The sequence below is a fragment of the Pseudoalteromonas sp. MSK9-3 genome (genome assembly GCF_003590335.1).
Taxonomy (GTDB): domain Bacteria; phylum Pseudomonadota; class Gammaproteobacteria; order Enterobacterales; family Alteromonadaceae; genus Pseudoalteromonas.
This window is the reverse complement of record NZ_MIET01000004.1, coordinates 115344-160771: the sequence shown is the minus strand read 5'-3', so window position 1 is coordinate 160771 and position 45428 is coordinate 115344. Positions and strand designations below refer to the sequence as shown.

43 protein-coding genes and 2 tRNA genes are annotated in these 45428 nt (G+C 40.7%); 22 read left to right on the top strand and 23 right to left on the bottom strand.

Going from position 1 to position 45428, the window contains the following annotated elements; translation table 11 throughout:
* Positions 1-700: 700 nt before the first annotated feature.
* The 5 genes from BGP78_RS01145 to BGP78_RS01125 all read left to right on the top strand — a co-directional run bounded on the left by BGP78_RS01145 (position 701) and on the right by BGP78_RS01125 (position 7023).
* Complete coding sequence (locus BGP78_RS01145) at positions 701-2215, top strand: S8 family serine peptidase (protein WP_119859681.1); 1515 nt, start codon at positions 701-703, stop codon at positions 2213-2215.
* Positions 2216-2245: 30 nt separating this feature from the next.
* Entirely contained in the window at positions 2246-3025 is a 780-nt protein-coding gene (locus BGP78_RS01140) for a Hint domain-containing protein (protein WP_119859680.1), read from the top strand.
* Between the two features lie 65 nt (positions 3026-3090).
* Positions 3091-3876 (top strand): hypothetical protein, encoded by a 786-nt coding sequence (locus BGP78_RS01135; protein ID WP_119859679.1) that lies wholly within the window; start codon positions 3091-3093, stop codon positions 3874-3876.
* A complete protein-coding gene (locus BGP78_RS01130; RefSeq protein ID WP_119859678.1) occupies positions 3869-5329 on the top strand; it encodes a hypothetical protein in 1461 nt (486 codons plus the stop codon). Before BGP78_RS01135 ends, BGP78_RS01130 begins: the two co-directional genes overlap by 8 nt.
* A gap of 122 nt (positions 5330-5451) precedes the next feature.
* A complete protein-coding gene (locus BGP78_RS01125; RefSeq protein WP_119859677.1) occupies positions 5452-7023 on the top strand; it encodes a hypothetical protein in 1572 nt (523 codons plus the stop codon).
* A gap of 1074 nt (positions 7024-8097) precedes the next feature.
* Here the strand turns inward: BGP78_RS01125 and BGP78_RS22565 are convergent.
* From BGP78_RS22565 to miaB, 6 genes are all read right to left on the bottom strand, one after another.
* On the bottom strand, positions 8098-8256 hold the full coding sequence (locus BGP78_RS22565; RefSeq protein ID WP_182912191.1) for a hypothetical protein: 159 nt from the start codon (positions 8254-8256) through the stop codon (positions 8098-8100).
* 159 nt (positions 8257-8415) lie between these two features.
* Positions 8416-9993: an apolipoprotein N-acyltransferase gene (lnt, locus tag BGP78_RS01120; RefSeq protein ID WP_119859676.1), complete on the bottom strand. Its 1578-nt coding sequence runs from the start codon at positions 9991-9993 to the stop codon at positions 8416-8418.
* On the bottom strand, positions 9971-10849 hold the full coding sequence (gene corC / locus BGP78_RS01115) for a CNNM family magnesium/cobalt transport protein CorC (RefSeq protein ID WP_119859675.1): 879 nt from the start codon (positions 10847-10849) through the stop codon (positions 9971-9973). The genes lnt and corC overlap by 23 nt, the downstream gene beginning before the upstream one ends.
* 21 nt (positions 10850-10870) lie before the next feature.
* Positions 10871-11329: an rRNA maturation RNase YbeY gene (gene ybeY / locus BGP78_RS01110; RefSeq protein ID WP_119859674.1), complete on the bottom strand. Its 459-nt coding sequence runs from the start codon at positions 11327-11329 to the stop codon at positions 10871-10873.
* 8 nt (positions 11330-11337) lie between these two features.
* Complete coding sequence (locus BGP78_RS01105) at positions 11338-12375, bottom strand: PhoH family protein (protein ID WP_119859673.1); 1038 nt, start codon at positions 12373-12375, stop codon at positions 11338-11340.
* A gap of 54 nt (positions 12376-12429) precedes the next feature.
* The gene (miaB, locus tag BGP78_RS01100; RefSeq protein WP_119859672.1) at positions 12430-13863 is read right to left on the bottom strand and encodes a tRNA (N6-isopentenyl adenosine(37)-C2)-methylthiotransferase MiaB; all 1434 of its coding nucleotides are present in this window, start codon (positions 13861-13863) and stop codon (positions 12430-12432) included.
* Between the two features lie 253 nt (positions 13864-14116).
* Between miaB and BGP78_RS01095 the strand changes: the two genes are divergently transcribed.
* A complete protein-coding gene (locus BGP78_RS01095; protein WP_119859671.1) occupies positions 14117-15280 on the top strand; it encodes an FAD-dependent oxidoreductase in 1164 nt (387 codons plus the stop codon).
* Positions 15281-15468: 188 nt separating this feature from the next.
* Here the strand turns inward: BGP78_RS01095 and BGP78_RS01090 are convergent.
* From BGP78_RS01090 to lolB, 8 genes are all read right to left on the bottom strand, one after another.
* Positions 15469-15553 (bottom strand) — tRNA-Leu (locus tag BGP78_RS01090).
* A gap of 61 nt (positions 15554-15614) precedes the next feature.
* Positions 15615-15689 (bottom strand) — tRNA-Gln (locus BGP78_RS01085).
* A gap of 750 nt (positions 15690-16439) precedes the next feature.
* On the bottom strand, positions 16440-17531 hold the full coding sequence (gene ychF / locus BGP78_RS01080; protein WP_119859670.1) for a redox-regulated ATPase YchF: 1092 nt from the start codon (positions 17529-17531) through the stop codon (positions 16440-16442).
* A 49-nt stretch (positions 17532-17580) separates the two neighbouring features.
* Complete coding sequence (gene pth / locus BGP78_RS01075; RefSeq protein WP_119859669.1) at positions 17581-18165, bottom strand: aminoacyl-tRNA hydrolase; 585 nt, start codon at positions 18163-18165, stop codon at positions 17581-17583.
* 18 nt (positions 18166-18183) lie between these two features.
* The gene (locus BGP78_RS01070) at positions 18184-18795 is read right to left on the bottom strand and encodes a 50S ribosomal protein L25/general stress protein Ctc (protein ID WP_119859668.1); all 612 of its coding nucleotides are present in this window, start codon (positions 18793-18795) and stop codon (positions 18184-18186) included.
* A gap of 175 nt (positions 18796-18970) precedes the next feature.
* Complete coding sequence (locus tag BGP78_RS01065) at positions 18971-19918, bottom strand: ribose-phosphate pyrophosphokinase (protein ID WP_119859667.1); 948 nt, start codon at positions 19916-19918, stop codon at positions 18971-18973.
* A gap of 81 nt (positions 19919-19999) precedes the next feature.
* On the bottom strand, positions 20000-20845 hold the full coding sequence (gene ispE / locus BGP78_RS01060) for a 4-(cytidine 5'-diphospho)-2-C-methyl-D-erythritol kinase (protein WP_119859666.1): 846 nt from the start codon (positions 20843-20845) through the stop codon (positions 20000-20002).
* Position 20846: 1 nt separating this feature from the next.
* Positions 20847-21431, bottom strand: a complete 585-nt coding sequence (lolB, locus tag BGP78_RS01055; RefSeq protein ID WP_182912190.1) for a lipoprotein insertase outer membrane protein LolB — start codon at positions 21429-21431, stop codon at positions 20847-20849.
* An 83-nt stretch (positions 21432-21514) separates the two neighbouring features.
* Here lolB and hemA point away from each other — a divergent pair, with 83 nt between their 5' ends.
* The 12 genes from hemA (at position 21515) to rlmM (ending at position 32848) form a co-directional block, all read left to right on the top strand.
* Complete coding sequence (hemA, locus tag BGP78_RS01050) at positions 21515-22771, top strand: glutamyl-tRNA reductase (RefSeq protein ID WP_119859664.1); 1257 nt, start codon at positions 21515-21517, stop codon at positions 22769-22771.
* Positions 22772-22778: 7 nt separating this feature from the next.
* Entirely contained in the window at positions 22779-23864 is a 1086-nt protein-coding gene (prfA, locus tag BGP78_RS01045) for a peptide chain release factor 1 (protein WP_010361704.1), read from the top strand.
* A 2-nt stretch (positions 23865-23866) separates the two neighbouring features.
* Entirely contained in the window at positions 23867-24712 is an 846-nt protein-coding gene (prmC, locus tag BGP78_RS01040) for a peptide chain release factor N(5)-glutamine methyltransferase (RefSeq protein ID WP_119859663.1), read from the top strand.
* A gap of 44 nt (positions 24713-24756) precedes the next feature.
* Positions 24757-26298, top strand: a complete 1542-nt coding sequence (locus tag BGP78_RS01035) for a response regulator (RefSeq protein ID WP_119859662.1) — start codon at positions 24757-24759, stop codon at positions 26296-26298.
* A gap of 25 nt (positions 26299-26323) precedes the next feature.
* Positions 26324-26698: a SirB2 family protein gene (locus BGP78_RS01030; protein WP_119859661.1), complete on the top strand. Its 375-nt coding sequence runs from the start codon at positions 26324-26326 to the stop codon at positions 26696-26698.
* A gap of 184 nt (positions 26699-26882) precedes the next feature.
* Complete coding sequence (locus tag BGP78_RS01025) at positions 26883-27686, top strand: tetratricopeptide repeat protein (RefSeq protein WP_119859660.1); 804 nt, start codon at positions 26883-26885, stop codon at positions 27684-27686.
* A 25-nt stretch (positions 27687-27711) separates the two neighbouring features.
* A complete protein-coding gene (locus BGP78_RS01020) occupies positions 27712-28962 on the top strand; it encodes a DUF819 domain-containing protein (RefSeq protein ID WP_119859659.1) in 1251 nt (416 codons plus the stop codon).
* 12 nt (positions 28963-28974) lie between these two features.
* Complete coding sequence (gene kdsA / locus BGP78_RS01015) at positions 28975-29829, top strand: 3-deoxy-8-phosphooctulonate synthase (RefSeq protein WP_119859658.1); 855 nt, start codon at positions 28975-28977, stop codon at positions 29827-29829.
* A 50-nt stretch (positions 29830-29879) separates the two neighbouring features.
* Positions 29880-30776, top strand: coding sequence for a transcriptional regulator GcvA (locus BGP78_RS01010; RefSeq protein ID WP_119859657.1), 897 nt, complete (start codon positions 29880-29882; stop codon positions 30774-30776).
* Positions 30773-31399: an alpha/beta family hydrolase gene (locus BGP78_RS01005; RefSeq protein ID WP_119859656.1), complete on the top strand. Its 627-nt coding sequence runs from the start codon at positions 30773-30775 to the stop codon at positions 31397-31399. Before BGP78_RS01010 ends, BGP78_RS01005 begins: the two co-directional genes overlap by 4 nt.
* Positions 31392-31760: a DUF423 domain-containing protein gene (locus BGP78_RS01000; protein ID WP_119859655.1), complete on the top strand. Its 369-nt coding sequence runs from the start codon at positions 31392-31394 to the stop codon at positions 31758-31760. The genes BGP78_RS01005 and BGP78_RS01000 overlap by 8 nt, the downstream gene beginning before the upstream one ends.
* An 11-nt stretch (positions 31761-31771) precedes the next feature.
* Positions 31772-32848: a 23S rRNA (cytidine(2498)-2'-O)-methyltransferase RlmM gene (gene rlmM / locus BGP78_RS00995; protein WP_119859654.1), complete on the top strand. Its 1077-nt coding sequence runs from the start codon at positions 31772-31774 to the stop codon at positions 32846-32848.
* A gap of 49 nt (positions 32849-32897) precedes the next feature.
* On the opposite strand, the gene BGP78_RS00990 is transcribed toward rlmM, so the two are convergent.
* Both BGP78_RS00990 and cysZ read right to left on the bottom strand, forming a co-directional pair.
* Positions 32898-34202, bottom strand: a complete 1305-nt coding sequence (locus BGP78_RS00990) for a glycerophosphodiester phosphodiesterase family protein (protein WP_119859653.1) — start codon at positions 34200-34202, stop codon at positions 32898-32900.
* A gap of 103 nt (positions 34203-34305) precedes the next feature.
* On the bottom strand, positions 34306-35034 hold the full coding sequence (cysZ, locus tag BGP78_RS00985; RefSeq protein ID WP_119859652.1) for a sulfate transporter CysZ: 729 nt from the start codon (positions 35032-35034) through the stop codon (positions 34306-34308).
* A 321-nt stretch (positions 35035-35355) separates the two neighbouring features.
* Between cysZ and BGP78_RS00980 the strand changes: the two genes are divergently transcribed.
* Both BGP78_RS00980 and BGP78_RS00975 read left to right on the top strand, forming a co-directional pair.
* A complete protein-coding gene (locus BGP78_RS00980) occupies positions 35356-35616 on the top strand; it encodes a hypothetical protein (protein WP_119859651.1) in 261 nt (86 codons plus the stop codon).
* A gap of 55 nt (positions 35617-35671) precedes the next feature.
* Complete coding sequence (locus BGP78_RS00975; RefSeq protein ID WP_119859650.1) at positions 35672-36262, top strand: CBS domain-containing protein; 591 nt, start codon at positions 35672-35674, stop codon at positions 36260-36262.
* Between the two features lie 99 nt (positions 36263-36361).
* Here BGP78_RS00975 and BGP78_RS00970 read toward each other — a convergent pair whose 3' ends face one another.
* Positions 36362-36670 (bottom strand): hypothetical protein, encoded by a 309-nt coding sequence (locus BGP78_RS00970; RefSeq protein WP_119859649.1) that lies wholly within the window; start codon positions 36668-36670, stop codon positions 36362-36364.
* Between the two features lie 406 nt (positions 36671-37076).
* Here BGP78_RS00970 and BGP78_RS00965 point away from each other — a divergent pair, with 406 nt between their 5' ends.
* Positions 37077-37784, top strand: coding sequence for a response regulator transcription factor (locus BGP78_RS00965; RefSeq protein ID WP_119859648.1), 708 nt, complete (start codon positions 37077-37079; stop codon positions 37782-37784).
* Between the two features lie 164 nt (positions 37785-37948).
* On the opposite strand, the gene BGP78_RS00960 is transcribed toward BGP78_RS00965, so the two are convergent.
* The 5 genes from BGP78_RS00960 to BGP78_RS00940 form a co-directional block, all read right to left on the bottom strand.
* Entirely contained in the window at positions 37949-38743 is a 795-nt protein-coding gene (locus BGP78_RS00960; protein ID WP_119859647.1) for a CsgG/HfaB family protein, read from the bottom strand.
* Positions 38740-39156 carry a curli assembly protein CsgF gene (locus tag BGP78_RS00955; protein ID WP_119859646.1) on the bottom strand — a complete coding sequence of 139 codons (417 nt, stop codon included), beginning with the start codon at positions 39154-39156 and terminating at the stop codon, positions 38740-38742. The genes BGP78_RS00960 and BGP78_RS00955 overlap by 4 nt, the downstream gene beginning before the upstream one ends.
* A 1-nt stretch (position 39157) precedes the next feature.
* Complete coding sequence (locus BGP78_RS00950; protein ID WP_119859645.1) at positions 39158-39541, bottom strand: CsgE family curli-type amyloid fiber assembly protein; 384 nt, start codon at positions 39539-39541, stop codon at positions 39158-39160.
* A 63-nt stretch (positions 39542-39604) separates the two neighbouring features.
* Positions 39605-41260 (bottom strand): curlin, encoded by a 1656-nt coding sequence (locus BGP78_RS00945; RefSeq protein WP_119859644.1) that lies wholly within the window; start codon positions 41258-41260, stop codon positions 39605-39607.
* 24 nt (positions 41261-41284) lie between these two features.
* Positions 41285-41761, bottom strand: a complete 477-nt coding sequence (locus tag BGP78_RS00940; protein ID WP_182912189.1) for a curlin subunit CsgB — start codon at positions 41759-41761, stop codon at positions 41285-41287.
* Positions 41762-42297: 536 nt separating this feature from the next.
* Between BGP78_RS00940 and BGP78_RS00935 the strand changes: the two genes are divergently transcribed.
* Positions 42298-44799 carry a S8 family serine peptidase gene (locus BGP78_RS00935; protein ID WP_119859642.1) on the top strand — a complete coding sequence of 834 codons (2502 nt, stop codon included), beginning with the start codon at positions 42298-42300 and terminating at the stop codon, positions 44797-44799.
* Between the two features lie 83 nt (positions 44800-44882).
* Here the strand turns inward: BGP78_RS00935 and BGP78_RS00930 are convergent, their stop codons facing one another.
* Entirely contained in the window at positions 44883-45314 is a 432-nt protein-coding gene (locus tag BGP78_RS00930; RefSeq protein ID WP_259386068.1) for a hypothetical protein, read from the bottom strand.
* Positions 45315-45428 lie beyond the last annotated feature (114 nt).

Below are 45428 nucleotides of genomic sequence, written 5' to 3'. Positions count from 1 at the left end.
TTTTCGGTATTCTGCCACTTTGAGATGGCACTATCACTTAGCCAAATATTGATGTTACCGCGTTGAACCAAAGCACGGTTGTACTGTGACCAATTCCTAATTTTCTTCTTCATTTCGCATCATGGGTTAAGGCATTTAATGATCTGATCGCACCAAACCAAAGAAGTTCAATTATTTAGGAAACAACGCCGATACGAGTTATATAGATAAAGGTCTAAACGGTTTAATTCTCAGTAAAAAACTATGTAAATGGGTTTACTCGAAGCCAGTTTGTTAACCTATGTAGCCTTTCAGAGCGGGTATTACTTTAATTTTTTATAAAATTAATAAACTTGATTCCTAAGTTAATAATCACATTAATGTGATTATATGGATATTGCTTTTTTTTATTTAAATTCTATTAGTTGTGTTTTTTTTAATTATTATAGAGGTTTCCTCCTTTTACTTTTAATTACCAACAAATAATATTATTTATTGGTAATTAAATTTTTTATATTCGCTTGATTCTGTTAATTAAATAAATAAATGTTAATTAATTACATCCTTTTTGTTTATTTTTACTTTCTTATCTGTCACGATTTTGTTGCGCCTCATTTAGGTAGAATGGTAAGTGTCTCTGAAGTATGCAGTATTGGCTACTCGTATTTGTATTGAACGAGGTGTTAAAATATTTAGTTAATAATTAAAATAAGGATAAATTATGAATAAATGGAGACTTACGCCAATTACACTGGGCTTACTCGCAGGCACAGTGTTCTCATCACAAGCAGCTGATTTTTATAGCAATGCTGCAGGCACTAAGGCAATTGATAACAACTATATTGTTGTTTATAAGGTCCCTCAGGTTGTAATAAACAGCGATAAGCAAGCTAAATTAGAATTTACGTCCAAGGTAACAGATAAGATCAGCGCTGAAGTAGGAATTGAAGTGCAGCGACAGTATTCGGCAAGTTTATCAGGTGTATCAGTAATAGCTAACCCAGACCAATTGGTTAAGTTGTTAGCGCACCCTGATGTGGATTTTGTAGAGCAGGATGCGGTTGTTTCAGTGAAGCCAATTAAATCAGACTTGTCTATATTGCAAAATAACCCAGTCTGGGGCTTAGACCGTATCGATCAAAGAGCATTGCCTTTGGATAACAAATATGAAGCGCCAAATCAAGGCAATGGTGTTACTGCTTATGTTATTGATACCGGTATATTGAATAGCCACGCTGAATTTGGTGGTAGAGCTCGTAGTGGTTATGACTTTGTTGATAATGACAATGATGCATCTGACTGTAATGGGCATGGTACACACGTTGCCGGCACTATTGGAGGCTCTGTTTATGGTGTTGCTAAAAATACTAACCTAGTTGGTGTTCGAGTCCTTAACTGTCAAGGTTCAGGTAGTTATGCGGGTGTTATCGCTGGTATCGATTGGGTTGCGAATAATGCAAACGGGCCATCTGTAGCTAATATGAGCTTAGGTGGTGGAAAATCACAAGCAGTAAATAATGCTGTTACAAGTGCAGTAAATAAGGGTGTTGCATTTGTTGTTGCTGCCGGTAATGAAAACTCTGATGCATGTGGTCGTTCACCAGCAAGCACACCTGCGGCTATTACAGTAGCATCTTCCACTTCTGGTGACAGTCGCTCAGGGTTCTCTAATTTTGGTAAATGTATAGATGTATTCGGGCCTGGCTCTTCAATAAAATCAGCTTGGATAGGATCGAATAATGCAACACGTACTATTAGTGGTACGTCTATGGCTGCCCCACACGTGGCAGGTGTCGCTGCATTAAAGTTAGCAAATAACCCTAGTTTAAGTCCAGGACAATTAGATAGCGCTTTATCTTCAGGTGCTACACCAAATGTTATTCGTGACGTAAAAGGGTCACCTAATAAACTAGTATATGCCAAGCTTGGTGGCGATGATGGTGGCCTAGTTAAGGTAATTAGTGGTGCTAAAAGCGAAGATAAGTTATTTACTTATGATGTACCAGCTGGAACATCACGCTTAAGTGTCACATTATCTGGCGGTACAGGTGATGCAGATTTATACCTCAAACACGGCATTGCACCATGGCCTCTTGATAGTGATTGTGCCTCAGAAAACCCAGATACATCCAACGAATCATGTGTAATCAGTAACCCTAAAGCGGGCACATGGTATATATCCGCATATGGTTACTCTGCGTTTAACAACGTAACTCTTAAAATAAATCATCAATAAAATTAGTTAATAGTTAAAAAGGAACTGAACATGAAAGTACTATCTTTATTTTTTGCTGCAATAGTGAGTTTGTTTGCATTCAATGCGAGTGCAACGATGGATTTAGCCACATACTCTAACCGTGCTCAAGTTGATGCAGGTGTAGCTGGGCGTTGTGTAAATCAACCAATCTCTCAAAGCGAGTGTCACATGAGAATTGAATGGGCTGTAGATAACGGCAAGATTTCTCGCCGCGCCGCTGAGTGGGGAAAAACAAATGGTTTCTATCCAATCATTGACTTTTTCAGCCAAAATATTGCAGCTGTATGTAAGTGTGGTTGTTTTGAGCAAGATACACTTATTCGTGTATTGAAGGATGGTTCAATTCAAGACATTCGTGCAAAAGAGTTAGATAACTCATTTGGTCTTGTTGCGTTATCAGGCGAAGCGACTTTAAACGATTTAAGCACTGACTCGTTTGAAATGAAAACTCGTACGAAGGGACCTGAAACTCCGGCTTTATATGTATTTACATTTGAAGATGGCAACGAGCTAAAAGTTACTCAGCACCACGGTATGTTGTTAGGTGATGGTACTATGATTTCTGCAAAAAATGTTAAAGCTGGTCAAACGATGCTAAATGCACAAGGAACTGAGCTTGAAGTAACATCAATCACTCGCGAGTTCACTAAGCATGATGTTTACAACTTTGAAACAAATGGTGACGCTAAAGCAAGCCATATCATTGTTGCAAATGGTATGTTTGTAGGTGATCTTACTTGGCAAAATCAGCTTCATGCTGACCTTGGTAAAGTAATTATTCGTAAGTAACCCTCTAAAGGTAAAGGGAGCGCAGGTTTCCTTTACCTTACGTTACATTTCTCTGGAGGTTTAGGATGGGTACAAAAAAGATTATTTTATCAGCAGCATCAATTACAGTGTTAGTTGGAGCTGCATTTTATTATATGGGTGATGTTGAGCACAGTGAATTAAGTGAGAAAAATCACAATGTGGAACAGTCTTTAATTACAACAAATACAGCTAAGCTTGAACAGATTAGCGCAAAAATTAGCGACAAAATCGACTCTGAAAAGCCTTTACCAAAAAGTGGTGAAGTTAATACAAAAGAACGTATGTTAGTGGCTTTCGAACGTATGCAAATGTCTGTTGGAAAATTTAATTCATCTGCTTTTATGAAAGCTGAATTACAAGAGCTATTAAAAGATTCTGATACTGTCGACATTGCAAAAAACACCTTACTGAATTTAGAAAATGCAAAGCAGAGCTTTGGTGAAGAGCAAGCGTTAGCACGAGTTTATTCAATCAAGCTGCTTGAGGAATTGGCAAATCAGGGCGAACCGCATCAACTATATGATACAACGGTTAAGTTGGCGGAAGTACTTGACCAGCAAGCCTTAGATAACCAAGGGTTTCAGAAACGCCAAGACTTAGATTTAGAAGAGTTAGTGCATGCTTCGATTAATACGTTTGAAGAAGCACAGGTACTTGAACACCCTGAAATAGTGATGACTGAGCTCGGCTACAGTGATGAGCAACATGATCGGGTGCGGAAGATATATGCAAATATTTTTGGCTCAGTTTTTCTAAGAAATTCTAGTATTGATGAGTCTATCGCACGCGTACAAGCATTATTTAACAAACAAGGATCTAGTAATGGTTAAGTTATCAATAGTGAGTGCATTAATGTTCGGCACTTCTTCATTGCCTGCTCTTTCATTTTCTCATCCAACTAAAGTATTCAGTGATGAATATGTAACGCAAACAATTGATTGGATATCACAGGAAGGCATTCAATGCGGGCAAAGTGTGCATGCCATGTGTGATACTACCCATGTTGAATTCAATGATGGCGCACATGATCCCGCGCGAGTAGATAGCCGGCAAACGGTATTAGTTTTGGACTCAGGGATGGACTTGGCGAGTGTTTTAAGATATCGCAGTCGGATCAAGGCACATTATAGTTATGATGTGTCATCACAAACGTTTGTTGAGAGTAACCCAAGTGTTGCTATCTCTAAATTAGGCAAGAAGTTACTGACAGAGTTAGATCAATTTCAGTACACAGACTTTAATACTCAACAGCAGAAGCCTGGCTTTTTAGCTTCTGCATGGTTAAGAGATTTGGCGCTTGCGTATGGTGCAGCAGCTCCTGCGGATACTGCTGACCATGTGACTGGAGTATCGCACTTTAGTCATGGCTCTAAAGTTCTTGGTTATTTGGCTCAGCATAACCCTAAGGCGGAGTTCGTATTAATTGATACAGCAAGCTTTTTACCACTGTTGCAGCATAAATCACTAGTATGTGATAAAGATCATGATGCGCTTTCATCTTATATGCAAACTGCTGCAAGCTCGATACGAACAGACGTGATTGATGAGCATGGTGTTGAGTATGTAAACTATTCTGGCGGTTTTACACGTTCACACGTACAACAGGCGTGGCAGCAAAATGAGTGTTCCGGTAGTTTGTCAGATTCTCGTGCGAAAAAGTTGTTGGAGTCTTTGAAGCCGGTTTATCAAGCTTTGTTTGAGTCACCAGATACGTTGGGTATTCAATCAGGAAAAAGGGACACGAGCAATAATGCAGATGCATTAGATGTTATCGAATATGTGAATAGAATTCGAGTTCAGCCTTACACAACCGAAACTTTCGATACCCATGTTTCTGAATATGGCGACTCAGGTTGGCAACAAGTATTCGATCAATTTAAAAATGAGTTCGGTGGTAATCAAAGTATAGATATGTACGTTAACTTTGGTTATGGTCGAATTAATTTTTTTCAACGTAATCAGACGCCTAAAATGACCTCTGATATGTTCGGAATGCAGTATGCTCCGGATTGGGCTTTATTGTCATCGTCTTGGGCAGCGCCTGTCGTTACTTCACATGCAATCAATACACAAAGTAAAGTTTATGAGGTCAACCCTCATGCAGTATTTTCGCCTAATTTATTGAAAAATAAGTTGATTTCATACAATTGCTATAACTATGATGGCTATTATTCTTGGAGTTTGCATCAATTTATCCGAAATGCTTCAGGTAAATGTAGAATTCAAGACCCTCTTAAGCATCGCTCAGATGAGCTGAATCGGTTAGGATACTTAGCGCAGTAACAATAAATAACAATTGTAATGTTTTGTTAGCTTTAATGTTGGTATATATTATTCGTAACTGGACATGTTCAGTTACGAATAATATATCTATCACTGAGTAAACTTAATGTGGAAGGAGTCCAATGATAAAGTTACAACTTAAAATAGCTGCAATAGCCCTCAGTGCAGCCTCAAGTATTTTCCTCTTTGGGTGTGGTTCATCATCAGATGCTGAGCGCCCACAACCTCCCGTGGCCGAGCTACCTGATCCGGTAGTGCCACCAACAGCTCCTCCTTTAGAGCCGATGCTCTCTTTGCAAGCACTAAAATCGCAAACTGATAGTTACGTTTTAACAAAGAAGCAATGGTTTAATGATGAGGGTGTTGATTGTCGAGCAGACGTCGTTGAGCAACATGAGCTCTGTACTGTTGAAAGTATCGCTTTTTCTAATGGTAACTTTGATGAAGGGCGAACTGATAACAAGCAAACTATTCTGGTATTGGATGCAGGGATGGAGTTTCAAGCCATTTTGCGTTATCGCAGCAGAGTTAAAGCTTTCCTTAGGTATGATGTGCAAAATAGGGCGTTTATTGAAAGCAACCCTAGTATTAAAGTGACAAAAGTGGGTCAACAGTTAATGTCACAACTAGATACCTTTACATTCGAGGATCCTAATCAAAATGATGCGATGGTTCCTGGTTTTATCCCCGCTAAATGGTTAGAAGAGCTCGCTCAAGTTTATACAGAAAAGGTACCTAGTGATATTTTTAACCCTGATACCAATATGATATACGCGACACATGGCACTATGGTACTAGGGTATTTGGCTGAGCATATTCCTACAGCAGAATTTGTATTGGTTGACACTGCGAGTTTTTTACCATTTTTGCAGCATAGTGATTTAATGTGCACTAAAGATAGCAATTCGCTGTTGTCATATATGCAAAGTGCGGCGGATTCCCTTAAAGCAAACGCTATTGATAAATATGGAGTTGATTTTATAAACTTCTCAGGTGGTTACACACTAGAGCATGTAACCAATGCGTTTAATAGTAAGTGTGAAGGTACATTGCAAAGTGGTGAAGCAACGTCATTATTATTGGCGGTTAAACCTGTATATGATGCGATGTTTAATTCAACGGATGTATTAGGTATTCAAGCAGGAATAAGAGGGGTTGATGAAGTCAGTAGCGTGTTAGATACGCTCGCTTATGATAACCGTGTCAGAGTTGTTTCCTATACAACAGTTGAGCAAGACTCCCCATTGGACAATGATGGAAAAGTCCAGTGGCGTGACGTTTTTAATAACTTTAAGAAACACTTTGGCGGGCATGAACATATAGACCTATTTATAAACTTTGGAATTAAGGGATTTAATTCTGATGTGACAAATAGTACACCTAAAATGATATCGGATGTTTTTGGTATGCGCTATGCGCCAGAGTGGGAACTTCACTCTTCTTGGGCTGCACCGGTAGCGACCTCTTATGCCGTGTATCAACAGAGTAAATTAGCCGCAGCAGATGAGCAGTGGCAATTTCAGCCAAGTGATATTATTCGGAATATGATCCCACTTGAGTGTATGAAAAAAGATGATGATGAGGCTGATGTTTTGAACTTTACTCGAGATAACGGGGCATGTCGCATCCAAGATCCACTCAAATTTAAAAACGATGAGATAAACCGCCTTGGGTTCTTCTCTCTCCTAGAATAACTTTAAGTCGAGAGCTTTGGTGTATACAAAGCCCTCGACTGCTTTGCTTGATTCCTACTACAAAAAGTGTCGTTCGAACTTAGTGGCAAAAAGCCGCTTTGCATTGATTAAAATCACGCTGATCAGCATACCAATCACACCCCACCACATTGGAGTTTGACCATATTGGCTGAATGGGCTAATACCACCAATGATACCGCTGTTTATTAAACGTATTTATAGTCGCCGTAGTTATAATATTCGCATTTTCGCTGAAGAGGTCCGTACGAGTTGCCAAGCTATGCGTCATTAGTGATTAGGGGCTGTTGATCTTTCAGGTTCATTTTTGCAGCAGTTTGATTAGCTTTTATACCAGGCAGAGGCTGCGTAGCATGGTTATTCCATGTGAGTCAGCCGATAACATAGTAGACAAGCCAATCAAGCGCTGCCTACCGGTTCTTTTGAGCACCCTTTTCTCTTTGTTGCTTAATACTCGCTTAGGTTACTAGGGCACACATTAAGCGGCGTGATAAAAGTACGCTCAAAAAGAACAAAAATAGAATAGCAAAGATCAACAGCCCCTAGTAAATAGCGAGTAAAATTAGTCCATAGGTTAGCAGGTTTGTTTTTACGTATTAGCTACGATTAAATAGTAATGTTGTTTAAACTAAAGAGTGATAAGTTTGTAATTAGGGGGACCATGCTAAATAAAGAGCAAGTGGGTACTATTACTTTGATACTTGAGTTAGATAAAATTAACAAAATAGGAGTTAGCTTTTGGTAAAGAGCCGCTTCATTATAGCGGATATAAAGACTGTGAACAGTCACTTCTCACAAACCAGTTGTTTAATTACCTTATTTTTAGACTCACAATTGAATCAGGCTTTTGTTTAGTTGGGTAAATGGAAGCTAGTAATAAAGCATTTAAATAGGGCTTAGAGAAGATAAATATAATATACTTCAGCGATAAATATTGTTAAGCAAACCCTTTATGTTGCTCAAAGGTTTGCTCTTTACTAGCGTTAGCTATTATTTTTAGTATCTTGTATTCTTTTTACTTATTTGGCTCTTGAGTATGGAATACCAGAGACCCTACTAACCCGCTCCTACCGCCAGATTCGTTGTTACCGTATCAGTATTGCCACCAGCGATCAAGTGGGTTTGTTTTTCTATCTCATGACGAGTCGTTGATAGATTTTTGATTTTTTTAGCTTTTAATTCCATTTTTGTATCTTTTTTAGCTTTTAACTTCATTTTTGTACCCTTTTTGGAGTTTTTTGAATTGTAACATCAAGATACAAGCTTTTCAAAGCTTGTATCGCGGTACTTATCATTTGGTGGGGATAATAAAATTATATGGTTAAGTGTTATTGTTGATGCTGGGAGGAAGTATAATGACTGAACAGTTATTCGTTATAAAAAATTCTTTTCTAGACTTTTTGACACTTTTTCTTTTGTTCGTGATATGAGCACACATAATATGAGTCCTGCTATCGTCCACCACATTGGTTTTTGTCCATATTGGCTAAATAGTGTCGTGCCTTGAAGTAACTTTACGTCAACTTTCAGGGTATCAGCAGTAAATTGTGAGAGAACGGTTTGCTGTTTTGATATGGGGTCAAAGACGCCCGTAATACCATTGTTTGTAACACGGATTAAGGGGCGTTGTAGCTCAAGTGCGCGCATTCGAGCAATTTGCATATGTTGGTGTGGGCCATGAGAGTCACCGAACCAAGCATCATTACTGACTGTGAATAGCAAGTCAGACTCACCGGTAAAGTTATCTCTTACTAATTCACTAAACGCAATTTCATAACAAATCGCAGGTAAAATATGCAATCCGTTAGCAACTAAGTTAGTTTGTACTCGTTCACCACGATTGAACGACGACATTGCTAAGTTAAAGAGTGGTGCGATGGGCCTGAGTAGATCTTCAAACGGCACAAACTCTCCAATAGGTAATAACTGGTGTTTTTGATAACGGTTTCGGTGTAAATATTGATAATGGCCTTCGGTGTCGTGAGCTTGCTGTTTACCGAGTACAATGAGTGAATTGTAAACGGTTTTAGAATTAAATTGATAGTCTGGGATCCCTGTGATCACCGCGGTATTATTAAAAGCCGCGGCTTTGTCTAGCCCTTCTAAAAAGGGATATGCGATGTCTTCAATTTCAGGGATAGCGGCTTCTGGCCACACGACTAAGTCAACATCTTGCCAATGGCGGCGGGTCATATCGCGATATTTAGACATGGTTGGCCAAAACTGTTCAGGTTCCCAGCGCAAACTTTGTTGAATATTACCTTGTACCAGTAGGGTAGAAATCACTTTATTATTGTAAGTGGGTGATTGAATAAAATGATTAATCAAAAATAACAACGCCATAGCTGTGGTAGCGCCAATCGATAACACGTATTGTCGAGCTGTAATAAGCAGGTATAAACATGCCCCTAGCATAACACACAACAGTGTTAAGCCCATTTCACCAATAATTGGCGCCAATACACTAAAGGGACTGTCTGTTAACGTATAGCCAAAACTGAGCCAAGGGAATCCCGTAAGCAATTTACCCCGTAAAAACTCAAAAATAGCAAAACCACTGATCAGGAGAAATACGCGTTGCCAAGGAGTTTGGCTGAATTTATGGGCACATATAAATGCGAGTGTGGGGTACAAGGCTAAATAGCCACATAAAAAGGCCATCAGCAATATTGAAGCGGGTAGCGGTAATCCACCAAATTGTGCAATGGATACGTGTACCCAACTTATACCTGCAGCAAACCAGCCAAAGCTAAAAATAAAACCATATTTAGCAACTTGCTTTGTGCTTTTTACATCGGTGCAGTAACACGCAAGAGCAATGGCAATGAACACCAATGGCCAAAGGTTAAATGGTGCATAAGCGAAAGTAAGCGACAGGCCTGCAAATAATGCAAGCCATGCGCGTAGATCTTTACAAAGGGTAATAAGTTTATTCAGTTTCTTGCTCAACATGCTCGGTCTTGGGTACGCTGACCTGAAGTTGAATGATGCGACGGTTATCGGAGTTAGTTACTTTGAACTGTAGCCCCTCAATGTCAATGGTTTCACCGCGGCTAGGCATATGACCAAAGGCGTGTAAAATTATGCCACCAATTGTGTCGGCTTCGTGAGTGTCGTAACCGGTTTTAAAGAATTCATTGAATTCATCAAGCGGCGTGAGTGCCTGTACAGTATACACATGCTTTGAAAGCTGGCGAATATCTTGCTGTTCTTCATCGTCGTCATGCTCGTCTTCAATTTCACCAACAATGATTTCAAGAATATCTTCGATGGTTACTAAACCTGAGACTCCACCATATTCATCAATGACAATGGCCATGTGGTAGCGCTTTTGACGAAACTCGTTGAGTAACGTGTCAACACGCTTACTTTCAGGTACCACGATTGCAGGACGCAAATACTCACGTATAACGGGTAATGCGTCGTCTTTATTTAAGATAAGTGGCAACAAGTCTTTGGCAAGCAAAATACCTTCAACGTGGTCTTTGTCTTCACATATCACAGGAAAGCGCGAGTGAGAAGATTCAACCATGCTTGGTAATTGCTGCTCTAATGACTCATCCACATCGAGTGTGATCATTTGTGAGCGCGGGATCATGATGTCACGAACTTTTAGTTCAGACACGCCTAATACACCTTCCATCATATCTTTTGTTTCAGGATCGATTAAATCACGCTCCTGAGCATCAGCTATAACTTCTACCAACTCTTCTTTGTTTTGGGGTTCCCCTTGCAGCATCTGAGTGATGCGTCCCAACCAGGTTTTGCTAGAAGAACCCTGGCTACTATGCGAGTTATCGTCGCTCATTACTATGTCTTACTCCGTAGTTTAAATATCATCGCGATAGGGGTCTGAAATCCCTATCTCGGCTAGAAATTCTTTTTCAAGGCTTTCCATTTCTATCGCGTCTTGTTCATTTATATGGTCAAACCCTAATAAATGCAAGCACCCGTGGATCACCATATGCGCAAAATGTTCGTGAAATGACTTTTCTTGTTCAATTGATTCACGTTTAACCACTTGAGGACAAATGATTAAATCACCAACAAGTGGTAAGTCTATACCAGGAGGTGCCTCAAAAGGAAACGATAATACGTTGGTCGATTTATCTTTCCCGCGATATTGGCTATTGAGCTCTTGGCTTTGTGTTTCGTCGGCGATTAAAATGGTTAACTCTGGGTTTTCATGATAAGGCAGTAGTGCCTTACTCGCCCAAAGTTCAAATTGCTCGTGAGAGGGTAAATTCTCGAACTCACAGGCAATTTGTAAATCTAATTCAATGCTCATAATAACTCTTAGTCCGACTTTGCTGCGTTATGACGCGCTAATTCTTTTGCGGCTTTTTCTTTACGCTCAGCTTCTTCTTTTTTCTCATAGGCTTCGACAATACGAGCGACCACAGGGTGCCTAACAACATCGTGGGATTTGAAAAAGTTAAACGATATTTCGTCAACATCACCCAGCACGTCGATAGCATGGCGTAAGCCAGAACGTGCACCACGCGGTAAATCAATTTGAGTAATATCACCGGTGATGACGGCTTTTGAATTAAAGCCAATACGTGTTAAGAACATTTTCATTTGTTCTGCGGTGGTATTTTGACTTTCATCTAAAATAATAAACGCATCATTTAGGGTTCGACCACGCATATAGGCTAAAGGTGCCACTTCAATGACATTTTTTTCTATGAGTCGTTCTACTTTTTCAAAACCCAGCATCTCAAACAGCGCATCGTAAAGCGGGCGTAGATATGGGTCTATTTTTTGGGTTAAATCACCGGGCAAAAAACCGAGCTTTTCACCCGCCTCAACTGCAGGGCGAGTTAACAAAATGCGACGAATTTCTTGGCGTTCTAGGGCATCAACGGCGGCGGCCACCGCTAAGTAGGTTTTACCAGTACCAGCTGGACCTACACCAAAACAGATGTCATGCATTAAAATATTAGCAACATACTGACTTTGATTTTGATTGCGTGGCTTAATGACTCCGCGGCGGGTTTTTATGTAAACTTCTTTGTCCCATACGCTTGGCGAGTCTTGTTCTAAGCACTTTGACTCAGTAATTGCCAAATGAACATTATCGGGTTCAATTTCTTTGATTTCGCCTCGTACCGGTGCGGTATCAACATAAAGGGTCTTTAAAATATCCATTGCTGCTTTAACTTGGACAGCTTGGCCTGTGACTTTGAACCAATTGTCACGGTGAGTCACTTCGACACCGATACGACGTTCGATTTGTTTTATGTTCTCGTCGAAAGGACCACACAAAGAAGAGAGGCGTGCGTTGTCTGATGGCTCTAAATAAAACTCAATATTTTTTGTTGGACTACTCAAAATTGATTCCTGTAATAATTACGCCAGCATATGCTGGCGTAATTTAAGTTAGCGTTATGGCGTAAAAGTCGCTACACCTAGCTCATCGGCTTCTGGCTCAGCCGGTGCACGATTTAAAATAGATGACGGTGCCACCTGTTTACGCAAGTTCATTTCTGCTTCGGTACGAATTAAATCGCCACGTAATGAGTTAGGCAGTGCTTCTGTAATACGTACATCAACAAACTGACCGATCACAGAATGAGGACCTTCGAAGTTAACTACACGGTTGTTTTCAGTACGACCACGTAATTCCATCGGGTTTTTCTTTGAAGGGCCTTCAACTAAAATACGCTGCTCAGTATCAAACATTTTACGGCTAATGTCTTGTGACATTTGGTTGATACGGTTTTGTAAAATGTAAAGACGCTCTTTTTTCTCTTGCTCAGTTACATCGTCAGGCAAGTCGGCCGCAGGCGTTCCCGGACGTGCTGAGTAAATAAAGCTGAAACTCATATCAAAGCCAATGCTGTTGATCAGGTTCATTGTTGCTTCAAAGTCTGCGGTAGATTCACCTGGGAAGCCGATGATGAAATCTGACGACATACTCAAGTTAGGGCGTACTTTACGTAATTTACGAATTGTTGATTTGTATTCAAGTGCAGTATGACCACGTTTCATTAAGTTCAATACGCGGTCTGAACCACTTTGTACGGGTAAGTGTAAGTGATCAACTAGCTCAGGCACGTCTTCGTATGCATCGATAATGTCAGGCGTAAACTCAACAGGGTGAGACGTGGTATAGCGAATGCGGTCAATACCATCAATCGCTGCCACATAACGCAAAAGATCTGAGAAGTAACAGATTTCACCATCGTGTGTTTCACCACGGTAAGCATTTACGTTTTGCCCAAGTAGGTTTACTTCACGCACGTTCTGCTCTGCTAGCTGAGCCACTTCAAGTAAGACGTCATCTAATGGACGACTCACTTCTTCACCACGTGTGTAAGGCACAACACAGAACGTACAATATTTAGAACAGCCTTCCATAATCGAAACAAATGCAGAAGGGCCTTCCGCTTTAGGTTCTGGTAAGCGGTCAAACTTCTCAATTTCAGGGAATGAAATGTCAACCACTGAGCCTTGCTTAGTTTGTACTTGTTTGATCATTTCAGGTAATCGGTGCAATGTTTGCGGACCAAATACGATATCAACAAAGGGTGCACGCTTGCGGATTGTTTCACCTTCTTGTGAGGCAACACAGCCACCGACACCAATAACCAAGTCAGGGTTATCATCTTTTAATAACTTCCAGCGACCAAGCTGATGAAATACTTTCTCTTGTGCCTTTTCACGAATTGAACAGGTATTGAGTAAGATGACATCCGCTTGCTCTGCTTCTTCGGTATATTGATAGCCATTAGTGGCATCTAGCAGATCTGCCATTTTCTGGGAGTCATATTCGTTCATCTGACAACCCCAGGTTTTAATATGCAATTTTTTACTCATTGAAATATTGCCTCGTATTCAATTCGGACTTCAGCACATAGCGCGCAATTTGACGTTTGCAAAGCGATCAGTGTTTCGTAACCACAAAGCTTAAAGGACGCGTATTTTATATGACCTAGCGTAACTAGCCAAGTATAGTTTTTAACTTTAGAAATTGGGATCAAACATAAGCGTATTTCCTGCATTACAAACGGACAAAACCGCATAAGTTACGATACAATTTAACGGCATTCATTTGATTAAGGCAAAAGGCATGAAAAACAAGGTTGTGATTGTTGGTGGTGGCATGGTCGGCGCTGCAGCTGCGGTGAAATTAGCAATGCAAGGGGCGAATGTGACGGTTTTAGAACATCAGCCCATAACGCCTGATAGTGTGCTTGACAGTGAGAACGTAGATATTCGTATCTCAGCCATTAATCGTTTCTCAGAAACTTTGCTAGATGAACTTGGCGCTATGCCACTGTTACGCGAGGGCAGAATAGCGCCTTACCAACAACTTGAAGCATATGAACAACCCTCAAATCGACTGCTATTTGATTGTGCAGATATGGGAGAGAGCCACTTAGGTCACTTAATTGAAAATAGCTTGGTGCAAGCCAGTTTATGGCGTCAATTTGAAAAATGGCATATTCGTGTAGAGCGGGTAACCAGCCAGCCAACAGAGATAGAACACGGCGTAGAGGATGTGGTTTTACATTATGGTGATAAAAGCTATACCGCAGATTTATTAATTGCGGCCGATGGTGGGCGTTCTCAGGTGCGTCAATTGGTCAATATTGGCACTACCGGCTGGCAGTATCAACAAAGTTGTATGGGGATATTAATAAAGCTAGATGCCGAACAACAAATAAAAACGTGGCAACAATTTAAGCCATCAGGCCCCATTGCGTTTTTACCTATGCAAGCACCTTATGCAAATTTAATTTGGTATCAAGACAGTGACACATTAGCCTCGTTGGCAAAAATGAGCAACGCTCAACTTAAAGCGCAAATTGAAGCGTATTTTTTTGAGTTACCAGGTGACTTCAGTGTCTGTGAAAAAGCGGTATTTCCGCTGACTCGCCAGCATGCTAATAATTACAGTAAAGGGCGAGTGGTGCTAATTGGTGATGCAGCGCACACAATTAACCCATTAGCAGGGCAGGGAGTTAACTTAGGGTTTAAAGATGTGGCTGCATTAGCACATTGCTCAGAGAATCAGCCTGATTTAGGTGCGTTTAGCTTATTAAAAGCGTATGAAAAAGCACGACGAAAAGATAATTTAGCAATGATGAGCATGATGGATGCGTGTTACTTTGGCTTTTCGAATGAGGTAGCACCTTTAAAACTATTACGAAACAGTGCTTTAAAGCTGGCAAATAATGCTGGGCCTCTGAAGGCGCAAGTATTAAAGCATGCGATGGGCGGTGTTTTTTAACGTCATTTTAGTAAAAGCATGTCGAATGAATTAATAACGGGCTTTGGTCCGTTTTTTATGGGTAAGAGAACAGTAGTGCTTGTCGAGTAATGATCACAAAGGAAAATAAATAATGGAAGGAAAGGTAGTTAAATAAATGGTGTATATTAATGTATGTCGAGAGGGAAGTTAACTTTAAGAAGTATAAATGGTGCGGAGGGAGAGACTTGAACTCTCACACCCTAAGATACTGGAACCTAAATCCAGCGCGTCTACCAATTCCGCCACCCCCGCAGGTGAGTAGTTAAGCTACCAGCTATAGGATTATAATGCACTTTCATCAATGATGAGAAAGTGGCTGGAATACCAGGATTTGAACCTGGGAATGGCAGGATCAAAACCTGCTGCCTTACCGCTTGGCGATATTCCAACAATAATTACTTTCAATTCAATCGTTGAACCAGTGAATTTAATCTGGGGAAGAATAGAGAGTATCAAAACCTCTGCTTCAGTCCTTACCGCTTAGCGATATTCCAACAATAATTACTTTCTTATTTTACATCTAAAAGATGGTGCGGAGGGAGAGACTTGGGCGTATTATGCTGATATGGCCTAAAGTCGTCAACACCTTTTTTGCAAAAAATCGCTGTCAGAGGTTTGTTTGCAGATTAAATAAACGAATTAGCCCAATAAACACAAGTCACAGGAGAGATTTTATACAAATAGTGTGTGTATATCTATATTTGGCGAAAAATACTGTGATGACTAGTTTTACTAGGGAAGTCATCAATATCGGTGAAATGGTAAAATAATGTGCATAAAGCAATCAAACTGCTTAAAGTCGCAGATTAGGCGAGTTCGAGCGTTGCTTGTTTTAGACGGCTTTCTATCGAATTTCTTTATGCTCGCTGCAGTTGCATTGTGTTATTGGTCACTCGCGTGGTCTAAATTAGGTGTTATTTATGTGAAAAAATAATGCTTATTGAATAAGTAACGCCATGAAGAAGTTTTGTCGGGTTACTGAGGTGCTGGTTGATAGTGCTATCTGATAATTAATGTAACCTAGTTGGTTAGGTGTGCTATCGAACAGAAGATTTTTTACAGTATAGTGTTGCTGTATTGCGATTAAAAAAGCAAAAAGGGCCCTAGTTGGCCCTTTATAGTCAGATTCAATGCTTAATTAAACATTGAATAAGAAGTTTAAGACATCGCCATCTTTAACGATGTAATCTTTACCTTCTTGACGCATTTTACCTGCATCTTTAGAGCCACTTTCACCGCGAAACTCAATGTAATCATTAAATGCGATGGTTTGAGCACGGATAAAGCCTCGCTCAAAGTCAGTATGAATTTTACCAGCGGCTTGTGGTGCTGTTGCCCCAACAGGAATGGTCCAAGCACGGACTTCTTTTACACCAGCAGTAAAGTAAGTTTGCAACTTAAGAAGTTCATAGCCACCGCGGATCACAAGGTTAAGTCCTGGTTCTTCTAGACCAAGATCTTCCATAAATTCACGTTTGTCATCTTCTTCTAGTTCAGAAAGCTCAGACTCAATTGCCGCACATACTGGAATAACGACTGCATCTTCTGCTGCTGCTATTTCACGTACTTTGTCTAAGAATGGGTTATTTTCAAAACCATCTTCAGTCACATTGGCAATATACATGGTTGGTTTAATCGTTAGGAAGTTAATGCTTTTTATTGCATCTTTTTCTTCTTTGGTTAGCTCTAATGAGCGCAACGTTAAACCTTCATCAAGGTGTGCTTTTACTTTGACCAAAACATCATTTTGATATTTTGCATCTTTATCGCCACCTTTGGCTTTTTTTGCATTGCGCTGTGCTGCGCGATCAGCCGCATCCATATCAGCAAGTACTAACTCGGTATTGATCACATCAATATCGTCAGCTGGGTCAATGGTACCTGATACGTGAACGATATTTTCATCTTCAAAACAACGGACAACATGGCCTATTGCATCTGTTTCACGAATATTAGCTAAGAATTGGTTACCTAAGCCTTCACCTTTTGATGCGCCTTTAACCAACCCAGCAATATCTACAAACTCCATTGAAGTTGGGATAATACGCTGTGGATTAACAATTTCAGCAAGTTGGTCTAAACGAGCGTCAGGCACTGGTACTACACCAGTGTTTGGCTCGATTGTACAAAATGGAAAGTTAGCGGCTTCAATGCCGGCTTTGGTTAATGCATTAAATAAGGTTGATTTACCCACATTAGGTAAACCGACAATGCCACATTTAAAACCCATAGTTTTGAACCTTTATGTTACTCAAAAAACCGCAATAACGTGTCGTTATTTACGGCTTAAATGAATGTAGTCTGTTTTGTGCTTTTAGCACACCATCTTTCGCTAATATTTCCATACAACGTACAGCTTCATCAACAGCTGCATCAATAACTTCTTGATCCGCTTGAGGTGCTTTTCCTAACACCCAGCCTGTCACTTTATCTCTGTGTCCAGGATGACCGATACCAACACGAAGTCGCATAAAGTCTTTATTGTTAGCCATTTTGGCGATAATGTCTTTAAGTCCATTATGCCCGCCATGTCCGCCGCCTTTCTTTAATTTGGCAACGCCTGGGTCTAAATCCATTTCATCATGTGCAACGAGTATATTCTCAACGGGAATTTTATAAAAATTCGCTAAGCTGCTGACAGATTTACCACTTAAATTCATAAAAGTAGTGGGGATTAGTAGCTTAAATTCTTGATTGTTTATGAGTACTTTGCCTGTTAAGCCGTGGTGTTTGGCATCAGGTTTGAGTTGGCAATTATAGCGTCTGGCCAGTTCTTCGATGAACCATGCACCAGCATTGTGACGTGTATTTTGATATTCGGGGCCTGGATTAGCCAGGCCCACTAGCATTTGAATATTATTCAAGGTGCTGACACCTTTGAATTATTCAGCAGCTTCTTCAGCTTCTTCAGAAGCAGCGCCTTTAGGAGCATTTAGAGTTACAACCGCTTGGTCGTGACCTGCACCTTTAGCTAGCTCAACTGAAGTTACACCAGCTGGAAGAGTTACGTCTGAAAGGTGAAGAGTAACACCAACTTCTAGTGCAGCTACATCGATTTCGATGAACTCAGGTAGTGCGGCTGGAAGACATGTGATTTCGATTTCAGTTACTTGGTGTGCAACTGTGTTTCCACCTTTAGTTGCAGCTTCTTCGTTTAGGAAGTGTACAGGAACTTTAGTGTGAAGTTTGTGAGAAGCATCAACACGCTGGAAATCCATGTGCATTACTTTAGGCTTAAATGGGTGACGTTGAATGTCTTTAAGAATTGCTTCAACAGACTCACCAGCGATGTTAAGCGTAAGGATGTGGCTGTAGAAACCTTCATCTTCTTGTGCTTTGATCACTTTGTTGTGCTCAAGAGTAAGCGCTAGCGCTTCTTTATCTGCACCGTAAAGGATAGCTGGAACTTTGTCTGCATGACGTAGACGGCGGCTCGCACCCGTACCTAGGTCAGCACGTACTTCGGCATTCAATGTGTATAATTCGTTAGACATGATGTCTCCAAAAATAATTTGATTAATGTTTTAAGATACTCGCGACCAAGTACCTCAACTACCTAAAAAAGGCGCGCTACTATACCATTGCCATAGCGCAAATAAAACTATAGATACAAAAAAAGCACCCCCTAGGGTGCTTTTTGTTCTCAAATACACTGTGTCACACGGTTAATTAGTGTTGGAACATTGCTGAGATAGACTCTTCATTACTGATACGGCGAATCGTTTCGGCTAACATATCTGCAAGGGTGAGTACTTTAATATTATCTAGGCTACGCAATTCATCTGAAAGAGGAATAGAGTCAGTTACAATCACTTCGTCAATGACGGAGCTACGTAAATTCTCTGCTGCAGAACCTGAAAGAACGGGGTGAGTTGCATAAGCAAAGACGCGCTTAGCACCGTGTTCTTTTAGTGCTTCAGCCGCTTTACATAATGTACCGCCAGTATCAATCATATCATCAACAATAATACAGTCACGACCAGCTACATCACCAATAATATGCATTACTTGTGATACGTTTGCTTGTGGGCGGCGTTTATCAATGATTGCAAGGTCTGTGTCGTCTAATAACTTAGCGATTGCACGAGCACGAACAACACCACCGATATCAGGAGATACTACAACAACATCATCGAACTCACGTTCTTTCATGTCATCAAGTAAAACTGGGCTACCGAATACATTGTCGACAGGTACGTCGAAGAATCCTTGGATTTGTTCTGCGTGAAGGTCAACCGTTAACACACGGTCTACACCAACGCTAGATAGGAAGTCAGCAACAACCTTAGCAGTAATTGGTACACGGGCAGAACGTACACGACGGTCTTGACGGGCATAACCAAAGTAAGGGATCACAGCTGTAATACGACCTGCAGAGGCACGACGCAAAGCATCGACCATAACGATAAGTTCCATAAGGTTATCGTTAGTAGGGGCACAAGTTGACTGGATAATGAAAACATCCGATCCGCGTACGTTTTCATTGATTTGAACACTGATCTCGCCGTCACTAAAACGACCAACTACAGCATCACCTAATTCAATGAATAAACGTTTTGCAACTTTTTGAGCTAACTCAGGTGTTGCGTTACCAGCGAAGAGCTTCATGTCAGGCACGGTAGGGTTCCTCAGGCACTGAATTTTTGGACTAACATGCAATGACAGAGTCAAAACAGGCTAACTTAAACAATTTTACTTCTACTTTAACCGCGCTTCCAACTGCGTATGTGCAGGAGAAATCACGGTGTTTGGGGCTACAAACCCTTGCCAGCATGACGGTAATGAATTGAGCACACGCTGTGCGGCTATTTGCGAATCAAGTTCAACAAAGCAGCACGCCCCTGTTCCCGTCATTCTGGACGGGCCGTATTTTAGCAACCACAGTAGGGTCTTTTCAACCTCGCTGTTGAGCTTTTTGACTAAAGCTTCACAATCGTTCTGCGTTTCTGCTAATTTCCAGCCTTCGGATAGTTTGGGTGTATTGCGTGGTAAATCAGGGTGAGTAAATATTTCAGCAGTACTAATATGGACATTTGGAAACACCACACAGTACCACTTTTTAGGGAGTTCTATAGGTGTTAATTTTTCACCAATCCCTTGTGCTACCGCGGTTTTGCCATGGATAAATACAGGAACGTCAGCCCCGAGTTTTACCCCTATATTTGCCAATTCAGCAATAGTAAGTTGACAGTTCCACAGTGTGTTGAGTGTTAATAATGTGGTCGCTGCATCTGATGAACCGCCTCCAACTCCGCCGCCCATTGGTAGCTTTTTAATTAATTTAATATTAACGCCCAAAGGTACTTTTTTATAAGATTGTAATGCTAAAGCGGCTTTATATATTAAATTGTCGTGTTGGGGGATCCCATGCGTATCACCACAAAGGCTGATGGTTTTGTCATTCGTTAGTGTAAAAGTTAGTTCGTCACCAAAATCTAAAAAGGTAAACAGGGTTTCTAATTCGTGATACCCATCGTCGCGTTTATTATTAATATGCAGAAAAAGGTTAAGTTTAGCTGGTGCTGTAATAGAAACGGAAGTCATTTTAAAATTGCCATTCATTGAGCTGAAGTTTTACGGTTAAGTCTTTGTGTGTCAGATCCATTCGCGTGGGGAGCCACATTTGGTCATATAATTTGTATTTTTGATATTTTGCGTGCCAAACTTGGCCTTGAGGATCAACCCATGTTGTTGCCGTTAAACGATGTTGGGCGTCATATTCATTTGAATCATTTTTTACGGTTGCTGTTAGCCAGTAAGGCGCTTGACCCATTGGTAAGGTAAACCCACTTAGACGTTTGATTAAAGCACTACTATTATCATCTTTATAGGTTGTTCCATCATAAATAAGCTCGCTGTGATTTTGGTGTTCAGTTAATTCAAGTAACCGAGTGCCGATGAAACTGGTTAAAATGAGATGCTGTTTATTATTGCTTAATTGCCAATTAAAATTGGCTGATTGACGCTCTTGAGGGCTAATAAATGCCAGTTTACCTCGTGCATGCCACGCAGTTTGTCCCTGCAATAGGGTTTTCCATTGCGGGTTTTCAGAGCTAACGGGTGATATTTTTTGCGCACATCCACTAATAAATAAAAAAAACATGAGCAAAATCAAATGAAATTGTGTCAAATGAAGTTCCTTACTTTCCATATTCGATTGATTTTTGGTAAAATCGCCCACTTTAAAGCTGGGCTCGGGCAATACTGGCATCTATGACCATCATCGCACTTGGTATAAATCACAAAACCGCATCGGTAGAATTACGCGAAAAAGTCGCGTTTTCACCAGAACAACTGTCAGATGCGTTAACGCAACTTGCGCAAAGTGAGCAATTTAAAGAGTCAGTTATTGTCTCGACCTGCAACCGTACCGAGGTCTATTGTAGCCTTGAGAGTGAGAATTCCCAAGCGCTTCTCAGTTGGTTAGCATCGTTTCATAAAATAGATGAAGCTCAGCTGAGTGATAATATTTATATTCACTATAATAATGATGCCATAAATCATTTAATGAGAGTGGCATGTGGACTCGATTCATTGGTATTGGGTGAGCCACAAATATTGGGGCAAATAAAGCAAGCATACAATAGCGCTAAGCATCACAACGGCATTAGGCCCACATTTGAGCGATTGTTCCAAAAAACCTTTTCTGTTGCAAAGCAGGTGAGAACGGAAACTGAAATTGGCGCGAGCGCTGTTTCGGTTGCGTATGCCGCAGTGAATTTGGCGAAGCATATTTATGGTCAATTAGACAAAACACGGGTGCTGCTTATTGGTGCAGGTGAAACCATAGAACTGGTTGCTAAACATTTATATCAGCATCACCCCAAATCTATCACGGTTGCTAACAGGACGATTGAGCGTGCGCAAGGGCTTGCAGAAGACATTGAAGGGGAAGTTATCTCACTTGCACAACTCCCCAATGAGTTGCATAAGTCGGATATTGTGATTAGTTCTACCGCCAGTACACTACCTATAATTGGTAAAGGGGTGGTGGAGCAAGCGCTCAAGCAGCGTCGGCATAAACCCATGTTATTGATTGATATTGCAGTCCCTAGAGACATTGAAAGCCAAGTTGGTGAGTTAGATGCGGCATATTTGTATTCGGTAGATGACTTACAGACGATTGTCAGTGAAAACATGGCCAGTCGAGAGCAAGCTGCGCGCCAAGCACAAAAGATTATAGAAGAAAAGACTCGCGAATTTATTCAGTGGCAGCGGTCATTGCAGTCAGTGGATGTGATCCGTGAATATAGAAAAAATGCACAAGATGTTAAAAACGAGCTGGTTGAAAAAGCACTCAATCAGTTACAATCGGGCAAGTCTTCAGAAAAAGTCTTGCTTGAGTTGGCCAATAAGCTTACTAACCGTTTAACGCATGCGCCAACGCGTGCCATTCAAGAGGCGGCTAAGCAGGGCGATATAGAGCAATTGGCACAGCTGAAACACACACTAGGAATTGAGCAGGAATAGTAAATTAATGAAAGAGTCTGTATATCGTAAGTTAGAGACCTTGGCAGAACGTTATGAAGAAGTTCAAGCGATGCTGAGTGATCCAAGTATTATTAGTGATCAAAATCGTTTTAGAACATTATCGAAAGAATATTCTGAGCTAGAAGATGTTGTGAAGACGTTTGCATCATACCAACAGGCGCAAGATGATGTTGCGACGGCGGAAGAGATGTTGAAGGACTCTGATCCTGATATGCGTGAAATGGCGCAAGAAGAATACAAAGAAGCAAAAGCGTCGATAGTGCAATTAGAAGATGATCTGCAAGTACTCATGCTACCTAAAGATCCTAAAGACAATAATAATGTGTTTTTAGAAGTCCGTGCAGGTACGGGTGGTGATGAAGCGGCAATTTTTGCCGGTGATTTGTTCCGTATGTATAGCCGATACGCAGAAACACAGAAATGGAAGATAGAAATTGTCAGCGTAAATGAAGGGGAGCATGGCGGATATCGTGAAGTCATTGCCAATATAAGTGGTGACGGTGTTTACGGTAAATTGAAATTTGAGTCTGGTGCACACCGCGTACAACGAGTACCAGAAACAGAATCTCAAGGTCGCGTGCATACCTCTGCATGTACCGTTGCTGTGATGGCTGAAGTACCAGAAGCTGAAGCTATTCAAATAAACAGTGCTGATCTCAAAGTTGATACTTTCCGTGCCTCAGGAGCCGGTGGTCAGCACGTTAACAAAACAGACTCAGCAATTCGAATCACTCACCTTCCGACAGGGGTGGTGGTTGAATGTCAAGATGAACGTTCTCAGCATAAAAACCGGGCAAAGGCGATGTCAGTACTTGGCGCGCGCTTGCAACAAGCGGAAGATGAGAAGCGTCAAGCGGCAGAAGCATCTGAGCGCCGTAACTTAGTGGGAAGTGGAGATCGCTCTGAACGCATTCGCACGTATAATTACCCACAGGGTCGTATTACTGATCACCGTATTAACCTGACATTATATCGCTTGAATGAAATTGTAGCGGGTGAGTTAGGCGCGATTGTCGATCCTCTTTTATTAGAACACCAAGCAGATTTACTTGCTGCGATGGGTGATGATTAACAGTGAGCTCTTTTACTGTTGCCCAAGCCATTGCTTGGGCCTCTTCTGAATTTTCTGCTACCTCTGATTCGGCGAAGCTTGATGCTGAGGTTTTACTCCTTCATATCTTAAGTAAACCACGCAGTTATTTATTTGCTTGGCCCGATGCACACTTGCGAGATGAACAATATACGCAGTTTACAACGTGTGTTTCTCGACGCGTCAATGGTGAGCCAATTGCGCATATCATCAAAGAAAGAGAGTTTTGGAGTTTACCGCTTGAGGTAAACAACAGCACTTTGATCCCAAGACCTGACACAGAGACTTTGGTTGAGTATGCATTAAGCCTTGAACTAGGTGATACTGCCAGTGTGCTTGATTTGGGCACAGGTACGGGGGCAATTGCGTTGGCGTTGGCATCTGAAATGCCTAACTGGCAAGTAACAGCATTAGACTTTTCAGTTGACGCGGTGGCACTTGCACAAAGAAACCAAGAAAAGTTGGCTATTAACAATGTAACTGTTAAGCAAAGTGATTGGTATCAATCCGTTGCTGGACAGTGTTTTGATCTGATAGTTAGCAACCCCCCGTATATTGAAGAAGATGATGAACATTTATCACAAGGTGATGTGCGCTTTGAGCCGTTAAGTGCTTTGGTAGCATCAGATGAGGGCATGTCTGATATTAAACATATTATTGATAAAGGGCGCGCGCATTTAAAACCTGGCGGTTATTTATTGATAGAGCATGGATATCAGCAAGCCATTAAATTGCAGCAGTATTTTGCACAAATGGCGTATACCAATATACTTACTATAAAAGATATGTCAGGCTGTGATCGTGTTACTTTAGCAATGTGGCCTGAGTAATCCCCTTCAACGAATAACAATAGTACGTTTAAAGGATCCGAACAATGGATGATTTTTTGTTTTCAGATGAGCCAACCGAAGTGGTCGAACAAGAAGCCAGTGGCACTTGGAAAGTCATTATTGTTGATGATGAACCTGAGGTGCATGCTGTAACAAAGCTGGCTCTCAGCGATTTTGAGTTTCAAAAAAAGCGATTGGAATTTTTAAGTGCTTATTCTGGGGAAGAGGCACGCAAAGTTATTATTGATCATCCTGATGCGGCCATTGTGCTACTTGATGTTGTAATGGAAACCGATGACGCTGGCCTGCAAGTTGCAAAGTACATTCGTGAAACAGCCAAAAATAATCATATTCGAATTATTTTACGAACCGGCCAACCAGGGCAAGCACCAGAAAGGCAAGTAATTGTTAATTATGATATTAACGATTATAAATCAAAAACAGAACTGACAGCACAGAAGTTATTTACTGTGGTAATGTCGAGTCTTCGCTCATATCGCGATATTTTGGCGATAGAGCAATCACGTCAAGGCCTTGAAAAAATCATTTGTGCTTCACGTGATATATTTGCAACCCATTCAATAGAGCATTTTATTAAAGGGGTGATGCAACAATTAACTTCTTTGTTAGGCACTGTAGATGAAGCGATTTATGCCACGTCTTTAGTTGCCAGCAATGAGCCATATCAGAAGCAAGATCAACTCATTGTGTTTACTGGCCGTGGTGAGTTTGAAGAATCTGAGGGTAAACCTATTTCTGAGGTGCTCAAACCAGAGCAACTTGATGCATGTAACCAAGCGCTAAAAGAAAAAGGCATTGTTTATAAAGATAACTACCTATTCGCATATTGCTCTAGTGAATATAACCATAGTTCGATGTTATTTATCTCGGGGATCCCTGAGTTTTTAACCGATACACAAAAGCACCTCATAAAAATATTTACTCAAAATGTGCAGTTGGCCTATGAAAATGTGCAACTTCAAGCAGAAATTGAAGATACCCAGCAAGAGTTAGTGTATCGGCTGAGTGAAGCATTAGAGCAACGCTCGACAGAAACTGGCAATCATGTCAAACGGGTTGCTTATATATGTCATGCGCTTGCTGAGGGGTATGGATTAAGCAACAGAGACGCTGAACTGGTTAGAATGGCATCTCCATTGCACGATGTAGGCAAAGTTGGCATACCCGATGCCATTTTAAATAAGCCGGCTAAATTGGCTGATGATGAATGGAAGGTGATGCAATCACATACCGATAAAGGGTTTCAGATATTAAAAGACTCTAGACGTGAAATCGTTAATGCGGGGGCAATTATCGCAAGAGACCACCATGAAAAATGGGATGGAACTGGCTACCCATTAGGTAAAAAAGGTGAAGACATTCATGTTTTCGGCCGTATTGTTGCACTTGCTGATGTATATGATGCGTTACGACACAAGCGCTGTTACAAGGAGCCTTGGGATGTGGAGCGGGTTGTTACTGAAATTAGTAATCAAAAAGGGTTGCATTTTGACCCGAAATTAGTCGATGTGTTTAATAGCATCGTTGAAGATCTAGAAGCGATATTAGTGCGTTTTCCAGATTAAAATACCGTCAAAAATATGAGAAATTATGGAATATATTGCGTTAAAACATACTCACGTTATGTTTGCTGTTCTGAGCATTTTATTGTTTTTAGTTCGTTCGGGGTCTCGTTTAAGAACGGGTAAATTAGCCGGTAATAAAGGGGTGTTTATTGCCAGCCATAGTATTGATACATTATTAATTGTTTCAGCAGTTGCGTTAGCAGTTGTTGCCAGTTTAAACCCAATGCAGCAGCCTTGGTTGTTGGAGAAAATAATTTTGGTTGCTGTGTATATTGCCGCGGGTGTTGTGAGTGCTAAGGCGCAAACTAAATCAACACAAATAGGCGCTTTATCTCTTGCTATTGTGTCGTTACTGGCGATCGGCTATTTAGCTGGCTCAAAATCAAGTTTCCTGCTTTAAATCATGTGTGCACAACGGTTTTTTGCCGTTTGTGCACGACCCATGTTATTTCAATAATCACAATGCCACTTTTAAATAAATAAGCCTCACTGCATTTGAAGTTATTTCCGTGCTTGGGTCTTTTGTAAAAACTGGTAAACTAGCCTTTCGATTTGAAAAAACAGAATGAGAACACTCGGTAGTTATGACTGATACTTGGTTTGAACAACAAGAAAGTGCACAAGACTATGTACCGCAACACACATTGTTACGCTGTATTAGTGCAGAACAGCATTGGGATGCTCAAGCACAATTGGAGCAGAGTTATTGTCAATTGGCCGAGTTAGAGCTACTGGTTGATCAGATCAGTCATAAAACGGCTGATTTACATCTGCGCGTGAGTGAGATATTGGATGCGTTTTATACGCAATGGCTATTCAGTGGTAGCGAGCAGAATGAGCCTGAGCATTTACTCAATAGTGTATGTTATGTATTAAGTATGCGTAGTGGTTCACCAACGTCATTGGCGATTTTATTATGCCATTTACTCGAAAGAGCGGGTTTCGCTGCGAACCTTGCCATGGAGCAGGGTGATGTAATGGTACATATTGGCTTCAGTGAAGACGAAGGTTACATTGTTGAGCCCTGTGGCGGTCAGCAAACATGGTATGTGATACCTGAGAATGAGCCAGAAAAACAAGAAGAACCCATGGAAATAGTAACGGGTGATGAAGCGTTTAAGCTGTATTTAGCGCAGCAGAAGTGGGCATTTATTGCAGCCGACAAATTTGGTCATGCACTGAGTTGCGTTGAATTATTAATGGATATGTTAGGGGATGATCCATACGAGCGTCGTGATCGAGGCTATTTATTGAATCAAATTAATTGCCCTACAATGGCCAAAGTAGACTTACAATACTTTGTCGATGAGTGCCCTGATGATCCCACTATCGATATTATAGAACATCAAATATCTGAACTTGCAGATCATAATCATGTTTTGCATTAAATAATAAAAAATCAGTGAGGGTGAAATGCAAGAAGGAAGTGCTTTAGTAACAAATAACGCCGTGATTTTGGGGTTGATCGCAGCCATATTAGGATTTGTGTTTTATACCTCAAATTTAAAACAAGGCTTTTGGGCTAAGTTTTACAAGTATGTTCCTGCTTTACTGATGTGTTACTTCTTACCTTCATTATTAAATACCTTTGGCATTGTCGATGGCAATAATAATGACGTCTACAGTGTTGCTAAATATTTCCTATTGCCGGCTTGTTTGGTCTTACTGACACTGAGCATCGATCTTAAAGCGATTTCAGAGCTCGGAGGGAAAGCGGTCATTATGTTCTTGACGGGGACCATAGGTGTTGTAATTGGGGGACCGATCGCGCTTTTAGTCACGTCGGCAACCATGCCTGAGCTATTAGGTGGTGCAGGTCCAGAGGCTGTTTGGCGAGGCATGGCAGCCCTTGCTGGGAGCTGGATCGGTGGCGGGGCCAATATGGTTGCCATGAAAGAGATCTATGGTGCTGGTGGGGAAATATTTACCATCATGGTCACTGTTGACATTGTGGTGGCTAATCTCTGGATGGCAGCTCTGCTCTACATTGCTGGTCGTCATAAAGAAATTGATGCTCGCTCAGGTGCAGATACCACCTCAATTGACCGACTCATCGATAAAGTTCAAAAATTTGAACAAGAACATGCACGTAAGCCAGAGCTAAAAGATTTGATGCTCCTGATTGCCTTTGCATTTGGCGCCACAGGCCTTGCCCATTTTGCAGCTGATTTATTGGTGCCATTTTTTGTTGAACACTACCCTGGACTTAAAAAGTTTTCATTGCACAGCAAGTTATTTTGGATAATCGTACTCGTGACGACCATTGGCTTAGCGTTATCCTTTACGAAAGTGCGTCAATATGAAGCGGTTGGGGCCTCTAAAATTGGCTCAAGTTTTTTATATATTTTGGTTGCAACCATAGGCTTGCATATGGATATTACCAAAATTGTTGAAGCCCCAAAATATGTTGTGATTGGCGTTATGTGGATGGCGGTACATATTGGGCTGTTATTTTTGGTGGCCAAAATTATTAAAGCACCTATTTTTTATGTCGCGGTGGGCAGTAAAGCAAACATCGGAGGTGCTGCGTCAGCACCGGTTGTTGCTTCGGCTTTTCATCCTGCACTCGCGCCTGTTGGTGTTTTACTGGCGGTATTAGGCTATGCGCTTGGTACCTATATGGCTTGGTTATGTGGGCAATTGCTGCGCATAATTGGCAATTAAGTTGGAATAAATATGAATACGCAATTAATTAATGTCGCCAATGTCGAAGTGGCAAACGACAAACCATTTGTACTATTTGGTGGTATGAACGTGCTTGAGTCACGTGATTTAGCAATGAAAATTGCAGAGCATTATGCTGAAGTGACGACTAAATTGAACATTCCTTATGTATTTAAGGCGTCGTTTGATAAAGCAAACCGTTCTTCAATTAACTCATACCGTGGTCCTGGTATGGAGGAAGGGCTAAAAATATTTGAAGAGATTAAGCGTACGTTTAATGTCCCTTTGATCACAGATGTTCATGAACCTCATCAAGCTGCTCCGGTTGCGGAAGTCGTTGATGTGATCCAATTACCGGCATTTTTAGCGCGCCAAACGGATTTAGTTGTGGCGATGGCTAAAACGAATGCGGTCATTAATGTAAAAAAACCGCAGTTTTTAGCACCCCATGAAATGCGTCATATCATCAAAAAGCTAAATGAAGCAGGTAATGACAAAATTATTTTATGTGAGCGAGGAAGTAGTTTTGGCTATAACAACTTAGTGGTTGATATGCTGGGAATGGATGACATGAAGCTGATGGCCCCCGTTATTTTTGATGCAACCCATGCACTACAACGCCCAGGTGGACGTGAAGATTCTGCCGATGGTCGCAGAGCTCAAGCCGCTGAATTGGCAAGAAGTGGTATGGCATTGGGACTTGCTGGATTGTTTATTGAGGCCCATCCAAACCCAAATGAAGCCAAGTGTGACGGCCCATGTGCACTTCCGCTAGCCAAATTAGAAGGCTATTTACAGCAAATGAAGGCAGTGGATGAACTCGTCAAAAGTTTCCCTGCTCTAGATACTAGCGCTGCTGATTTGTAATAATACTATGGCAGCTGTGAAGGCTGCCATTTAATAAAGGCATCTAAGTCATGTCGAGACGACTCCCCCCCCTAAATGCACTGAAAGCTTTTGAAGCCGCCGCTCGACATTTGAGCTTTACAAAGGCAGCTGAAGAGTTATTTGTTACACAAGCTGCTGTCAGTCATCAAATAAAAATATTGGAAGAACATTTAGGTCTGAAACTATTTTTACGTAAAAACCGGTCATTACTACTGACTGAAGAAGGCCAAGGCTACTTTTTAGACATCAAAGAGATTTTCTCACAACTGATAGATTCTACCGAGAAGCTATTAGCACGAGGTGCAAAGGGCTCTATTACCGTGAGTTTAACCCCGAGCTTTGCGATTCAGTGGCTAGTCCCCAGATTGAGCAAATTTAATGAGTTACATCCTGAAATTGATGTGCGTATAAAAGCGCAAGATCATGATGAAAACTCTTTAACGGATGATGTCGATGTCGCGATTTACTATGGTCGAGGACACTGGAGTGGCGTGCAAACACATAAATTACATACCGAGTACTTGGTACCTTTGTGTAGCCCGTTGTTACTGAGTGGCCCAAGACCGTTGGATCAACCAAGTGATTTAGAACACCATACTTTATTACATGATATGACACGTAGGGCATGGAAGGCGTGGACCAAAACGGCGGGAGTACGCAATGTGCAAGTGAACCAAGGCCCGATATTTAGCCACTCATCCATGGTGTTACAAGCCGCCGTACATGGTCAGGGGGTTGCGCTGGGCAATAGTGTGCTAGCTAAACCTGATATAGATGCTGGGCGGTTAATTATTCCTTTTAGCCATAGTTTAGAAAGTAAAAATGCGTATTACTTGGTATTACGTGAGTCGCAATCGGAGCTTGGGAAAATTGTGTCATTTAAAGACTGGATGTTAAGTATGGTTGAGCAGGAGCAGCTTGCATGATCACATGGTTTAAACCAAAGCAGCCCATCGCACAGTTTGTGTTTGCCCATGGTGCGGGAGCTGGCTCAGACTCTGACTTTATGCAGGTAATGGCTAATTTGCTCTGTGAATTGAATATTCAAGTTGGCCTATTTGATTTTGAATATATGCAGTTAGCTAAGCAGCTAGAAAAACGTAGGCCGCCTGATAGGGCGCCTAAATTACTTGCTTATTATGACTATGTCCTCATGAGCATTGAGTCAGAGTTGCCATTATTTATCGGTGGAAAGTCAATGGGGGGCAGGATGGCCTCGATGTTGGTGACCCAGACAGAGCAGCCAGTGTCAGGGGTAATAGCGATGGGTTATCCTTTTCATCCGCCAGGTAAACCCGATAAATTAAGAACCGAACACTTTGATAAAATAAGCTGCCCGTTTTTGATATTACAAGGAGAGCGAGACACATTTGGTAATAAACATGAAGTGCAGTCTTTGTCTCTTGATGCGTCAATTAAACTTGGTTGGTTAGTTGATGGTGATCATTCACTAAAACCCCGTAAGAAAAGTGGTTTCACAGAAGCTGGACATAGGCAGCTGGCCGCACAGCAGGCTGTGGACTTTATATTAGAGGTGGTGAATGGTTAAATTATATTTGTTATTGGGTAGCGCATTTTGCATGTTGTCAGTGGTGCTCGGAGCGTTTGCTGCACATGGACTAAAGCGTCATGTGAGTGAGTATGCCATTGGCATATTTAAAACCGCGTCAGAATATCAAATGAGTCATGGTTTGGCGTTGATTGTCGTCGCGGTGCTGATGCGCTGGGGCATAAATGTGTCAGCCGCTGGTTGGTTATTTACTGTAGGCATAGTATTATTCAGCGGAAGTTTGTACTTACTAGCGCTAACCGGTTTGAAATGGCTAGGCCCGATCACTCCGATTGGTGGAGTCTGTCTGATAGCAGGTTGGTCTGTTTTATTATATAAAATTGCTAAGCATTCATTTTAAAGAGAGCGCAGATGTCGAGTGTCGTTATTTATTGTCGTAGTGGGTTTGAAAGTGATGCCGCTGCAGAAATTAACCATCATGCTGCTTTGCAAGCTGTTGCCGGCTATGTAAAAGCGAAACCCAATACCGGTTTTGTGATCTTTGAGTGTTTTGATCCACAACAGGCAGAGTTGTTGGTAAAAAAAGTAGATTTCAAAAGTTTAGTATTTGCTAGGCAGTGGTTTACTGGGGTGTTACTGAGCAATATGCCTGTTGAAGATCGTGTGAGTGAAATCAAAGCTGTTGTTGGCGATTTTCCGCTTTGTGGCGATTTAAGAGTGGAAACTCCCGATACCAATGAGGGAAAAGAGCTTTCTAAGTTCTGTAAAAAATTCTCAACGCCTCTGTCTAAAAGTTTAGAAAAACAGAATAAGTTAACGCGAGAGCATAAACCCACCAAGCCAGTGCTACACGTATTATTTTTAGCGAATGATACCGCGTATGTGGGGTATTCTTTCAGTACCAACAATTCGCCATTTTTTATGGGGATCCCGCGTTTACGTATGCCCAGCGATGCACCAAGTCGTTCAACGTTGAAATTAGACGAAGCATTTAATGTATTCATTGGAAAAACGGACGTAGCAGGGCGTGTTGAACCGGGCATGAAAGCCGTTGATTTGGGTGCGTGCCCTGGTGGCTGGACATACCAATTAGTGCGTCGTGGTATGTTTGTGACAGCGATTGATAATGGACCTATGAATGAAGCACTAATGGAGTCTGGCCAAGTTAAGCACTATACGGTTGATGGTTTTAAGTACTTACCGGAAAAGAAAAATGTCACTTGGTTAGTCTGCGATATGATAGAAAAACCATTGAAAGTTGCGAACCTGATGTTGGATTGGATTGTTAACGGGTATGCGAAAGAGCTTATATTTAACCTCAAACTCCCTATGAAAAAGCGTTTTGATACAGTGTATGAGTGTTTAACGTTAATTCATGAAGAGTTGGCTGAATATGACGTTGATTACCGTCTGCAAGCTAAGCATTTATACCATGATAGAGAAGAAGTGACTGTTCATATACAAGTCAAAAAGCTGGGTAAAAAATAACGCATAAAAAAAGGGCTATAGGCCCTTTTTTTATGCGTGCGTTGTGTGATTAATTAACTCTTTGCATTTCCATACAACTTGCGTAATAAGTTGTCGTTGCCGGCCAATCGCTGAACACACCCATCACGCCAACTTGTTGAGCCAATACATCGAGTAAAACCAGTGCATCATCATCGCTATTTATTGCATCGGTAATAGAGTGATAATACCAACCGCCACCACTTTCCAATGGTGCTGAACGTTCTAAAGTCCAGGTGATAATTTTTAATCCTGCTTGTTTTGCCGCGATAGCGTATGGTGATGGCACAATTTGGTTTTGAGCATCTAACGTAACAAGTACCCACAGTGGTGGTGCGATGATTTTGACACCGTCGTTGACCAACTGTGCCATGCTTGGTTGCCAAGTTTGTTCATTGAGGGGGTTGAATCCTGGGGTACTGTAGCGACCATCAAGGTAGACAGCTTGCGTTGCAAATAAAGGCGCATTGTCTAGCCAATACCTGACATCGGCTAAGTTAAATGATTGAGGGAAAACCTTAGCTGGTGCGATGCCCATTTCTTCATACTCATCCAGCATTTTTTGTGCATACATTGCTTGAGACATCCCGTCGAATGGCATTTGTACGCTAGCAGATTTAAGCTCTGGGGTCATTTTTACATCTAATGATTCAAATAAGGCAATGCTTTCTTTATGTGTTAATAATGTTCCCTGCGTCGCATAAAGATCCGTACGCCAATTGGCGGTACCATCCTGATAATCAATGACATTTGTAGCTTGTGGGTTGGCACTGTCCATTTTTCCGCTAAGTTGTTTAAATTCAGCCAATGTAATATCTGAAGTACAACATTTTGCCGAAGCGGCGACTTGTTGTGCAGGATCTGCGGGTGTAAAAGGCTCGCTACACTTATTGGCAAGCTCAGGAATACTTAAAATATTTGTCGTGGTATGCAAATCACATTGTGAGTGGCGGCAAACAAGGGCTTTATCTTTGGTGAAAGTAACATCACATTCAAGGATACCAGCACCCATTTTGGCCGCAGCCACATATGACTCTTTAGTGTGCTCTGGGTATTGCATAGGGGCACCGCGGTGGCCAATTGAAAAGTCGGTTTTATAAAAAGGCCCATTTTGGCATGCCGCAAGCTTGTTTTTTAATGCGCCCTCATCAAGTTGGTTAACCAAAAACTGAGGTCGAGTACCAACTTGCACTGTATTTAGTAGCGGGACTGGCTCTGTGGTCAAGTCGCTGTTTTTATTTTTTTTGGTTGTAGGGAGAACGGTTATGAGATCAGAGTCGCTTGCACAACCATTTATAAGTAGTGCACTGAAGATCAAAAAGCATTTAGTGTTCATTATTGCTATTCACTTTTAAGGTTAAGCCTATAGTTTATCTACATAAATTATAGGCTTAACGTGACAAACACGTGACAGCTTGATTTGATTGAGAATAGCCTATTTACGTGCGGTAGTTTACTCTGTAATTTTCGACCCACAACTTGGTCGCACCACATACAGCCACAGGCATAACAATTAAGTTAATAAATGGAATTGACGTTAATATAAATACAGCAAAGCCAAACCCATAAGATAAACCCTGTTTCGCTTTTAAGTCAGCTTTCATCTGTTTAAAGTGGATTTTGTGGTTATCAAAAGGGTAATCATTATATTGTACGTTATACATCCAGCAGGTGAATAAGATCCATAAAATTTGACCAAAAATGGGCAATACCCATAGCAAGATGAAAAAGCCAAGTGCCCTAGGAATATAGTAACAAAGCTTTGTCCATTCTCGGGCGAACATGCGAGGTACATCTTTTAACGTATCGCTGAGGCTATCATCGTTTATTGGTTGGCCCGTCAAATATAACTCTACTTTCTCGCTGAGTAAGCCATTAAATGGGGCTGCAATAAAATTTGTGATCACGGTAAATATCATGGAGTAACTGAATAAGATGACTAATACAGCAATTGGCCACATTAACCATTCGAGCCAACTTAACCAGCCAGGTAAAAGTGTGCTTAGGTAGTCAAAACCTTGTACGAGCCAATCGTATAAGAAAAACAATGAGCTACCAAAGAGTAAAATATTAATAACCAATGGAATAAAGACGAAGCGCTTTAAGCCTTTTTGCGTGATTAATGAAAAGCCAGAAAAAAAGTATTCCATACCTTGGGCTAACTGCACTCGACACCTCAATGAATGTTGTTTGGTCTATTTATCGGGGTAGTATATCTTACTAATGTAGCTAAGTAAGCCTTATTACGTAACAAACTATTGCAATATTTCATGGTTCTTTATATTAATAAAAAGTATATATTTATGATAGTAAAGTTTTTATTTTTAATTTTGTGGTTCTGTTGAGTTACATGAGTCTGTGTGACTCTGGTATTTTTAATAAATGTAGCCTTGTTTAATTTCTATGGTGCCCATACACTAGAATAAGAACTTTAAAGGTACTTCGTCTGAATTTGGAGTGTTGTAAGCGTGCAGTTTTCTCGGTGGCTAATGATATCTTGGCTTAGTGTTTTGTTATTGTTGATAACAAGTACGCAGCCTAGTTACGCCTCTACAGAAACGCATTATCAGCAGCAAACTATTACGTATGACGATACTAACCCTCAAGAATTTGACCCTCAAGATTTCCTTGCGACAGAGCCGTCAAAAGTCAGCCTGAAAGCAAATTGTGATATTAGCGATGATAATCGTGATGTATTTATCCAGTACACCCGTAGTTACACAATAATTCGAGCCCCACCTGTTATTTAAGTTTTAAACGCACTTTATTTTTTGTCGAAAGCTTAATTTATTAACAGGTGAGACTATGTCTACTTATATATCAGTACATACTGAAAAACTATCTGAATACCCTATGACTGCGCTATGCCATCAAAATGCACCAAACTTAACGTTAGAAAGCCCTGCGTGTGATGCAATGCAGAATCTTGATTTGATACACCCAACTACCATTGATGGTAATACGGGGTTAAACGATGCATTACTCATACTTAATAAAACCTATATGCGAACGTGCTTGGTTGTTAATGAGCGTAATGTCTTTCAGGGGATCATTTCAAAAGCGAGACTCTCCAGTAGTTATGTATTAAAAGTTGCCGCAAAATTAGGGCTAAAACGTGATGATCTTATGGTTTCACACGTGATGGTCCCACTTGTGCAATTACATACAGTGCCGCGGCATACCATTGAACACTCATACGTTGGCGATATTCTACAAACCATGCAAAGTGCTGGGCATGAATTTTTGTTCGTTATGGATAAGCCAAGTAATAAGCTATGTGGGTATTTTGACTTGATCCGTTTAGCTAAGCAGGTGGCGTGCCCCGTACGCCAAGCAAAATTGGCTGGGACATTTAGCGAGATTATTGACTCTCTGTGGCATCACAGTGAGATATAACCTATTTCGGACAGTGGGGGGCTTTAATGTGCCACATAGTTTGATTTCCAAAAGTAATGTAAATTAAAGAAAAAACCAAGGCGTCGAAAGGCGCCTTTTTCATGACTTAAGATGAATACGGAGTTCTATATTCCACCGTTTGGCATACCATAAAAATAAAGGAGTTTTTAAAGCTAGAAAGGTAAGCAAGGTAAACCAGAACCAACCAACGTCAACCATAAGTAAAGTAAAGCTAAGTTGTTTATTGGCGAAATAAAAGCCCACCACCATGAGCGAAACGCTTAAAGCGATGAGATCTTGCGTTAGCACTTTGATGAGGTCTCGCCCAGAAAAGGTAGGGTTTAGTACCCCATATGCGAAAACTAATACGATAAGATTAAGCGTAACGACGATTAATTCGATATCCATCCAACGAAAGCCTTTTACAAATTATTAGAGAATGCACAAAGGGTATCGACCTGAATGAGTATAACTTTAGCGAAAGACTCTAGAAGTTCAATAAAAGGAATTGATATCTTTATAGGGATGTATAGATAAATGATGGTATAGCGCTCTTATTTTAACCTGAGTTTATTATTTCTCATGGGTAATGTAAAAAAATGTGAAGTGTTTTTTGCTTTTTTAAAGGGGGTTGTTTTTGTAACGCTATAAATTGGATGCTTTTAATTTATAGAAAGGGTTAATTATTGCTTTATATAAATTATTTTGTAATAAAACATAATATTTACATATATGTTTTTTTTGTGTAGTTTTAATCTTATCGGACCAGAAATAAGTTCATTGTGAACTTGTGGAAAAAGAAAAAGGCAATCACATGGGAAAAGCTGCGCGAATGGCAACAATTATCACAGCACAGCAAACAATCAAAGAGCAGAGTAACCTTTATTACTTACGTAGTATTTTACTGATGTTAGATGTTGAAAATGTGTTTTTGGAAAACTTTGAATTTATAGCAGAACAAGTAGGATGTGATGCGACAGAACAAGTTACTTTTATTGATATGGCGACAGTGAAGTGGACAGAGTATATACCGAAGAATATTAATACACTTGCTAAAAAGAGGCCTATCGTTTTAATGAATGTCAGGGATGGGGCTGTATCAGAGAGAAGTGCATTGTTAGCTGGAATTAAAGGTATTATATATGAAACTGATAAGCCGGATGTACAGTTAAAAAGTATCAGAGCAATACTCGACGGTGAACTATGGTTTCGTCGCAGTATTATTAGCAGCACTTTCTCAGAACTGTTGAGTGAGCATATACAGACTAAAAGTACTGTGCCGCAAGCTGAGATTGATGAGTCCACGTATAATTTAACAAAGCGCGAAAAAACGATTATTAAGTTAATTGCTGAAGGGGCTCAAAATAAAGAAATAGCCAATAAGCTACACATCAGTGATCATACAGTAAAAACCCATCTCTACAGTGCCTTTAAAAAAACTAAGTCTCGAAATCGCATCGAATTATTGAATTGGGCTAGGCAATTTTTTCCTGATGCATTAACTCGTTATCATACTAATTAAGAGGCACTCGATGTAAGTGCCGTATTTCAGCACAGTTCTTTTTAGACAATTGAGAAATCGCTTTCGTCTCAAATTATATAAAGCGACTGTGCTGTGGGGCATTCCTTAGTCATTGTCTGATTTTATATGTTTTAATGTCTCTATTACCTTTTAATTCAGACTTGCTAGGTTGTCACCTTTGGAGACCAAATCCTTTTTTTGATACCGCTTTTGATTAAATTCACGAGTGCTTTTTCTATCGCTTGTTTGACACAAATATGCATAGGCTCATTATTAGTGTAACCCGCCTCAGCCTCTGCGAGTCGCTTATAACTGACAAAGCGGAAAAATCCAGCTCTCACTTCATGGCTGAGTACTGTTTTTGTCGTTGCAACAGATGTTAGTACTACACCAGTTCTGACATCTACTGCACGCATGTAAATCGATATAACATCTTCACGGTATAACTCTGAAGTGCTTATCCCAAAATACTCCGCGCCAAGCCCCCCGGTTTTGGTATTAGAGTCGTAGCTGATTATACCGCCTTCGATAAGAATTTTTGCGGTTTTAAGAGGGGGGAGTTTATCTGCTTTTCCATTGTTCGTATCTTGTGCAGCTCGTATTATCTTGCGCTCAGTAAGGATATTTTGTAATCCTTCTCGCTCAACAGGAATGAACCAGTCGGTTTCGTTTAAAGCTTGTACTAGGATCGCAGACGCTCCTTGAGTGACTGCGGTTGAAAATGAACTGACATTGGCAATGGGTTTGTATTGCCCCGTTTGGTCTCTAAATGAATACACTGAGACAGGTATACTGCCCATTGGCGGTGGTAATGTTTGTAATTCTGAAAATGTGTCTGTTTGTTCTAATGTTTGAGCAATCTTAATATCTGGGGGAAGGACCTGGGATAAGCTTGAACAGCCTACCGTTGCTCCTAGTAATAAGGTAATGAATGTTGTTTTTATTGTCTGCTTTTTCATGGTGTAAACCTTGGTACTTCTATGGTAGTGATCTCACCATTTATGAGGTTGGTAATTTGCACAGTAATACTGTCTGAGTTGCTGGTGATCATTTTAATCTCATAATCCCCACTGACAAACGTTGAGTCTTGTCCAAATACATTATCAGTAGGATCTTCACCAAATGCTAAATCTGTGAGTTCACGCACGATTTTATTTATGTATGAACGTTCTAGAGACTCTTGAAGCCGCTCGGCATAGGTTTTTTCAACCGTATGGGCTTTGTGTTTGTTTTGTGATTGGGCTTTGTTGAGCAGCATGCTTGCGTTGAGCGGGCTACCACCAAAGCTTGGGTTAATGGGTGTATAAACAAGCTCACTGGCCAGCAATAAAGACGGGCAAAAAAGAGCCGTTAATATTATTATTTTTTTCATGTTAAAGACCACTGATAGCCATATCTTGGCTAAATTCACTAAAGTTATTTGAGGTAATAAGATTGACGAGTGTTATGGCTGCTTGCTCGACTTGTTCATCAATGGGCTTGAGTCGCCTACCCATGAATGTTTTGTAAACAATGGTATTATTGAGCTCTACCGTTAATACAGTCCCAGCACGTGGAATTAATGTTTCTTTAATTACGACATTTGCACCGGACGTATTGGGAATGTCTTGCCATAGCATACTTAATTGGGTGTAAAACTCATAACCGGAGCGGCTGATGCTTTGGTCAAGTAAAAAGCCACCAATTTCTTCCTTGGCATGCAATGGGCTGGTGATAATACAAATTATGAAAAAGAAATGTTTCAGTACAGCATTCATAATGACCACTTTTATTATTAGAAAAGCAGTGTGAAGTTTTCACACTGCTCAGTCATACTAAAGTTACTTTTGCGTAATGGTTGTGGTGTTGAAATCACCGACTTGGGTAACTGATACATCACCGTTAAGTTGCGACATACCGCCTTCAACTAAGTTACCAGTACCTGTCTGGCTGATTGTTAAACTCAAATCATTACCAGCTAATAAGAAAGCGCCATTATCGATACCAGCCACAACGTTCATGTCACCCACTTGCGCAATGTCTACGCTATTACCGGTGCCTTCAAGCATAAGGTCTAACGCATTCAGATCACCAAGTTGGCTTGTCACAATTGAATTATCATTGCTAGGAACAACACTGCTTAAGGTAATACTCGTGTCATTGTCACTGCCAATTTGTGAAAGTTGAATGCTATTTGACGATGTTTCTAAAGACGTGTCAGGGTAAGACGTTTGAATTGTTGCGTGATTACCAGTGCCTGCTATTTGAATAGTTTGGAAGTTATTATCCGAACCATTAAAGTTAGCGATATGCGTATTGTTGTCTTGCTCTTCTTGAATTGCAGAGAAGGTATTGTTATCTCCAGCAACCCCTAAATACGCTGCATTATCGTTACCACTTTGCGTGACATTCAATTCATTATTATTGCCTTGAACATCGAATTGTAGCTGATTACTTAAGCCTGTTTGGTCGGCGGATACTTTATTATCATTTCCGGCGAACAAACCACTTGTTACGCTATTAGTATCACCATTTTGCTCTAAATATAGGTTGTTGTCATTACCTCTAACACCAGCGGCTAGTTCTATCGTGTTTTCGTTACCAACTTGGCTTGCTCTGATATCATTCTCATCACCAGTAATATCAACGCTAGTGAGTTTATTGTCATTACCACGCTGTTCTATAGAAATACTCTGATCTAGGCCGAAAATACCGGATACTTCAACGCCATTATTATTACCAATTTGCTCTACTTTGATGTCGTTATCATCACCTGATAATGCATCAATGGTCAGGCGGTTTCTGTCACCGACTTGTTCGAAGTCAATTTCATTTTCTTCGCCCTGTAGCGATTCAATCGTCGCTATATTCCAAAAGCCATCTTGCTCAACGTCGATTTCGTTGTCATCGCCTACGATGCTATTTAGGTGAACTTCACCCCATTCACCATTTTGGACAACGTTTATTTCATTTTCATTGCCTTGTAAGTCTCTGATGAATGCCCAATGGCCGCCGTCGCCTTGTTCTATGCTAATGAGGTTGTCATCACCATTAATAGTGGTTATTACTTGACTGCCAATATTGCCTAAACCCGCAGCGCCTTCTTGCGTGATAGCAAGCATGTTAGCGTTACCAGCGATTTCAATTTGAGTTTTAGCATCGCTACCATTTTGATTATTAGCAATATGATTACTGTTACCATTTACGCTGGTTGTTTGTAAGTTATTATCACCAGCCTGTACTGAGCTTAATTGGTTGTCATCACCTTCAACGGCCAACTGAGCACCATTAATATTACCTGTTTGCTCTACCGTTGCGTTGTTACCCCTGGCTGGGTTAATTGATTTTTGTGAGATCTCCACTTTGTTTTGTTGTGCATTTGCCATAAAGTCAGACGTAATTGAATGGCTAGTGTCTTTTGAGTCATTTGCTATAGCTACGTTGCCATAACCTAGCGCCAATGCAACGGCACATGTAATTAGAGATTTTTTTAGCATAGTAATATCCTGTTCTATATTGAATTATTTTGTAACGCTGACATCTACGACCATATCATTACCCTGCTGATGAATAATGAATGACTGTTGCCCTAATTGCGTTAAGTTGACGATGTTGGCATGGCCTTCTTGAATTATCACAGCTGAGTTATAACTGCCTTGTTGCAAAAGGTTGATGCGGTTGTTTGAGCCCAATTGTGTAATGTCGGCAAGGTTACCTGTACCAAGCTGTTGTACGTTAATTGAGTTCAATTCGTCGTTAGATTGAAATATTGTTGCTTTATTAAATGTACCGATTTGATTTACTAAAGCATTGGTGTGGATGTGTTGTGCTTTAGATAAAAAAGACGGATGTATACTGACTGATAAAGGAGACTCTTTTAAGTCATAGTCGCTGGCACTAATTTTTAACGATACACAAGATAGTATGGTACATAGCAATGAAGCAAAGCAGCTCTGTGATAGAGCTTGATTCTTTTTTGTTATGTTTTTGTATCTCATTGTAACCATTTTATTTTTCGTGCGTCTGTTTTAATGACTTGAGTTCACTGTAATAAAGCCGTAATGGATAATATATAGGTAATTTTTTTGATTTATTTATTCTTTAAAGTCAATGCTTTAAGTGTCTGCTTTGAGTTTTTTTACTTTTTCAGTAAAAAAGGTTGGGTTTTAGAGAGGGTGAAAACTGCTTAACTTCATACTATTTTGTTAAAATAATGTATTTATAAATAAGACTAATCTGTTTTTACTGTTTTTCAGTTTTACGCTTGCAGCTTCAATCTTTTTATTGTTATCTAATAGCGTTGCTTATATTAAATACCTTATGTTTTTACTAGGAATGCTGACCTAGTAATGTGTCCTGTTTGCTGTAGCTCGATATATAAGGCTACGTTCAAAAAAGTCACATGGAACATAGGGCTTCTGTTGATATTGAGAGATCCAAAAACGAGTGTGATGTAACACTTTAAAATTAATTAATAACGTCAAAGACGAGACTCTGTCGTATTTAACGTTATGAGAAAATACTGGATCTAACAATGAAATTAAAACTATCTGCCCTGACGCTTGCGTTATTACCTTGCCTTTCACAGGCTGCGATCAATATGAATACTAATACAGAGCGAATGAGCGCGGCTGACGATTCTGTTATCGTCGTATTTAAAGAAAGTGCAAGCAAAGCGCAAAGGCTAGCTGCACGCCAATTAGTGAATGCAAAAATCACTGATGTAAATAAAGATGAAGTTGATGATGGCTATAAAAATGTACTTAAAGGCCGCTTAGCTCAATTTAAGCTTGATAAAACCAATCCTAAAGCGGCAATAAAGGCGCTTGCATCTCACGCCGCAGTCCAATATGTTGAGCCAAACTATCAATTATCAATCCAAGCGATGCCAGATGATCCTAAGTTTTCTGAACTGTGGGGTCTTCATAACACAGGTCAAACGGGTGGTACGGCTGACGCAGATATTGACGCGGTAGAAGCATGGGATATTTCTATTGGTAGTCGAGATGTCATTGTGGGTGTTATTGACACTGGTGTTGACCATACGCACCCAGATCTTGCTGCAAATATGTGGATTAATCCAAATGAAATTGCAGGGGATGGCATTGATAATGACAATAACGGCTTTATTGACGACGTACATGGCATAAATGCCATTACCGATGCTGGGGATCCAATGGATGATCAAGGCCATGGTTCTCATGTTGCAGGGACTATTGGTGCCGTGGGTAATGACGGCGTAGGCGTGGTTGGGGTAAACCAACAAGTTTCTATTGTTGGCTGTAAATTTTTAGACTCAAGCGGGAGTGGTTCTTCTGCTAATGCCATTAAGTGTATTGACTATTTAGTCGGGCTTAAAAATGCAGGTGTTGATGTTCGAGTATCAAATAATAGCTGGGGTGGTGGTGGTTTTAGCCAAGCATTGTCTGATGCATTAACTGCGTCTGAAGAGGCGGGTATTTTATTTGTCGCAGCGGCTGGTAATAGCGCGGTTGATAATGATTCAAACCCACACTATCCATCAAGCTATGAGCATGAGTCAGTCTTATCAGTAGCAAGCACCACGCATACTGATGCTATGTCTAGCTTCTCGCAATGGGGTTTAACCAGTGTTGATTTAGGTGCGCCTGGTTCAGCGATTGTATCGACGGTTCCTGGTGGTGGCTATGACAGCTTTTCAGGTACATCTATGGCAACACCACATGTTGCGGGTGCGGCTGCACTAGCTTTATCTGTTAATCCAGACTTAACAACAGCTGAGCTTAAAGCATTGCTGATGAATTCAGGAGATGATAATGCGGCATTAGCTGGAAAAACGGTATCTGGTAAACGTTTAAATGTTGCGACCGCGCTAGAGCAAGCGGATCCGACGCCAGGCTTCAGGCTATCGCCAACACCGGCATCTCAGGAAATTGTTGCAGGTGATACAGCAACATACACCTTTGAAGTCTCAGCTATTGCAGGCTGGACAGGCGATATTAGTTTAGCCGTAACCAGTGATTTAGATGGTGCGGTGTTATCAGCAAGCACTGTTCAGCCAGGTGGTTCATTTACACTCAGTGCACCCACAATCGCAGATACCCCGTGGGGCAGTTATTCATTCACAATTGATGCGACGAGTGGTGATTTAGCCAAACAAAGCCAAGTATCACTTTATGTAAACCCACAAGGGTTAACTGAATTTGAATATAGCAACACTGAAAAGGTAGATATTCCTGATAATGATCCGACTGGCGTGTCATCTGTAATTAATATCCCGGATGATATTACTATATTCGGTTCAGATACTTTGATTGATATTACACACACGTATATTGGTGATCTAGTAGTCACATTAACTTCACCGTCAGGTACAACGGCCACACTCCATAACAAGGCAGGTGGTGGAGCGGATGATATTAATCAATCATTTGCATCAAGTGCCTTTAACGGTGAAGTTGCTCAAGGTGATTGGACTTTAAAAGTTGTCGATACCTATGCTGAAGATACAGGGACAATCAATCAGTGGGCTGTCACATTAACAGGCATTGGTGAGGTTGCACCTGCAGCGCCAGAAGCAAACTTTTCTTATACGTCTGATTTGTTGCAGGTAAACTTTACAGATGGTAGTCGTGATGCGAACAATGATATTGCATCTTGGGCGTGGGACTTTGGTGACGGCAATACATCGACAGAGCAAAGCCCAATGCATGCGTATGCGGCAGCCGGTACTTATCAGGTCATGTTAACGGTGACGGATGCTGAGGGGTTAACAGACTCTAAAGTTATGGAAGTTTCTGTGGCTGAGACAGCTGTGGAGTTGAAGTTAAAACGCGCTAATAAAACTCGACTTGGCTTCGCTCGAATAGAGCTGGCGTATCAAGGAGCAACGAGTGAGACAGTCGATGTGTATCGCGATGGTGAAAAAGTATCGACTACGGCTAATACTGGCTTATATAGAGACTTTATTCGTCGTGCGACACAGGACCAATATGTGTACAAAGTCTGTGTATCTGCTGATATTTGTTCTCAAGAAGTGACAGTTAACTTTCGTTAATTAAAACTTTGAAATAAAAACAGCGCCTGTGTGGCGCTGTTTTTTACAACTAAGCAGTGTTGATAAATATTCTTACATGCTTATTAGAAGCCGATATTGTGCTTTAGTGTGACTTCACAAGATGTGTTATTACTTGCAAATGCAGATTGGATAAATAAATGATCGCCAGCTTTTAAGTTAAGTAGCATTTCTTTTGTGTTGTTATAGCGTCTTTTAGCTACCTGGTAATCCCAGTCACTTGAGCTATCTCTATTTACATCATAATAAATATGACAACCACCAGTCGCACCATCATTTGTCGTCCAGTTGAATGATACGCTGTAGTTAGAAACAGTATAATTAAACTTGGCAGTTTGGTGTTGGGCGTAATTGTCACCGATAACCACGTCAGTCCAACGTGCTTGGGGTACACCTGGTCTAGGTTTTTCTGTAATATTAACACCTAAATTTGATGCATTAGACATTGAAGAAAAGGCGAGTGTTGATAGGATGAGCGCAATACTTGTTTTTTTCATATTTAATTTTCCTTATTTAATAAAATAAAACGCAGCACTAATCTATCTTGTCGACATAATTAGGTCAATATATTGTTTTTATTTTTAATAAAAGGTTGGCTTATGGTGTGTGAG

Bases quoted from the DNA above. Each gene is read 5' to 3' on its own strand.
- BGP78_RS01145 (WP_119859681.1), top strand. From the start codon at position 701: ATGAATAAATGGAGACTTACGCCAATTACACTGGGCTTACTCGCAGGC.
- BGP78_RS01140 (WP_119859680.1), top strand. From the start codon at position 2,246: ATGAAAGTACTATCTTTATTTTTTGCTGCAATAGTGAGTTTGTTTGCA.
- BGP78_RS01135 (WP_119859679.1), top strand. From the start codon at position 3,091: ATGGGTACAAAAAAGATTATTTTATCAGCAGCATCAATTACAGTGTTA.
- BGP78_RS01130 (WP_119859678.1), top strand. From the start codon at position 3,869: ATGGTTAAGTTATCAATAGTGAGTGCATTAATGTTCGGCACTTCTTCA.
- BGP78_RS01125 (WP_119859677.1), top strand. From the start codon at position 5,452: ATGATAAAGTTACAACTTAAAATAGCTGCAATAGCCCTCAGTGCAGCC.
- BGP78_RS22565 (WP_182912191.1), bottom strand. From the start codon at position 8,256: ATGAAGTTAAAAGCTAAAAAAGATACAAAAATGGAATTAAAAGCTAAA.
- lnt (WP_119859676.1), bottom strand. From the start codon at position 9,993: ATGTTGAGCAAGAAACTGAATAAACTTATTACCCTTTGTAAAGATCTA.
- corC (WP_119859675.1), bottom strand. From the start codon at position 10,849: ATGAGCGACGATAACTCGCATAGTAGCCAGGGTTCTTCTAGCAAAACC.
- ybeY (WP_119859674.1), bottom strand. From the start codon at position 11,329: ATGAGCATTGAATTAGATTTACAAATTGCCTGTGAGTTCGAGAATTTA.
- miaB (WP_119859672.1), bottom strand. From the start codon at position 13,863: ATGAGTAAAAAATTGCATATTAAAACCTGGGGTTGTCAGATGAACGAA.
- BGP78_RS01095 (WP_119859671.1), top strand. From the start codon at position 14,117: ATGAAAAACAAGGTTGTGATTGTTGGTGGTGGCATGGTCGGCGCTGCA.
- ychF (WP_119859670.1), bottom strand. From the start codon at position 17,531: ATGGGTTTTAAATGTGGCATTGTCGGTTTACCTAATGTGGGTAAATCA.
- BGP78_RS01070 (WP_119859668.1), bottom strand. From the start codon at position 18,795: ATGTCTAACGAATTATACACATTGAATGCCGAAGTACGTGCTGACCTA.
- ispE (WP_119859666.1), bottom strand. From the start codon at position 20,845: ATGACTTCCGTTTCTATTACAGCACCAGCTAAACTTAACCTTTTTCTG.
- hemA (WP_119859664.1), top strand. From the start codon at position 21,515: ATGACCATCATCGCACTTGGTATAAATCACAAAACCGCATCGGTAGAA.
- prfA (WP_010361704.1), top strand. From the start codon at position 22,779: ATGAAAGAGTCTGTATATCGTAAGTTAGAGACCTTGGCAGAACGTTAT.
- BGP78_RS01035 (WP_119859662.1), top strand. From the start codon at position 24,757: ATGGATGATTTTTTGTTTTCAGATGAGCCAACCGAAGTGGTCGAACAA.
- BGP78_RS01030 (WP_119859661.1), top strand. From the start codon at position 26,324: ATGGAATATATTGCGTTAAAACATACTCACGTTATGTTTGCTGTTCTG.
- BGP78_RS01025 (WP_119859660.1), top strand. From the start codon at position 26,883: ATGACTGATACTTGGTTTGAACAACAAGAAAGTGCACAAGACTATGTA.
- BGP78_RS01020 (WP_119859659.1), top strand. From the start codon at position 27,712: ATGCAAGAAGGAAGTGCTTTAGTAACAAATAACGCCGTGATTTTGGGG.
- kdsA (WP_119859658.1), top strand. From the start codon at position 28,975: ATGAATACGCAATTAATTAATGTCGCCAATGTCGAAGTGGCAAACGAC.
- BGP78_RS01010 (WP_119859657.1), top strand. From the start codon at position 29,880: ATGTCGAGACGACTCCCCCCCCTAAATGCACTGAAAGCTTTTGAAGCC.
- BGP78_RS01005 (WP_119859656.1), top strand. From the start codon at position 30,773: ATGATCACATGGTTTAAACCAAAGCAGCCCATCGCACAGTTTGTGTTT.
- BGP78_RS01000 (WP_119859655.1), top strand. From the start codon at position 31,392: ATGGTTAAATTATATTTGTTATTGGGTAGCGCATTTTGCATGTTGTCA.
- rlmM (WP_119859654.1), top strand. From the start codon at position 31,772: ATGTCGAGTGTCGTTATTTATTGTCGTAGTGGGTTTGAAAGTGATGCC.
- BGP78_RS00990 (WP_119859653.1), bottom strand. From the start codon at position 34,202: ATGAACACTAAATGCTTTTTGATCTTCAGTGCACTACTTATAAATGGT.
- BGP78_RS00980 (WP_119859651.1), top strand. From the start codon at position 35,356: ATGATATCTTGGCTTAGTGTTTTGTTATTGTTGATAACAAGTACGCAG.
- BGP78_RS00975 (WP_119859650.1), top strand. From the start codon at position 35,672: ATGTCTACTTATATATCAGTACATACTGAAAAACTATCTGAATACCCT.
- BGP78_RS00970 (WP_119859649.1), bottom strand. From the start codon at position 36,670: ATGGATATCGAATTAATCGTCGTTACGCTTAATCTTATCGTATTAGTT.
- BGP78_RS00965 (WP_119859648.1), top strand. From the start codon at position 37,077: ATGGGAAAAGCTGCGCGAATGGCAACAATTATCACAGCACAGCAAACA.
- BGP78_RS00960 (WP_119859647.1), bottom strand. From the start codon at position 38,743: ATGAAAAAGCAGACAATAAAAACAACATTCATTACCTTATTACTAGGA.
- BGP78_RS00955 (WP_119859646.1), bottom strand. From the start codon at position 39,156: ATGAAAAAAATAATAATATTAACGGCTCTTTTTTGCCCGTCTTTATTG.
- BGP78_RS00950 (WP_119859645.1), bottom strand. From the start codon at position 39,541: ATGAATGCTGTACTGAAACATTTCTTTTTCATAATTTGTATTATCACC.
- BGP78_RS00945 (WP_119859644.1), bottom strand. From the start codon at position 41,260: ATGCTAAAAAAATCTCTAATTACATGTGCCGTTGCATTGGCGCTAGGT.
- BGP78_RS00940 (WP_182912189.1), bottom strand. From the start codon at position 41,761: ATGAGATACAAAAACATAACAAAAAAGAATCAAGCTCTATCACAGAGC.
- BGP78_RS00935 (WP_119859642.1), top strand. From the start codon at position 42,298: ATGAAATTAAAACTATCTGCCCTGACGCTTGCGTTATTACCTTGCCTT.
- BGP78_RS00930 (WP_259386068.1), bottom strand. From the start codon at position 45,314: ATGAAAAAAACAAGTATTGCGCTCATCCTATCAACACTCGCCTTTTCT.